Source organism: Limnobacter sp. (assembly GCF_036846585.1).
In the GTDB taxonomy this organism is placed as follows: Bacteria; Pseudomonadota; Gammaproteobacteria; order Burkholderiales; family Burkholderiaceae_B; genus Limnobacter.
This window is the reverse complement of sequence record NZ_DAIUBR010000012.1, coordinates 1-57,671: the sequence shown is the minus strand read 5'-3', so window position 1 is coordinate 57,671 and position 57,671 is coordinate 1. Positions and strand designations below refer to the sequence as shown.

The window sequence follows — 57,671 nt, the reverse complement described above, 5'->3', positions numbered from 1 at the left end:
CCTTTTGCGCACCTAGTTCATCGCCTGTGATCAACGCAATCAAGCCTTGAGTATTGGCTTTCAACAAGGCCGCCTGCTTGCGGTTCATCCAGTATTCCTTGAATTTTCCCGGTAACTGGCTTGATGCACGCCAGGCTCGCAGCACCACATGCATCGTCAAAAACAGCAACAGAATTGCCAGAATGACAAAGTTCAGCGACATGTCAATTCGGTATTGGCCGAAAAATACCAGTACTTTCGATGCGTTGCCTTGCGCCATCAATGTGATGGCCACAGCAACCACCACCACCAGCAACAAGCCAATCAACTGCCTCATTGGCGCTCCCCCTGCTGGCCTGCCACAGCCAGGCGCAAGGCCGCTGTTGTGGCTTGCAATTCAGGCAACACCAAATCAAGTTGTACTTCATTGATTTGAGCAATCACGGTTTGTGCGCGCTGCACCTGAAGTGATTTGGTGTCGAAGTAAGTTGCCAGCAAGGTCGACGAGCGCTCAAGGTCTGACTTCAAAAGCGTGGCCTGCCTGGACAGCAGGGAAATTCGGGCGTTCAGAAGCGAAAGCCTCAAAGTGTTTCGCAGATCAATTTCCTGGCGATTGGACAGCATCAGCACATCCGGGCTGCTAACCTTTGTCACCTCAACCAGCGACTTGATGTCGTACCACACGATTTGAGCCACCTTCTTTACGGCTCCCCAGGCCTTTTGAAGGCCTTGCTCTGTTGTGGCATTTTGTTGAGTTTCTGCTGGTTCAACGGCAACCGGTTCCTCTGTCATTTCAGCCAGAGTTTGATCGGTTTTCGCCTGCACGCTGGACAAGGTGGGCAAACTTTCAACCGAGTTGATCACCGCATCCAGCGAAATGGCCAACTTCAGCAAATCATCGCTTGGCAGTGCCTTGATTTCAGACAAATCCGTTTCCAGCGCGGTACGCAAGTTCAACAGTGACGGCTTTTCCGTACCCTCAAGCAACTCGATGGCCTGCGACAAGGCAATGGATGCGCCATTCACATTGCCCAGCAAGTAAAGCTGGCGCTTGGCAATTGAAATCAGCTGTTCGACCTCACTAAGCGACACTTCGGTTCGGCTGGCCAACAAGCGGTTGTAGACCTCTTCAAGGCTGGCGCGCTGGCTTGCCTCTTCTTTCTGTGCAAGCTTAAGCAAGTCAAAACGCGTTTTCAGGTCTTTGGTCAAATCGCCTGATTTGCCAATTTCTTCCTTCACCAAATCCAGCGTGGTCGATTCTTTTTGAATGCGCTCGCCAAAAGCCATGCGGGTTTTTTCAATTTGATTCTTGCCTGCAAAAGCAATCAACAGAATCAACACAAAACTGACCACGGAAATGAAAAACGCCGCTTTGCCTAGCCACTGGTTGCCGGGTTGCTCTTGGGATGGCGCAGTGGGTGGCGCTTGGAATGTTGCGCTTGCTGAAATTTGTTTGTTGTTGTCCATGCTCTTCTTGTTGGATTTAAGCCATGAATTGACTGATTGTATCCCTGTTGCAATCTCTACAACATGGGCGTATCCCAATTCCACGCATTTGGCAGTAATGCGCGGGTGGGTGGTCAACAGGGTAGCCTTTTGGCGCAATTGCTCCAATCGGTCTGCCGATTTCTGTTTCAACTGCTGATCCAGTACCGCAATGGTTTCGCTGCTGGTGATCCACAACACAGCTGTATCCGCCTTGCTGAACAACTTTTCGCACTGGCTGTCGGTTTGTTCAATCACACGTCGATCGTAGCACTCCAGCACAGTGACCAAGTGTTTCATCGCATGCAGTTTTTCTGAAAACTCCACCCGCCCGCGTGGCCCCTTGCAAACCAGCACCTCACAGCTGCCTTGCCCAAAGTGCTTGCTCATCAGGCGGGCAAGGCCGTCGGAATCCTCTGTTTCGTCGCCACTGCTGCCCGTGGGGGCAATAATTTTTTCTTTGGGAATGCCCATTTGAAGTGCCAGTTTGGCGCTTTGCTTGCCCATCACGCCGCAATACACGTTGTCAGCAGGCCAGGCACCCAAATAGGTCAATGCAATTTCAATAACCGACGGGCTGACAAACACGATGATACGGTTTTGCCGATCGGTCTGTGTATTTAGCCAATTCTGAATGCCGGCCATGGACAGACTGTCGGGAACCAGCTCAAAGACCGGAAAATAAATAACCTCCTCAGCATGCTGCGCCTGTGAAAGCTCACGCTTTAAATCAGCCTGCTGTGCCACATAACGTTCGGGCAATCTGGGTTTGCAAACGACCAAAGTGTGGGTCATGTCAATGTTCTACCCATTGAATTGTTGAACTGCTGTGTCGATCAATTCTTGCGCGCCTTCGTTCAGCAGGTCTTTGATTACCTCGTCAGACACTTCCTGCCAACGATCAACTGCGCCTGAGGCGCTTTTTTCAATCACTGACAAACCGTCCGGGCTGGCCACCAAGGCACGCAAGGTAAATGTGTGCGCGTTGTTCAAGGTGGCATAGCCAGCAATGGGTACCTGGCAGCTGCCACCCAAGGCCTTGGACACTGAACGCTCGGCGCTGACCAAAGCAGTGCACACAGGGTCAATTAACCGCCCAGCCACACCGGCCAACAGCGAATCATTTTTGCGAATTTCAAGCCCCAAGGCACCTTGCCCCACCGCCGGCAACATGTCGGTTGAATCAATTACGTTCCGAATGCGGGAATGAAGGCCCAAACGCTTCAAACCGGCTGCGGCCAGCACAATGGCCTGGTATTGGCCTGAATCCAGTTTGCCCAAGCGGGTGTCCAGGTTGCCGCGCAATGGCTCGACCTTCAAATGCGGGAATCGAGCCAGCACCTGGGCTTGCCGGCGCAAGCTGGAACTGCCCACAATAGCGCCTGTCGGCATTTCTGCCAGGCTGTTGTAGTGGTTGGAAACAAATGCGTCGTGCGGATCTTCACGGGTCATGAAGCCCAGCAAACGAAATTCGGGATCCACGTCCATAGGAATGTCTTTACCCGAATGCACAGCCAGATCGGCGCGCCCTTCCAGCAAAGCGTATTCAAGTTCCTTGATGAACAGGCCTTTGCCGCCTATTTTGGCCAGCGAACGATCAAGAATCTGATCGCCCTGGGTGGTCATGCCCACAATTTCAACAGCTGACACCTCTGGCAAAGCCAGCAAAAGATCTCGGACATGCTCGGCCTGCCACATGGCGAGTCGGCTTTCTCTGGACGCAATTCGTATTTTCATTCAGTTTGGCGACACGACAAGTCGCGACTCAGTAGGAAATTTTCAATCAAATCCCCACAGCTTGGCCGTGAGAACGGGTTTATGACGAAAGTCTAGCACGCCAAACCTTTATAATTAGGCCCTACTCCAAAGTGCATAAAGGATTCCCCATGTCGAACCAATGGTCCAAAAAACAGGAAGCTTGGTCAGCCCGTTTCAACGAACCCATGTCTGAACTGGTGAAACGCTACACCGCGTCCGTGTTTTTCGACAAGCGACTGGCTGAATTTGACATTCAGGGATCGCTGGCCCACGCCACAATGCTGGCAGAACAAGGAGTAATTGAGCAAGCCGACCTGCAAGCCATTGAAGGTGGCATGAAGCAGATTCTGGATGAAATTCGCGCTGGCCAGTTTGAATGGCAACTTGACCTGGAAGACGTGCACCTGAACATTGAGCGCCGTCTGACCGAACTGGTGGGCGATGCCGGCAAACGCCTTCACACGGGCCGTTCGCGCAATGATCAGGTGGCCACCGACATTCGCCTGTTCCTGCGCCACGAAGTTGACCGCATTGCGGGCCTGATCAACACCCTGATTGGTGCGCTGGTGAATGTTGCTGAGCGCAACCACGACACCGTCATGCCCGGTTTCACCCACCTGCAAGTGGCACAACCCGTTACATTTGGGCACCACTTGCTGGCTTATGCAGAAATGTTTGAACGTGACCTGGAGCGCATGCAAGACTGCCGCAAACGCATGAACCGCATGCCCTTGGGGGCCGCCGCACTGGCAGGCACCACATTCCCGATCAACCGCAACCGCACGGCAGAACTGCTTGAATTCGATGCACCCACCCGCAACAGCCTTGATTCGGTGTCCGACAGAGATTTTGCAATCGAGTTTTGCTCGGCCAGCAGCATTTTGATGATGCATGTGTCGCGCCTGTCTGAAGAACTGATTATCTGGATGAGCCAGCGCTATGCCTTCATTGACCTGCCCGATCGTTTCTGCACCGGCTCTTCCATCATGCCGCAAAAGAAAAACCCGGACGTACCCGAACTGGCGCGTGGTAAAACAGGCCGTGTATACGGCCACTTGATGGGCCTGCTCACTCTGATGAAAGGCCAGCCACTGGCTTACAACAAAGACAACCAGGAAGACAAGGAGCCCCTGTTTGACACCGTAGACACCGTGGTGGACACCCTGACCATTTTTGCGGAAATGGTCGAAGGCATTCAGGTCAAAGCTGACAACATGCGCGCAGCCACGCTGGAAGGCTACGCCACTGCAACAGACCTGGCCGATGCCTTGGTTAAACGCGGCATGCCATTTCGAGATGCACACGAGGCAGTTGCCCGTGCAGTGCGTTATTGCGACACACAGCAATGCGGGCTGGAACAACTGACCGTGCCACAACTGCAAGAGGCCTTGCGATTGACCGAACTTGGGTACACCGATGATTTGGTGGACAACGCATTGTGCGCGGTGCTGACCCTGGAAGGGTCATTGCAAGCCCGCAACCACATCGGCGGCACCAACCCCGACCAGGTCAAAGCCGCTGCAGCGCAAACCCGCGTACGCCTGGGTCTTTAAGCTTGAATGCCCTGATTGGCATCTCCAATCGCATCGACTGGCTAAACGCCAAAATTGGTGTGGCTGTGGGTTGGCTAATCTTGCTTACCACTGTTGTATCGGCCTACAACGCCGTGATGCGCAAAGCCTTTGATATCAGCAGCAACGGCATGCTTGAAATTCAATGGTATTTGTTTGGTGCTGTGTTTTTATTGGGTGCCGCATACACACTGCAGCAGAATGCGCACGTTCGAATAGACCTGATTTCCGATCGATTCTCTGAAAAAACCCGCGCCTGGGTCGACATTGTTGGCCATGTGTTTTTCACCTTGCCGTTGATTGGGTTTGTGATTGTGCATGGATGGGACTTCGCGTATCAGTCTTTTGTTGTCAATGAATATTCACCCGACTCAGGAGGGCTGATCCGCTGGCCCGCCAAAGCGTTGATCGTGCTGGGCTTCACCCTGCTGGGTATACAAGTGTTTTCTGAACTGATCAAAAAATTCGCCACTCTGCGCAGTGCGCACACTGTGAAATAAGCCATGCCAATCATTCCGGTCGAGTGGTTGCCCCCCATTATGTTTGCCGTGTTGCTTGTCTTCATGGTGTCTGGCTTTCCCGTGGCGTTTGCACTTGCGGCCAATGGCCTGCTGTTTGGCTACGTGGCCATTGAACAGGGGCTTATGAGCCCCGCCTTGCTGCAAGCCCTGCCCGATCGAATTTTTGGAATCATGAGCAATGACACCTTGCTCGCCATTCCTTTTTTCACCTTCATGGGATTGGTGCTTGAACGCAGCGGCATGGCCGAAGACCTTCTGGAAACCATCGGACAACTGTTCGGCCGCATTCGTGGGGGATTGGCCTATGCGGTTATTCTGGTCGGTGCCTTGCTGGCGGCCACAACGGGCGTTGTTGCAGCGTCAGTCATTTCAATGGGCCTGATTTCCCTGCCCGTCATGTTGAAATACGGCTACAGCAAACCAGTGGCCACCGGGGTAATTGCTGCGTCTGGAACATTGGCGCAAATACTTCCACCATCACTGGTGCTGATCGTGCTTGGCGACCAGTTGGGTGTGTCTGTTGGTGAAATGTACAAAGGTGCCATGCTGCCTTCTCTCATGCTGGTGTGCCTGTTCATGCTGTATGTGTTTGCGGTAACACGCTTTCAACAAAGCGCCCTGCCCGCGCTACCCCCAGACGCCTGCAATTTCGGTTCAGGCAATGTGGGTTTGCGCAAGGCGCAGGCCGTGCTGTTTGTGCTTGTTCCACCCGTGGCACTGATTTTTCTTGTTTTGGGTACGATCTTCCTTGGCATCGCCACCCCCACTGAAGGTGGCGCCATGGGTGCCGTGGGCGCATTGGTGCTGGCGTATTTCAAAAAACGCCTGAATCTGGGCATGCTGAAACAATCCATTGATGCAAGCACCAAGCTGTCTTGCTTCGTGTTGTTCATCCTGATTGGTTCTACCGTGTTTGGCCTGACATTCAGGGCGGTCGAGGGCGACCTGTGGGTAGAACACCTGATGGGCGACCTGCCCGGCGGTGAACTGGGCTTCTTGATTGCAGTTCAAATTTTGATATTTGTGCTGGGCTTTTTTCTCGATTTTTTCGAGATCGCGTTTATCGTCATTCCCTTGCTTGCGCCAGTGGCTGACAAACTGGGTATCGACATGGTGTGGTTCGGGGTCATGATTGCCATGAACATGCAAACTTCATTTTTGACACCACCCTTTGGTTTCTCGCTGTTTTACTTAAGATCAGTGGCACCCAAGGTGATTAAAACCATCGAGATTTACAAAGGCTCTGTGCCCTTTATCGCCATGCAGCTGATCATGGTGGCTGTCATTTTCATCTTCCCGGAAGTGGTGACGCAAGAAAAAAAAGTGAAACTTGAGGACAAACCTTTAAGCCTCGAAGTGCCAGCGCAAAATTACGGTGGTGAAAGCGACCCTGCAAATGATCAACCCTTTGTGCCGCAATTCAGCAAATAATCTGGGCCTGCAGGACCCAATCAAGCGGCCGCGATCAACCAGCTTTCTTGGCGCCGGGTGTTGACATCTCGGTTTTCAAGGCAATGCGGTCGGCAAGCTCAAGAACAAACACCGTACCGCCTTCCTGAACATTACTGGTCGACAAATTCCATTCCATTTCCTGACACAGGCGCTTCACCACATACAAGCCAATGCCGGTTTTTGGCAAATCGCTGCCAAAACTTGAATTGCGTGGCGTTCTGTCTTCCAGCAATTCTTCATGAATGCCTGGGCCAGAATCTTTTACCGTGAAGCGGTGCACTCCGCCATGCCGGCGGTATGAAAAGAACACGCCACCTTCATAGGTGTGTTCGACTGCATTGAATACCAGATTCCCCATGACGCGCTTTAGCCTGCGTGCATCGGTGTGGATCATGCATTCCTCCACATCGAGCTGAAAGGTCAAACCCTTTATTTCGGCAAGTTGCCCCATCCAGCCTTCAAGCGACTTGCACAACTCGGTGCTTGAGACGCTTTCCATTCGTTTTTCGCGCTGCTCACCCAATTCCAGCCGAGTGGCCTCCAGCATGTTTTCGGCCAAGTCGTGCAGCCAACGCTGGCAACTGGTCATTTGACGGATCACCATGTTCGATTGCGCGTGTTGCAAATGAATATCAAGGGAAGGATGCCCTACCAGCAAGCCCAAGGCATGAAGGGGTTGGCGCATGTCATGTTGCACACCGGCCAGCCAACGCAAGCGGTCCTTCCATTCGCTAAGCACCGCATGCTTGGCATTGCGCCAGCGAGACTGCTGTGCGCGGCGCTTTTGAATGCGTTGCCTTGCCATGCTGTAACGGTGCTGCCTTTCAAGCAACACTGCCAACAAAGTAAATGGCGTTACCCAACAAAGCACTAAAAAACTAAGGGCGTGCCAGTTCAGGGAAAGCACCCAGCCACCAAAAGACGATGCAAAAACAAGAAACCAGAGTTTTTCGGTCGGGGGTACACGAAAGGCACGGCGGCAGGACACCTTTGCATTCAGAAGACAACCACTGATGAAAGCAATGTAAGCCAGTTGTGCCTGCGCGCCTGTCTCCAGGCCAACAAGCTGCATGGACAGGGGCAGCAAACACAGCGATGCCAGCAAACACGCATCGTAATGTTGCTGAACCCATGCACTAAGGCGGTTGACATGTCTCATACCGGGCGACTTAATCGGAATATACCTCATCGGTTTTTTGCTCCTGCCATGCGCGATACAACATGGCAGCTTCCAGGCGATTTCGGGCATTCAGGCGGGCCAAAATACTGCGGACGTGTGTTTTCACTGTTTCTGGTGACAAGCCCAGGTTTTGCGCGATTTCATGATTCGACTCGCCTTTTGCAATGCGATACAAAACAGAAATCTGCCGCTCGGTAATTCGGGCCATACGCTGGCCAATTGTGAACCCGTTGGTCTGCTGGTTTTTCTGGTTGATCTGGTCGGTCCAGTTGTTGCGGCGCAAGCGCAGTACCATGCTGTCCAGCACACTTAACACGCGATCTTGAGTAATGCCTTTCGACACGAATTCTGTTTCGGGATAGTCATCCGCCATGTCCCCCAGAATTTCTTCGTTGCCAGAAATGACAAGTGTGCGGCTGTAGTCGAAGGTTTCAAGTGCTGTTTCAAGCACTTTTTCTGGCGCCATGTCGGGTAGTCCCAAGTCGAGAAGTACCAGGTCAGGCTGCTCGAAACGGCTGTGCTCAAGCGCAGGGCCAATTCGGCTGAATAACTTCACTTCCAGATCGGTATACCGCGAATTCATGATGTCGCGAAGCGCCATTGCAATGATCGGGTGATCATCAATGATAAATACGCGGAGCTGATTAGGAGTCGACATAAAATTGTCCCATACAAGTCAAGTGCCAGAAACTGTCGCCGTGGTTTATTTAAATAGAGTCCACGCCATTTATTACGACAGCCAAAAGAAGTGCGAACAACCCCGATAGGAGCGACACTGCGTTGGGTGACTTGCGGCGAGCGTTTAGTTCCATTAAAGAATAAAAAGCGGCCTCTAGAGCCGCTCTTTATATCTGATCAATTGGATGTAGGTCAAAAACTTACTTCGATCTGGGTATGTAAGAGGCCATGGAATTTTCAGCCACGCGGAACCAATTGTTTTGGTCGTTTCGGAAGCGATTCCAGGATATGAAGATTTTCTTGAATTTCGGGTTGTTTTTTGATTCTTCTGCGTACAGTTTTTCGGCCGCACTGTAAGCGGCATCCAAAATATCGCGTGGATAAATACGAAGCTGTGCGCCGGATTGAATCAGTCGACCCAAGGCTGCCGGGTTTTTTGCATCGTATTCTGCGGTCATGGTGACATTCACCTCGGCAGCCGCCACCTCAAGCGCAGCTTGATATGCTTTGGGCAACTTGTTCCACGCATCCAGGTTCACGTAAAAACTGAGCGTTGGGCCGGGTTCCCAGAAACCGGGGTAATAATAATATTTGGCTACTTTCTGAAAACCCAGTTTTTCATCGTCATAGGGCCCCACCCATTCGGCGGCATCAATGGTGCCTTTTTCCAATGCCGGATAAATATCACCGCCGGCAATGGTCTGCGGCACCGCGCCCAACGCGGCCATTATTTTTCCGCCAAAACCGGGAATTCTTACCTTCAGTCCTTTCAGATCATTGAGGTTTTTGACCTCTTTTCGCCACCAGCCACCCATTTGCGTTCCAGTGTTTCCGCCGGGGAAATTGATGATGTTGTAGTCTTTCAAAAACTCCCGCATGGCTTGCAAACCGCCACCATGGTAAAGCCAGGCGTTTTGTTGCCGCGCCGTCAAACCGAAGGGCATGCCGGTGTCAAATGCAAAAGTGGCATCCTTGCCTACGTAGTAGTAACTCGCTGTGTGACCACATTCAACGGTGCCGCGCTGAACGGCATCCAGCACTTGCAGCCCCGGCACAATTTCACCCGCTGCAAAGGGGCGAATGTCAAACTTCCCCCCCGTCAGCTCAGCCACCCGCTTGGCAAGCTTGGGGCCGCCACCCCACAAGGCGTCCAGGCTTTTGGGAAAGCTTGAAGTAAGACGCCAGCGCACGCCGGGGCCATCGGCTGCAAATGCTTGCGCCCCAGTGGCTACAGAAGCCGTAGCGGCCGCGCCAATGCCCGCCTTCTTCAGAAAAGAACGACGTTCCATTGCTTTGCCTCCTTCTTTTTTAGTTCCCAGCAACGGTCATGGATTCAATCAAAATGCTGCCCACGTGCTTGCTGCCACGCCAGTAGGCATCGTCGCCCACAGCCACTATATTGGCCAGCATGTCTTTCAAATTACCCGCAATTGTAATTTCTTCAACCGGGTGAACAATAATGCCGTTTTCCACCCAGTAGCCAAAGGCTCCGCGAGAATAGTCGCCGGTTACGCCATTCACGCCCTGCCCCATCATCTCGGTCACCAGCAAACCGGTGCCCATGGTTTTCAAGAGCGCATCCAGACCACCTGTTACTGTTTTGGTAGAGCTTAAAATCAGATTGTGTGTACCACCGGCGTTGCCCGTGGTTTCCATGCCCAATTTGCGGGCAGAGTAACTGGAAAGAAAATAGCCATTGCACACGCCCTTTTTCACCACGGTGCGGGCCTTGACCTTCACGCCTTCTTCATCGAAAGGTGAACTGCCGTGTGCGCCTTCAATAAAGGGATCTTCCTTGATGGTGATGTGGGGTGCCCACACCTGTTTACCCAGTGAGTTCAGCAAAAAACTGGTTTTGCGGTACAGCGATGAACCCGACACCGCGCCCACATAGTGGCTTACCAAGCTGGCGGCAATGGGCGCTTCAAAAATAACCGGGCAATTGCGGGTGGTAATTGGCCTGGAACCCAAACGGGCCAAGGCACGTTGCGCAGCGTACGCACCAATTTTTGCGGGTTTGGCCAAATCCTTGGCCTTTCGTTCAGACGAATACCAAAAATCGCGCTGCATGGGGCTGTCTTTGGACTTCTTGGCCTGTGCAATAGGCGACACGGACAGGGAATGGCGTGAATACGGATAACCGCCCTTGAAGCCTTTGCTGTTGGCTGCAAAGAAGTGACCTGATTCCGTGGACACATTGGCCCCGTCGGAATTGCGGATCTGCTTGCTGATATCGAACGCAGCCTGCTCCATGGTCAAGGCCTTCTCGACGGCTTTGGCCGTGCTCAAATTCCATGGGTAATACAAATCAAGGTCACGGTGGCGCCTGGAAATGTTTTCATCATCGGGCAGGCCCGCAAACTTGTCGGCTGCGGTGTACTTTGCAATGTCCAACGCTGCGCGGATGGCCGAATCAATGGCTTCCAGCGAGAAATCAGACGACGAGGCATTGCCCCGTTTCTTGCCCTTGAACACACTGACGCCAAAGCTTTTGTCACGGGTGTGCTCAATGGTTTCAATTTCACCCATGCGTACACTGACCGACTGGCCGACCGCTTCGCTGATGTCCACTGCACAATCGGTGGCCCCCAACGACTTGGCTTTTTTCAATGCGTAGTCGGTTAATTCCTGAAATGTCTCGGATTTAAAGCTAAAGCCCATATTGCCCTGCGAAAAATGCTGCTAAAAATGGCTAATATACAGCCCATGGAACCAGAAAACGAAAAACAGGGCGAGTTTGAAGAATATGATCGCCCCAGCAAGTCATCCGTCAAGCGGGACATGCTGGCCCTGCAAGATTTGGGCAAAACCTTGTGCGAAATGCCCTTTGACAAAGTCAAGCGGGCACCAATCGGCGAGCGCCTGCTGCTCGAGATCGCGGAATTTCACAAATGCAAATCATTTGGTGCGAAAAAACGCCAGATGCAGTTCATCGGCAAGCTGATGCGTGACGAAGAACATGAGGAAGTGCAAGCCTGGGTTAACGGCGAAACTGTGGAGCAAAAACTCAAGGTGTTGCATTTGCATGCGGCCGAACAATGGCGCGACCGCCTGATTGAAGACCCCAGCCTGCTGGCCACCTTCATTGAAAGTTACCCTGCCGCGGCACGGGAAAACCTGAACCCGATTATTCGACAGGCGGTGCAGGAACGCGCAGCCAAGAAAGCCCCCCGCAATTTCCGACAGCTGTTTCAGATCATTTACCGTTTGATCGAAGAAAAAGCCGCGGGGGAAGAACAATGAGTTTTGATGCTGTAAAAATTGGTTTGCTGTCTGTCAGCGACCGGGCATCGGCCGGTGTTTACCAAGATCAGGGCATTCCCAGCCTGAAAATCTGGTTGCAAACAGCCTTGCTCAATCCAATTGAATTTGTAGAAATCCTGATTCCGGACGAACAGGCAGAAATTGAGAATGCCTTGAAAAAGCTGGCCGATGAACAACAATGCAATTTGATTTGCACCACCGGTGGCACGGGCCCTGCCAAACGGGATGTGACACCGGAAGCCACACTGGCAGTGTCCCACAAGGAAATGCCCGGTTTTGGTGAACAAATGCGCCAAATCAGCCTGCACTTTGTGCCCACGGCGATATTGTCTCGACAAGTTGCGGTTATTCGCGGTGAAAGTCTGATATTGAATTTGCCCGGTCAGCCCAAAGCCATTGCCGAAACTCTTGAAGGATTGAAAGACCCGGAGGGCAATAGCTTGGTGAAAGGAATTTTCGCAGCGGTGCCCTACTGCATCGACTTGATTGGTGGCCCCTACATGGAAACCAATGAAACCGTGGTTAAAGCGTTTCGGCCCAAGTCGGCGCTAAGAAAGCCCGCTGAAAGCAAACCCGCAGAAGGAAGTACACCGTGAGCCTGGATTCAAAAATAGAATGCGTTGTTGTTGAAACTGGCCCTAACCCAACGGGCTGCGTGATTTGGCTGCATGGTTTGGGTGCGGATGGCTATGATTTCGTACCTATCGTGAAAGAGCTGGAACAAATGGGCTTGCCCAACACCCGCTTCGTTTTTCCCCATGCACCGAAAATTCCGGTGAGCATCAACGGCGGTTACGTGATGCGCGCCTGGTATGACATCAAAAACGCAGACCTGCAACGCCAGGAAGATGAAAGCGGCATTCGCCAAAGCCAGGCCACCGTTGAGCAGTTGATCAACGATCAAATTGCCTTGGGCTTCACGCCTGACAAAATTGTATTGGCCGGCTTTTCTCAAGGTGGTGCAATTGCTTATCAAACCGGTTTGCGCACGGCACACAAACTGGCTGGGTTAATTGCCTTGTCCACGTACCTGCCTTGTGAAAACACCCTGGACACCGAATTAAACCCAGCCAACCTCAGCATTCCTGTGCTGGCGGCGCATGGCGAGCAAGACAATATTGTACTTATGGAACGCGGCGAAAAAGCCGTCAACCTGCTTCGGAACAAAGGCGTTGTTGTGGAGTGGCACAGCTACCCAATGGCTCATTCTGTGTGTGGCGAAGAAGTGGTTGAAATTGCCAGTTTCTTGAAAAAAGTGCTTTAAACCGGGTAGTTGATAACTCAGGCGCAACTGGAATAATATACTGTTTAAATAAACAGCTTTTTTGATTTACAATAGGCTTCAGTTATTCAATGCAGGTGCATGTATGCCAGCAAGCAAAGTACAAAACAGTACAAACCAGACGGTTTCAATTGTAGAAATTGAGAGCGCCATCAATTATTGGCGCCAGCAATACCCCTCTTCCCGAGACACCATGACCCTGTGCCCGCAGGCAGCCAGTTTGGCTGAACTGTATGCACGCATGATTCTGTTTCAAATAACCGAAACGTCTTGGACTGAATTTTCAAGTCAGGCAAAAAAGTCATTTCAGCAGGCGCAAAAGTCGTTTGGCGCCATGCACACCAAGGCCGCCTGAACACGCACTTGGCCGCGCTTTAAACCCATCAATTCAAGCGAATTAGCAACAGGTGTGCAGCAGTCCACATCTGGCTTGAAACCGGGGTGTTGCAAGGGCCTTTTAATTGGCTGATTTGCCACCCATTTGCACCGGTGCGGCGAAATTCCAATGTGCCACGCTGGGGTACATGCCCCTTGATTTGCAGGTGGAAAATACACACATCGCCAGTCATACAGCGATCAATGTACGACGGCACACAATGGTGCATTTTCTTGGCTTCGCTTAACAATGCGTTCAATGACGTCAACTCAATGAAGTCGATGTTGTTGCCCACGCTGCCCATGCCGATCACCTCTGGCCAAAACACATTCGGTCGGCTAATGTCCAGATCCAGTTCAATCAAATGCCAATGGGTTTGACGCGCCATCAGGGTGTCGTAAGTCCAGTTCCGGGAAATGACCACGCGGCGCTGCGTTGAACTGGCCGCACTGCCCAGCAGCCAATCGGCGATTAATGGGAACTCTTCTTGCACCAGTTCAATCTGATGCGCAACCTTGGCTGTGTTTTCGTGCCGTTGCAATGCAAGGCGAACACCCCGCAAAATATTAAGCGCCACATCTGTAGTCAAGTTCTCATGGTTACGCCGCAACCAAGTGCCCAAGGCACCGAACCCCTGCAAGGCAGCGGTTTGTTTGTCGACCCAGGCGATTGGAATATCACGGGCCAGGGCAGCATGAAAATTGACCCAGCACAAGTGGCTTAATTGTGACCAGTCAATGCGTGCAACGTATGCTTTTTTCTGACGCGCAAGCCAACGCCAGGATTGCTGGCTCAGCCCTTGGGCCATCATGCGGTTTTTAAGGATCAGCCAGTTGGAAAGGTTGCTCCACATGCCCCTGTCGTTGCCAAGAAGTGGGGCCAAAGCAGGGTTTTCTTCAAGACGATTGCTCAACACAGATTGATGTGCAGCCACCTGGCTTAAATCTAGCAGGGTGGCTTGCCTGGGCACAATTCGCAAACACAGCTTGAACACTTGCACACCGAAACGGCGCCGCAGGGCTGCAGTCCAGGCACGTTGAATGTCGTGCAGGCTTGTGGCCTCCACTGGCCAGTCAAGCAATGTATGTTCGAGCGATTGCGGAATGCAGATGCTGGGTGGTGGCTGCCAGCTTGAACGCAACAAGGCCACTTTCAAATTCCATGCCGCTTCATCGCTCAGTATCACAGCGACTGATTCCTGCAGCTTCACACGCGCGTTCAAGCCCCATTCAAAATACAAACCCGTGCGCGTGCTGACAAGGCGTGCAGGCAACCTCCCAGATCGAACTCGCGGTATGCTGGTGGCTGTGTTCATTTCAAAATCTAACAAAAGGCGCACGATGGACAACGCAACAGAAGAACCCGTCAATACCGAGATATTACAACAAGGCGAGATCTGGAAAATCTCCATCAATCGACCGCAAGCCCGCAATTGTGTAGACCGTTACACAGCCGACCAGCTTGAAAAAGCATTTACGGCTTTTGAAACAGATGCAACTGCACGCGTGGCCATTTTGACGGGCGAAGGTGGTAACTTTTGCGCGGGTGCTGATTTAAAAGCGGTTGCATCGGGCGACCCAAGCCGCGTTAACCGAATGGAACGCCATGGTGCTGGCCCCATGGGCATTAGCCGAATGGAATTGAGCAAACCCGTCATTGCCGCTGTATCTGGCTATTGTGTGGCTGGCGGCCTTGAACTTGCAGCTTGGTGCGACATGCGTGTGGCTGACCCAACAGCTGTATTTGGTGTTTTTTGTCGCCGGTTTGGCGTGCCTTTGATCGATGGTGGAACCGTTCGCCTGCCACGTTTGATTGGCCAAAGCCGTGCAATGGACATGGTTTTAACGGGCCGTGCTGTCAATGCCGAAGAGGCTTTTTCATGGGGACTGGCCAACCGAATTGAAACACACCGAAGTGCATTGGAAGGTGCCATTGAACTGGCCAGTCTGTTAAGCAAGCATCCACAAACCTGCATGCGCAATGACAGGCAAAGTGTGTTGACCCAATGGGAATTTGGTGAACGGGAAGCGCTTGAAGAAGAATTTGAATTTGGCCTGAACACGCTTAGCTCAGGCGAGACGGTTGAAGGGGCAACCGCTTTCAAGGAAGGCATGGGACGACATGGTGAAACCGTTTAATTTCCTTCAACAGGCCTGTTAATCAAGGGTCATGATTACGCCAAACTGGGCGCTGTTTGTTGTTCGGCGTGAATCAGCTGTACTGGAATACGCGCTGGACTCAATGCCCATGTACCAGTTGGCAGGCCCGCCACGATTGCTCAGCAAATACACACCCTGGCTTTCTCCGTTCAGGGTGTGATTGGACAACTTGCCGGGCGCATACACCAGACTCAAATTTTCCTGCAATGAAATTTGCAAGCCGCCGTACACCGTGTTGATCATCGACATTGCGCCGTCGCTGGATTCATCCAGATTTATACTGAATCTGCTTTCCGATGGAATGGGCACTTGGGCAACATCCACAGCCACGCCACGAAATAACCCCACCTTGCCCAGCAGGCTTTCCTCTTTTGTGGTCCTCACGGCAGAAACCTTGGACGCAGCGCGTGTCTTGCCAAGCACCTTGCTGGCTTTCAGGCCCAGTGAATCGTCGGCGAGAACGGTTTGAATGGGCAAAAAGAACGCTGCACTGAAAAACACCAGCCATTTTGTATACGAAGCACCCATCACTCCACCCCACCTGTGTAGAAAAACCCTTACAGCCATTAACGACAATTCCCGTCAGAGGCACAAGCGCATAAACGGACTAACCCCTTTGCGGTTAGGTGTCACAAAATCAACAAAGATTCAATCTCTTGGGGCTGTATTAGAGGCTCCAATCTACTTCAATACTTCAAAGTAACATTTTCTTTATCCGGTGATACACTGAAATGACTACATAAAAGTCACTACTTCGGGTTATCCAACCAAGCAAGTGAACTACTAAAAATACCGGAGACAAACCAATGCTTTCTTCTGCCCGAAGAACGACTTTCTTTTTCCCATTGACATGCGTGGCCTCGATCCTTTTTTCGGGTTTTCTATCCCCGGCTGCTTATGCTGGTGGCACGGCATTTGATGCCACCAGCATCAGCGCCATGGGAACTGCATCAGCAGGCCAGGCCGCTGAAGCTGGCGATGCCTCCGTGCTGTTTGCCAACCCGGCAGCATTGACACGCTTCAAACGTGCAGAACTAACACAAGGTGCAGCGGTTATTACAATCGGCACCGATTACACATCAACCCAAAACAACGATGGTGCGGACTCTGGTGCTCCGCAGGGGCAAAATGGGCAGGTATTCAGCCGCAAAGACGGATACGATGCGGCAGCACTGGCACCCAACCTGTTCATTGCCATTCCCATCAATGAGAAACTGGTGATGGGTTTTGGTGCTGCGGCTTCGCACGGCCTGGTGATTCACTACGACGAAAACTTTCCTGGCCGCAATCAAGGCCGCGACATTGACTTCAAAGTGACCCGACTGAACCTGGGCTTTGGTTACAAGCTAAGCCCAACTTTGTCTTGGGGTTTGAATGGCTCGTATGAACGCTACTTTCAATCCATCAAACTGAAACTGAATTATCGTGAAGCGGTGGAGGCTTTGGCCCCCGGATCAGCCGGGCTGATCGAAGGCCCGGCTGGTGCATTGATTGGTGCCCCGCCGATACCCGGCGAAAGCAATGCAGGCCTTCGCATGTTTGGCTGGGCATTCAATGCACAACTGGGTGGTTTGTGGGAACCCAGCGAGAACACACGGGTGGGCCTTTCCTATCGACCAAAAACAGAATTCACGGGCAACCGTGGCAAGTTCAAACTGGATGATTCGCCCGAACAAGCCGCGTTTCGTGATTTCCTGAACAGCGACGGTTTTTTCAACAGCCTTGCATTCAGTGCGCTTGGGGTGGATGGCAAGCAGGCTGCGGCCGATCTGGCACCCGAGCAGGTGATCAAACAGGAAATTACCTTGCCCGATGAGCTGCGTTTGTCCATGTTTCACCATGCCACACCGAAGCTGGACTTGATGGCCACTTACACCCGCCAGGATTTTTCAGTGACCACCCTGAATTTTCAGCGTGAAAGCAATGGCCGCACGCTGGAGAACATTCCCCAGAACTTCGTGGCGGCAGAATCGTATCGCGTTGGCATGAACTACAAGCTGTACAAACGCCTGACCTTGCGCGCAGGCTACGCCATTGAAAACAGCGTGATCGATGACGAAACCCGCATTACGATTTTGCCGGACAGCGACAGGCAATACTTTGCCTTGGGCGGTCAGTTTGATTTAAGCCGCGACACCAGCATTCACTTCGCCTATCAAAAGCTGGACACTGACCCTGCGCCGGTAGGCAACAACGATCAAATTTCCCCACCTGAAGTGCGTGGTGGTGATTTCAAGGGCAATGTACAGCTAGACACCCATTTCTTTGGCATCGGCATCACAGAACGTTTTTAGTCACGACTGCGTGCCCAGCACACGGAACAAACCTGCAATCAAGGTGGCGTAATTGGTTTGTTCTGTGGCCAAGGCCTGTTCTGAGTTGGCGTAAACACGCTGCGCATCCACCACATCCAGAAAACTGACAAGGCCCAATTGGTACAAGGCATCGGCTTGCTCGAAACTTCGTTTGCTCGACACCACGGCCTTGCCCAGCGCAAGCTGTCTGGATGAAGACGAATCAATTGCTGTCAGTGAATTTTCAACTTCCTGGGTGACCAACCTCAACACTTGCTCATAATCGGCCAGCGTGCTTTCAGCGCGGGCGCGGGCGGCATCCAGACGCGAATCCCGGGCGCCGCCATCGTACAGCATCTGGTTCAACAAGGCCGAAAGCGACGCAATCAAAATACCGGTGGCCGGGTTTGAATTGATCGCGGAACTGCCAATCTGAATGCGCCCCATCAATTCAATGGTGGGGTAAAAATCAGCCTGCGCCACGCCCACTTCAGCAGCCGCCTGGGCGAAACGTGCCTGCGCCACCTGAACATCAGGCCGGGCCTGCACAACCTGAAAAGGCACCTGGCCGGGAATGCCCAAACCGTATTGCGGCAGGTCGCCTTCGGGTTTCAACAATTGCTCATAAGCGCCCGGAAACTGGCCTGCCAAAGTGGCCAGGCGGTGTCGGGAATCTTGCAAAGCCTGTTGCAGTGGCGCAATGTCGGCACGCAAACTTTCAACGGAAGTTTCTGCACGGCGCACATCCAGTTCAGGCGACAAACCACTTTCGAATCTGGCCCGCACAATGCCCAAGGTTTTTTCCTGCAGGCCCACGGAATCGCGCAACATGGCCAGCTGCTTCTGATTGCCCCGAAGGCGCAGGTATTCCTGTGCCACGGCGGTGCTAGTCGAAATAATCTGCGAACGCAGCTCCGCTTGCACCGCCATCAAGGAAGCCGCAGCAGCCCGGGTTTGCTGGTCTACCCTGCCCGCCAGGTCAATCGGCAAGGTAAAACCCAAACCCAGCAAAGCACGGCGCTCGTCGCGATTGGAGTTGCTGCTGGCCGCGTTGTTTGCACCGCTGTTCCGGTCGGTTTTTTGCCCGCTCACCTCGGCATCCAGTTCCAGCAACAAGGAATCCCCTGCTTCGCTCAAAGCCAGCAAAGCCCGCGCTTGCCTGACGCGTGCTGCTGCCGAAACAATACGGAAATTATTTTCAACGCTGCTTTGCACAAGCTGGTTCAGAATGGAGTCATTAAAACCTTCCCACCAGCGAACACTTGCAACCCCAGCGCCATTCACGCTGCCCAGCTTGCCAAGAATATCTTGGGCCACAAATTTCTCGGGCAATGGAGTGTCGGGCAACTGCGGCAGGTCTTGCGCTTTGCTTGCGCAAGCCGACAAGCCCGCAACCATCAGGCCAGCCAAGATCAAACTGCTCAAGGCGCGCATCATGCCTGCACCTCCCCTTTCTTGAGGGCCGCCTCGTGCGCCTCAATTTCCCTCTCGAGCATGTCGCCGGCATGTGCACGCGGCTTCATGTAAGGCGCAAGGAATGAGTAGCCCATGGGCGCAAGGTACATGGTAAACAAGGTTGACAAACCCAGCCCCCCCAACACCACCCATGCAATGGCCTCGCGTGCCTCGGCACCCGGGCCCGATGTCAGCACCAGCGGCACCACACCCAGCAGGGTCGACAACACAGTCATTGCAATTGGTCGCAGGCGCAAACGCGCGCCTTCGCGTATGGCTGAATCAATCGAATGGCCTTCGTCGCGCAACTGGTCCATGATTTCAACCAACAAAATTGCATTCTTGGTCATCAGACCGATCAGCAACACAAGGCCAATCTGGCTGAACAGGTTCAGTGACTGGTTGGTCAACAACAACGCAAACGCTGCAGCAGCCAAACCAAAGGGCACGGTAAACATCACCACGAGCGCGCTGCCCAGGCTTTCAAACTGAGCAGCCAGCACCAGGAACACCACCACCAATGCAATCACAAAAGTGATCAGCATTTCATTCGAAGTTTCTTCAAGCGTTGCAGCCTCACCCAGAAAAATCAGGTTTGAGGATTCGGGTAATACATCGGCGGCCACAGCACGAACATCTTGCATGGTGCGGCCAAAATCGGTACCGGGCGGAATGCCAATGTTCAATTCAACCGCCCTGCGTTGTGCGTGGCGATCAAGTTCTGCGGCCACACCGCGTTCCTGAACGTCAATCATGGATGCCAAGGGCACCAACTGCCCTGTTTCACTGCTGACATACACATTCAGCAAATCAAGCGGCGAATTCAAGCTGCCTTTGCTGGAACCCAGCATGACCGGAATGGCCTGGTCGCCCACACTCAAATCGAGCAACTGGTATTCATCGGCCAGAATTTGCAGTGTCTGGGTGATCCGGTTCACCGGCACTTGCAGATCGTTGGCTTTTTCGCGATCAATCTCGAAACCCAGTTCAGGCTGCGATGTGTCGTATTGAACACGCACGTCCTGTATCGCATCGACTTTTTTCATCAATGCATCGGCCAGCAAATCTGCGTCGTTGGCCAGCACAGCGTAGTCGTCTCCAAGCAAGGCGATTTGCAAACCACCTCCGCCACCGCGAATGTTCAAACTGCTTTCATTTTGAAAACGCACCTGGGCACCGGGAATAGTGGACAGCGCTTGGCCAAGCTTGGCGGCCAATTCCTGTTGCGTGGTGTCCCGCTGGCTCCAGTCTGCAAGGTTGGCCTGAATGGCGACACGGTTTTTGTCATAGCGGCCCACGATGGTGAACAGGTCGGTGATCAGGCCTTGTTCCTGATAAGGGCGCATTATTTTCTCTGCGATCTGCCCCTGTCGGCCACTATATTCCAGTGAAGCTCCGTCGGGCCCGGTGAAATCAACCACCAAACGCCCGCGGTCTTCCGCAGGTACAAGTTCCTGATTCAGCAAACTGAAGGCAAGGCCACCCGCCAGTGCAATGCCGAGAAACCCAAGCAAAAACAGCAACCGGTGTTTCAGCAAACTGTTCAGTGATTGAAGGTAGTGGGTGGCGACCTGCGTGCCGAACCCCTGTAGAACACCCATGAACCTTGCTGCGCGCCCCGTCAGTTCAGCATCGTCTTTTAACAAGCGTGCGGCCAGCATGGGGCACAGGCTAAGGGCCACAAAGGTACTGATGATGACCGCCATGGAAAGCACCATGCCGAATTCCCGAAAAAGGCGCCCTGTTTCACCCGGCAAAAAAGCAATGGGCAAGAACACTGCAACCAAGGATGCGGTGGTGGCGATCACCGCGAAAAAAACCTGTCGTGTGCCCAATACCGCGGCGATGGTAATTGATTCGCCCAATTTGCGGCGGCGTTGAATGTTTTCCAGCACCACAATGGCGTCATCAACAATCAGGCCGGTTGCCAACACCAGCGCAAGCAAGGTCAACATGTTCACTGAAAAACCTGCAAGCCAGATGGCAGCCAGGGTTCCCACCAGCGAAACCGGCATGGTGACAGCCGGAATCAGCACGGCCTTCCATTGCCCCAAAAACAGGGCAATTACAACCAGCACCACAGCCACTGCAATCAACAAAGTAAGCAGCACTTCTTGCAAGGCACCCTGGATGAACACCGAATCGTCTGCAATCATGATGATCTGCAAATCCCTGGATTGGGCATTGATTTGTGCCACGCGCAGCCCCACCTGATCGGCAATGGCAATGGTGTTGCCCCCCGCTTGGCGCAGCACACCCATGCCGACCACTGTGCGGCCGTTCAGCAGCGAATAGGATTCTGCGGATTTTGGCGCGTAATACACATTGGCAACATCGCGTATGCGGACACCGTTTTTGATCTGGATCGCCTTGATGCTTTCTGTGTCAATAGTTGAAGCATTGGCACGCACCAGAAGTTCCTGCCTGCCTGAAAGATAACTGCCCGCAGGCACATCCAGATTCATGGTTTCAAGGCTGCTTAAAACGTCGGTAACCACCATGCCGTACCGGGACAAGCTGGCCGGGTCCAGCAGCACCCGAAGGACTTTGGGCTGATTGCCGTTCAAAGGTACATCGGCCACACCGTCAATGGACACAAAAGCAGGCACCAGATCGCGCTCTACGCGCATTGCGAGATCCTGCACAGACAAGGTGTTGCTGTAGACCGCCAACTGCACCACGGGCCTTGCATTGTCATCCGCCTTGATCACCAGCAGTTGGTCAAGGTTTTGTGGCAATTTCGGGGTAATGCGGCCCAGCGCTTCACGAACATCGTTGGCCGCCACATTGACATCGATGTCGGGCGAGAATTCCATGCGAATCCGCATGTTGTTTTCTTCGCTGGAGCTTTCAATTCGAAGCACACCCGACACTCTGGCCACGGCCCCCTCCACTTTGGAGGTTACCTCTGCGTCCATGGTGGTGGGGGACGCACCTTGATACACCGCACGAACCAGCACAACGGGGCGATCAATGTCGGGAAGTTCACGCACCTCCACGCCGAACATGCTGACAATCCCTGCAAGCATGATCAACAGGTTCAACACCACGATCAAGACCGGGCGACGAAGACCCAGCACGGCAAGGCCCTGGCTGGCATGCCTCATCTCAACGGATCCTCGACCAGTTCAACCGCCACGCCTTGCGACAAACGCAGACCACCTTCCACCACAATCATTTCATTTTCGGCCATGTTGCCGTCAAGAAAAACCATGCCATCACGCCGATCAACAACGCGAACATTCTCGCGTTGGGCTTTGCCGCTGCGCACGATCCAGACATATGAGCCCTCACGGTACCATTGCAAGGCAATCTCGGGGACCGCTGGCACATCGCGCCCCTGCACCGCCATCTGAACGGCAAACGACATACCGGGGCGCAGCAAGTCGTCAGTATTCTTGATGTTGGCACGCACCCGCAATGTGCGTTTCTCGGCGTTCAGGCGACTGTCCAGCGCAACGACCTTTGCATCAAAAATTTTGCCGCCCACTGCAGGTGTAGACGCCTTCACTTGGATCTTGTCCATTGCAACCGAATCCAGTTGCCCAACAATAGCCTCTGGCACTTCAAAATCGATGTAAATAATTTCCCGGGAATCCACACCCGTGATCAAAACACCAGGACCAATCCGTTGACCGGGATCAATGTCGGTGATGCCCACAACGCCATCAAAGGGCGCACGTATTTGATGATTTGAAATGGCCAGGCGGACCTGGTCCAGTGCCACTTGTGCGGCCTCGTAATCGGCTTGCGCCGAATCAACCTGGGTTTGCGGCACAGCCCCCTTGCCCACTGCCTGCCTGTAGCGGTCCAGCAGGCTTTTGCTATTTCGCAATTGCACTTGCGCCAGGCGCAGCGCCAACTGTTCTTCCCGATCGTCTTGCTGAACCAGCAACTCACCGCGCTTTACCTTTTGTTGCGGGCGGAAATACATCTTGGTCACTTTTTCATCGACCACGGCATACACCTCAGCCGACTTCTCGGCCCAAGCTGTTGCAATGGCGCGCAATGAACCCGCCGTCGACTTCAATTGAACAGCTTGAACCAGCACCTTGGGTGCGCCCCCTTTGCTGCCGGGGCTGGGTACATCAGCGGGCGAGCCGCCCAGCATGGTTTGCGAAACTGCGTAAGCCGCGCCCAACACAAAAACAACGATGAACAGATAAACAATTCGCTTGATCAAGCCCGGGGCTCCACTGCAGCTGCGACGAGGACGATTAACACGGAAGGAAGTGCATGTATAAAGACCCACAAGGGGGCAAGAAGTTCGAGTTCGCTGTGCTTAGTTGTCGATCTCATCGTCGTCACTAACCGCATCAATGCCCGCCTCAACGACAGCACCCGTTACCTTGATGCCTGTGGATACAACAGCACCCGTGATTGAAATGGCAGCACCCGCAGTTGCACTGACCACGGCACAGCCCTGCAACAAGGTGGCTGCCAGCAACATGGGGAACACTGCGAGGAATTTGTTCAAGGAATAATTCATGGAGCAACCGAAAGTGAACGCCGTCAATGGAATGCTACACACAAAATGTCGGGCGATAGCAAGTACTGCGAAGAAATACTTTGCAAGGCCGAAAATAAAAAAACGCTCCTGACCCTGTGGGTGAGAAGCGTTTAGTGCCGTATTTGGCATCCCCAACCGGATTCGAACCGGTGTTACCGCCGTGAAAGGGCGGTGTCCTAGGCCTCTAGACGATGGGGACCTAAAACCGTGTGCTTTGGTGGAGGTAAGCGGGATCGAACCGCTGACCTCTTGCATGCCATGCAAGCGCTCTCCCAGCTGAGCTATACCCCCCAAGCGAAGACCGAGATTATTAAGTATTTCGTTAGGCTTGTCAACAAGACGTTGAACAAAAATAAACAAAAACTTTAAAAACTTTCTGCCTTCTGCCTGCATTGCCTCAGCAATTTGAGCAGCCCGAATTATACACATATTTGTCGGGTACACTGCAAGTGATTTTTTTAAAAAACAGAAGCACACAACAAATGAAATATTGCAGCACATGTGGCACCCCCCTGGAACTTCGGATTCCCGAAGGCGATAACCGTCAACGCAGTTGCTGCCCAGGCTGTGGTGCAATTCACTACGTGAACCCCAAAATCGTGGTGGGCACCATTCCAACTTACGAAGGGAAAGTGTTGCTGTGCAAACGGGCCATTGAGCCGCGCCACGGATTCTGGACCTTGCCAGCCGGCTTCATGGAACTGAAAGAAACCACCCACGAAGGGGCAGCTCGCGAAACATGGGAAGAAGCCGGTGCGAAAATCAAACTGGGTCCGCTGTTCACAATGTTTGATGTGATTCGTGCCGACCAGGTGCACATATTTTTTCGCGCAGAAATGCCAAGTGCTGATTTTTTTGCGGGTGAAGAAAGCCTGGATGTAAAACTTTTTGCTGAAGACGAAATTCCATGGGACGAACTTGCCTTTAAAACCGTGTCGAAAACGTTGACGCTGTTTTTTGCCGACCGCAAGACGGGCCGCTACACCCTGCACACTGGCGATGTATTCGACCATGTGGACTGGACCGAATCCCAATTCAAGGCTTGACACAGGAATACGAAAAACGGATGACGAAAACCTCCATCCCCTGGCTGAATTCACCGACCGACTTCCCAAGCACCGACCACGCACTTCAATACCCGCCGGGCCTGCTCGCGGCCAGCCTGGAAATCAATGCCGACTGGCTGGAAGCAAGCTACGCGCGCGGAATCTTTCCCTGGTATTCGCAAGGTGAACCCGTGTTGTGGTGGAGCACCTCACCCCGCGCCGTGCTGTACACCGATGAATTCAAACTGCATCGTTCCCTGTCCAAGGCCGTGCGCAAGCTCCATAAAAATCCAGACAGGGCCATTCGCCTGAACACTGCGTTTGAGGATGTCATGCGTGCATGCGCCGCCCCACGCCCCGGGCAAGACGGCACCTGGATCAATGAGGAAGTGCTTGCCGCATACACAGAACTTCACCGGCGTGGGTATGCCCATTCGGTAGAACATTGGGAAGGCAATCAGCTTGTGGGCGGCTTGTACTGCGTGGCTTTGGGCAAAATGGTGTACGGTGAAAGCATGTTTGCCACACAAACCGATGCCTCGAAAGTGGCGTTCGCCCACTTTGTGTATTGGCTAAAAGCGCAGAATGTGCACATAATTGATTGCCAGCAGGCCACCGGGCATTTAATGTCAATGGGTGCCCGCACGGTAAGCAGAAAGGTGTTTGAAACTGAAATGGCGAATTCCATTGTGCAGCCCACCTTGAATTGGGAACCACGCGAACTAGTATGGACGTATGACCAGACCTAAGGAACTGCCCTTCTCTACCCTGCAGTTTTATTCAACTGCACCTTATCCATGTAGCTACCTGGACAATCGCCTTGCCAGGTCACAGGTTGCTACGCCCAGCCATCTTATCAATGCCGATGTGTACAGCGAACTGGTTCGATTGGGTTTTCGCCGCAGCGGCCTGTTCACCTACAAACCTCACTGCGACGGCTGCACTTCCTGCAAGCCCTTGCGCCTTGAAATATCCGGGTTCGAACTGAACCGCAGCCAACGCCGCACGATAAAAGCCTTCTCAAACCTGAAACCCAGCGTGCAACGCCTGCACTTCAATTCGGAACACTATGCGCTGTATTTGAAATACCAGTCGATCAGGCACCACGGTGGCGGCATGGATGAAGACAGCCGCGAACAATATTCACAGTTCTTGCTGCAAACCCGGGTAAATTCCAGGCTGGTGGAATTTCGCAACCCGCAAGGCAAGCTGGTGATGGTGTCCATCATCGATATTCTCACCGATGGCCTTTCATCGGTGTACACCTTTTTTGATCCCGACGAGCGCAGCGGTTTGGGCGTGTACGGCGTGCTATGGCAAATTGACCAGTGCCGGGACCTTGACCTGCCCTACCTGTACCTGGGTTACTGGATCAGGGAAAGCGAAAAAATGGCGTACAAGGCCCGTTTTTCAGCCGCTGAAATACTTCAGGACAACCAGTGGCAGGCGCTGCCTGAACCCAAGCCCAAATAAGCCCGCATTTTCCCCGTTACAATGCGGGCTGTTCTTCCAACTTACCGGTTTCCAAGGCCATGCTGCTGCCCTACTCCCTGATTCGCCCTGCCCTGTTTGCACTCGACCCTGAAAAGGCGCACCACGTCACCTTCAGCAACTTGCAGATGTTGCGCAAACTGGGCCTGCTCAAGTATTTCTCACCCACTGCCGTTTCAGACCCGGTCAAGGTCATGGGCATTGAATTTCCGAACCGTGTGGGTTTGGCTGCCGGGCTGGACAAAGATGCCACTTACATCAGTGAATTGGGCTTGATGGGCTTTGGTTTTCTGGAAGTGGGCACCGTAACCCCAAAGCCACAACCGGGCAACCCAAAGCCGCGCCTGTTTCGCCTGCCACAAGCCAACGCATTGATTAACCGCATGGGCTTCAACAACGAAGGTGTGGACACGTTGATCGGCAATGTAAAAGCCAGCAACTACCCTGGTGTGCTGGGAATCAACATTGGAAAAAATGCAGCAACCCCGGTTGAAAATGCTGCTGATGATTACCTGAAAGCACTGGAAGCGGTGTACCCCTACGCCACTTACATCGCAGTGAACATTTCATCACCCAACACCAAAAACCTGCGTGACTTGCAGGGCGGCGACAGCCTGGATGTGTTGTTGGGCTCACTGAAAGAAAAACAAAAAGCACTGGCCGATGAACACGGCTTGTACAAGCCCATGGCTCTGAAAATTGCTCCCGATCTGGATAACGATCAAATTGATGCTATTGCGAAACGCTTGACGCACTTTGGCTTTGACGGGGTGATTGCGACCAACACCACCATCGACAAAAGCGGCGTGGCAGATTTGCCCCACGGGCAAGAACAAGGTGGTTTGAGTGGCGCGCCCGTGCTTGAAAAATCAAGCCATGTGATCAAACGCCTGTACGCAGAACTGGGCGACGATATTCCAATTATTGGCGTGGGCGGAATTTCCACCGGCGAACACGCGGTAGAAAAAATTCGTGCGGGTGCCAAGCTGGTTCAAATTTACACGGGCCTGATTTACAAAGGCCCGAACCTGGTGACCGAATGCGCGGCCACCATTCGACTGAACTGTAAACCCGGTGTTCGCAGAAAAGCCGCTTGACACGGCGCTTTATTTTTTCTTGCGCCGCTGTTGGTACAAATTTGAAAATGTTTCACCTGTGGGCACCGGGAAGTCGCGCTGATCCGTCCAGCCGCTGGCCATGGGCAAGCTGTGAATGCCGCCTTTGCGCTTGCCCCACCATGCCATCGCCTTGATACCCATGCGGGACAACACCCGGTACAAGGCTGGGCGCTGCGCCACAAAAGCCCACACTTTGAACGCTGCCTTTTCTTGCCAAGGGCGAAGCCCGCGCGAGAACTGCTGTTCGCGCAGTTTGCGAAGCAATTCTGGCAATGGAATTTTAACTGGGCACACCACATGGCATTCACCGCACAGCGTGGCCGCCTGCGGCAAATCAAGCGCCTTTTCAAGACCCGTGTAACTTGGCGTAAGCACCGAGCCCATGGGGCCGGGGTACACCCAACCATAGGCATGACCACCAATCTTCTGGTACACCGGGCAGTGGTTCATGCAGGCACCGCATTTGATGCAGCGAAGCATTTCTTCAAACTCACCACCCAGCAAACCCGTGCGGCCACCGTCCAGAATCACGAAGTACATGTGCTCGGGGCCGTCCAGGTCGCCTTCGCGCTTTGGGCCTGTTAGCAATGAAACATAGTTCGATATACTTTGCCCGGTTGCGGAACGCGGCAACAGGCGAATCAAGGTGGCGAAGTCCTCGAGCGTGGGCACCACTTTTTCAACGCCCGTAATGGCCACATGCACGCGCGGGTTGATGGTGCACATGCCTTCATTGCCCTCGTTGGTCACCAAGGCCACTGAACCAGTTTCCGCAATGATGAAGTTGCCACCGGTCACGCCCATGTCCGCTGCCAAAAACTGCGGGCGCAAAATTTCGCGCGCTTCGCGGGTCATCTCGGCAATGTCGGTTTTTCGGGGCAGGTGGTGGTGTTTTTCAAACAGGTCGGCAACCTGCTCTTTGTCTTTGTGCACCACGGGCGCGATGATGTGACTTGGCCGCTCGTTGTCGTTGATTTGAAGAATGTACTCGCCCAAATCAGTTTCGCGAACCGTCACATCAGCCGCTTCAAGCGCTTTGTTCAAGGCCATTTCTTCGGTCACCATTGACTTCGACTTGATGACCGATTTCACCGCATGTTTTTTGGCAATTTTTACAACCAGCTCGGACGCCTCCTGTGGCGTACGGGCAAACAATACTTTGGCCCCGGTTTCAGTGGCCTTTTGCTCGAACAGTTCCAGCCACACATCCAGACTTTGAATACTGCGGTTGCGAATGTCCACTGCAGCGGAACGGGTGCCCTCGAAATCATCCAGTTCAAGAATACTGGTGGCGCGCGCATTCACAAACTTGGATGAAAGGCGTTTCAGGTTTTCCTGCAAACGCGGGTCATTCAGCTTTTCACTGGCCTTGCGCTCAAAAAACATGCTTTGTACTTGCATGGTTGTTACCGCCCCAATTTAAATTTGACCCGGCTTGCGGCCGGTCAACAGTTCAGCCACGTGCAGCACCTCGGTGTTATCGCCCATGCGGCGCAAACGGCCTTCAATATTCAACATGCACCCCAGGTCGCCCAACACCACAGCCTGCGCGCCGGTGGCCTTGATCTGCTCGCATTTGTCGGTACAAATGGCACTGGACACCTCGCCATACTTCAGGGCGAAGGTGCCGCCGAAGCCGCAGCACTGGCGGCTGTCTTTCATTTCAAGAATTTCCACGCCACCCATTTTGCCAATCAGGGTTCGGGGCTGTTGTTGAACACCCAATTCGCGAAGCCCGCTACAAGAATCATGGTAGGTGATCTGATTCAATTCAGAGGCACCCAGCTTCAGCTTCTCCACCCCCAGCACGTTCACCAGAAAATCAGTCAATTCGTAAGTGCGGGCAGCCAGGCGGGCTGCGCGCATTTTCAGGTCGGGATCGTTTTTAAAAACCTCGGGGTAATGTGTTTTTGCCATGCCAGCGCAGGAACCCGATGGTGCAACCACATAGTCGAACTGCTCAAACTCAGCCAACCACTTTTGGGCCAGCTTGTGTGTGCTGACCTGATCGCCTGAATTCCAGGCGGGTTGACCACAGCAGGTTTGGGCTTGGGGAACTACGACTTCGCAGCCGGCAGATTCCAGCAATTCCAGTGTTGAGAAACCGATGGAGGGTCGCATGGAGTCCACCAGACAAGTAACAAACAATCCGACACGCAATGTATTTCCCCGAAACGGACTAAAACCGTTCAAGTGTATGCACCATGTGGGTTTCCAGCCAGTAGTGATAACCATAACGAGTGACGTATTTCACAATATGGTTTAAACTTCCCACTGGATGAAAAGGAAAATAACAATATGAGTGAAGAGTCAATTGGGCGAACAAGCATTCAGGTCATGGAACGAATGATGCAGTTGCTGGATGCATTGGCTGAACACCAAGACCCTGTTGCACTGAAAGACTTGGCCCGCGATACAAAACTGCACCCGTCCACAGCGCACCGCATTTTGAACGATTTGGTGGCCTGCCGCCTGGTTGACCGAACAGACCCCGGCCTTTACCGCTTGGGCATGCGCCTGCTTGAACTGGGCAACCTGGTGAAAGCACGCCTGAACGTGCGCGACGCTGCGCTTGAATTGATGCGCAAGTTGCACCGCCTGACGGGCCAAACCGTGAATTTGTCCGTTCGCCAAGGCGACGAAATTGTGTACGTGGATCGCGCCTACAGTGAACGATCCGGTATGCAAGTGGTTCGCGCCATTGGTGGCAGGGCCCCGCTGCACCTTACGTCGACTGGCAAACTTTTTCTGGCCAGCGAATCACCCGAGAATTTGAAACTGTATGCCGAGCGCACCACCCTGCGCGGCACCACATTGAACAGTTTGACCACACTGGAAAAACTTGAGAAAGAATTGCTTTTGGTAAGAACAGAGGGTTTTGCGCGCGACAACGAAGAACTTGAAATGGGCGTTCGTTGTATGGCTGCAGGTATTTACGACGATTCATCCAAGCTGATTGCCGGCCTGTCGATTTCCGCACCTGCGGATCGCATTCAGGAAGATTGGCTGCAGGAACTGATACACACCGCCCAACGCATTAGCGCATCGCTTGGGTGGCAAGGCCGGGTGATTCCGCCCAGCGGGCGCTTCAGGCTTTAAAACCCCACTCGCTGTTTATTTGGCCGCTTATTTCGCTGCATATGTGGCACTGGTGGCACTGGCGGCGGGCTCAACCGCCATCACATACTCACGAATTCGTTCGGCATCGGCAAAGCGGGCTTGTGAACCCAGTGCGTCCAGCAACACGATGACCAGGTTGCGATCACCCACACGCGCTTTCATCACCAGGCAACGCCCTGCCTCATTGATAAAACCCGTTTTCTGAACCTGAATATCCCATTCCTTGTTCTTGAGCAGGCGGTTGGTGTTTCTAAAATTCAATTGTCCTTTGCCAGTTTGAACGGAAAACTGCGGATCAGTGGAAAATTGCCGGATCAACGGAAACCCCTGCGCGTGCAACACCATGCGAGCCAGATCGTTAGCGCTTGATTTGTTTTCGACAGACAAACCTGTGGTTTCTGCAAAGTTTGTATTTCTCATGTTCAATGCAATGGCACGGCGGTTCATCTGCGCCACGCAGGCAGCCAAACCACCTGGGTAGCTTCGCCCCAATGCAGAAGCAGCGCGGTTTTCAGAAGCCATCAAGGCCAAATGCATTAGCTCACGACGGGTGAATTCGCTGCCAGGCTTCAAACGGGAGCGCGTGTTCTTGTAATAATCAATGTCTGCGCTGGTGATGCTGATCACTTCATTCAGATCAAGACCAGCTTCAAGCGTGACCACAACCGTCATTAGCTTGGTGATGGACGCGATCGGCAACACGGCCGATGGATTTTTTGCATACAGCACTTCCATGGAATCGGCGTCTGCAACAAGGGCTACTGAGCTATTCAGGGAAAGTGGATCGTGGGCTGATTTAAGATTGGCGCGTTCGGCACTGCCGGGTGCGGCGCCAACACCTGCATGCAACACCATGAAGCAAGCAAAGAGAATTTTGGACAGCAAGGCTTTGTGGATCATGGCGTTTCTGACTTTGTTATTTGAACGAATGTTTTGTTGGATTCTACGCAGAATCAGCTTGATCGCCAATACCCTGTATCTTTTAATAACAGGGCGTTAAACCATCTATTTCGAGTTTTTTATTAAATCTACCCTGCTTTTATAGTGCCAACCGTATTTGGCGAGCCTTTGAACTACCCCCAATTGCAAATTGGTCAGGTGTTCAAGATCGGGAAAATACCCGCCTGCCATGACAGCCGCCACGGGCAAATTCCGCTTTTCAGCCCAGCCCAGCACCACTGAATCCCGCTGCTCTATCCCACTGTCGCTCAATGCCAGCTTGCCCAAGCGGTCTGCCTGGTGGACATCAAGACCAGCCACGTAAAAAACCAGATCTGGCTGAAATTGCTGCTCAATACAATGCAAGGCCTGCTCAAGTTGAGTAACGTACTCGATGTCTCCCGTTCCATCAGGCAAGGCAATATCCAAATCACTTTGACTTTTCCGGAAAGGGTAATTTTTTTCACCATGCATGGAAAATGTAAACACACTGGGGTCACCGGCCAGAATAGAGGCCGTCCCGTCGCCTTGATGCACATCCAGATCAACAACCAGCACTTTGGGATTGATGTTACCAGCCCGTGCGATGCAGTCAGTTTGGTAGACCCTTGCAGCCACGGCCAAATCATTGAACACACAAAAGCCACCGCCTTTGTCGCGCATGGCATGGTGGGTGCCGCCCGCAAGGTTCACCGACGCGCCGTGTTGCAGCGCACTTCTACAAGCCGCCACAGTGGCCCCGACTGATCGCAGTGAACGCTCAACCATCCGTTCAGACCACGGAAAACCAATGTCCCTTTGCTCATCGCCGGAAATATTGCCGCTCTCGATTCGCTGGACGTAGGCCGGGCTATGCGCCAAAGCCAATTGGCCTAACGTGGCTGCGGGTGGCACCAAAAGCCTTACAGAGCAATCACTTTGATTCACCTTGTCTCGAAGAATCCGGTACTTCTCCATTGGAAAACGGTGCCCCGCAGGCAAAGGGAGTACAAATTCATCTGTATAGAAGGCTTCAATCATGGGGGAATACAACAGAACGAACTCATTTTATTGCAATGCAACATTTTTGTTGACATGGGGAAAAATTTTGGTAGAATTCAGTTTGTGCACCGCATCAAACGGTGTTCGAAACGTGGTGAAGCCCAGTATTTAGCCACCAAATGACAACCCTAGCGGTACAAAACCTGACGGAGCAAACATGATGATGACCCCCGAACAATTTCTTGATGTTCAAAAATCCAACCTTGAAAAGATCCTGGGTCTTAGCCAGAAATCGTTCAGCAATGTTGAGAAAGTAGTTGAACTGAATCTTAACGCTGTTAAATCATACATGGAAGACAGCGTGGAAGCGGCAAAAGCCTTGTCGTCTGCCAAAGACATTCAAGACTTCGTTGCTGTATCCAGCTCAGTATCACAGCCATTGTCTGAAAAAGCTGTTGCCTACGGCAAAGACCTGTACTCCCTGTCCTCTGGCATCGCTTCTGAAGCTGCCAAGCTGGTTGAAGAACAAGTTGCCGAAAGCAACAAAAAGTTTGTTGAGCTGTTTGAATCAGCCAGCAAAAATGCACCTGCCGGCTCAGAAAGTGCTGTTGCACTGATGAAGTCTGCATTGACAGCAGCAAACACAGCCTACGAAGGCGTTAGCAAGGCCACAAAACAAGCTGTTGAAATGGCAGAAGCCAACGTGGAAGCCGCTACCAAGGCAACCATCAAAGCCGCCAATACAGCCTCTACCAAGGCCCGCAAAGCTGCTTAATCAGCGCTTCGCATGTAAAGATGTCTCCTCGTTCCTCCTGGAACGAATTCTCAAGCCTGCCCGATTTTGTGGCAGGCTTTTTTTTATTCAAATGTTAGTCGATCAACTCGACCTTGCACTGCATGGCTTCCAGAATTTTCAGCAAGTCGCCGAAGGCTTTTGACACCACTTCTTTTTTACCCACACTGCCCCGTGCTTTCACACCCAACTCAATGTGCCGCGCCAGTTTGTTGTCGCCCACACTGGGCAGACTGTACAACTTGCAGTCGGGGTAAGCCGCTTCAAGCTGTTCCATCACCGGCGTAATCCGCGCTTCAGGCGTGTTGAACAACAGCAGCGCTTTCTTGTATTCCAGTTCCTGGTGGTGAAATTGCGGATACAAAGTATCCAGCACCCAATCAATCATTGGCCAAGCCATCACGGGAAAGCCCGGCACAAAATGATGTTGCCCCACTGTGAAACCGGCAATTCGGTTATACGGGTTTGGAATCAGGCTGGCACCTGCCGGGAAGTCGGCCATGCGCAAGCGGAACTCATCCAAAGGCTGACCGCTTTCTTCGCAACGCTGGCGAATCAAGTCAACCGCGCCTTCATGGCGAACAATTGGCAGGCCCAAGGCTTGGGCGGCTGCTTGCCGAGTGTGGTCATCGGGGGTTCCACCAATGCCGCCACAACTTAAAACAATGTGGTCGCTCGCAAAAGAATGCCGCAAAGTCTCGGCTAAAAAATCCCGGTCATCCCCCACCATTTGAACCCAGGACAAATGAAGCCCCCGTGCTGAAAGCCGTTCAATTAGGGCTGGAATGTGCTTGTCTTGCCGCAAACCCGACAAAATTTCATCGCCCACCACAATCAAACCAAATTTGGGTACTGCCATGTGTTGCTCTTTGTGTGGTTAGTTGGATTGAATCACGGGCATGTCGATCACCTTGTCTTCACGAACCTGCACCAGCGTGCCCATGTAATGGCGAGTAAATGCCAAAGCCGACATCACCGGCATGATCAACAAAATGGGTGGAATGAAACTTAAAAATGCACACACCAAACCGATTAGCCAGGCCGACGTGCTGTCGCGCTTCCGGATTTCTTTTATCTCCAGTTTGGTGGCGTGCCCTGCCAGTGAATCGAATCGCATCACAACCATCAGCAGGTATGCCGTCAACAGGACGGGTAAAACAAACGCCATGCCGGGAATAAGCCACAGGGGCAAGGTCACGATCCATGCGACCAGGAAAATGACAACCGCTTTCAAGGTAACCCACAGACTCATGACCATGCCAGAATCACCTTTCTTCTCGATGCCCTGAAATTCCTTGTCGGTGAGGTAATTCACAACCGGTGGGGTAACGTACAAACCTGCCAGCAACACAGCCGATGTGGCCACGATGGGCCACAGTAAACCAAACACAGCCAAAGGCACCAGGATGAATTTCAACCAGCCAAGAAATTCGGCATCTGTCGATACGGCCTCGGCAGAAAAATCAAGCCCGAGATACGACAACACCCACATGGCTGCATTAACCAACGGGTCGATCGACAACCAAATCACCACCAACCAGAACACAGAAGCAATCGCGACAGACGCCAAAGTCAGCATCAGCATTTTGGGGCGAAACGAATCAACAAGCGCGTTGACAAGAATGGACAGTGCGTTGTTCATATACCTTCCTTTTTGTTGTTGATCTACTGCTGGCGCTTTGCCATGGTTTCCCAGGCTTTCTGCAAACGCTTCACAGAGATTGGCATGGGTGTTCGCAATTCTTGGGCAAACAGCGAAACCCGAAGCTCTTGCAACTGCCAGGCAAACTGGCTCAGGCTTTCATCCTCTTGCCCCTTCAACTGCGAAGCGGCACGGACCCAGTGTAATTGAAGATCCATGACTTCTTTCATCAACTGCTTGTCGCGATCAATTGAATTACGCGCCCGCTCCAGGCGAATTTGCGCGGCTTTCAAGTAACGCGGGTAATGGGCCAGCTGCTCCCAGGGTTTTTTCAGCAGAAAGCCCTTGGGCAACAGCCAATTCAACTGGTTTTGAATATCGGCAACACATTCGGGGAATGATTTCGAAGAAACTTGAAGTTTTTTATTTAAAGCACTGTATTCATTAAGAATAACAAGAAGTATTTTTCCAATCTCTTGAGCAATCAAATTCATTCTGCTACGTGCTTCATGCACCTTGCTGTTGAATTCTTCCTGCGTGTTGGGCAGGCCTGCGGCCAGGGCGCTTCGCATCAGGGTCAGCTTAATCCACTGCTGCTGAAGTTCGTCCGATGAACCCAAAGGCATGTACAGCATGGCCACTTTCTGAAAATCGAGCAGGTTCTTGGTCAGGTACTTCAAAGGCTCCTTCAGGGCGATATTGAACAGGCGAAGCACGCCGTCCAGGTGTACTTTGCGGGCAATGTCTTCTTCATCGAATACTTCAACAATGCAATGGTCACCCATGTCTTTCAGGGCCGGGTAACCGAAGAAGGTTTGCCCTGCGCGCCTGATTTCCAGCATGTCTGGCAAACTGCCAAAGCTCCAGTCGGTAATGGGCTGATCGGTGAAGGTGCTGCTGGGGGCCTGTGTTTTTGAACTGTTGGCTTTGCCATGGCTGCTTTGCGTTTGGGCCGACCCAACCTGGGCTCGCACTTGCTCCACCACGTCCGAACTTTTGAAGCTTTCCTGCGCCTTGCGACCCCATTCTGCCTTCAGGGCCGACAAACTGCGTTGCATATCCAGTTGGCGACCGTGTTCATCCACCAACTTGAAATTCATGAAGTGGTGTGGCGGCAGGGTTTCAATTCGGAAATCGCTGAGCAATGGCCGAGCCGGGGTTTCGCTGCTCACGAAATCGCGAAGGCGGTCCAGCAAGGGTTTGTCGTACAGCGTTGAATCAAAATGGGCTTCCGCAAATTTTTCAGCAAACTGGGGCACCGGCACGCAATGTCGGCGCAACTTTTGCGGCAGGCTTTTCAACAACAGCAGGGCCTTTTCTTTCAGCATGCCCGGCACAAGCCATTCTGTGCGGCCTACATTAACCTGGTTCAACAGCATCAAAGGAATGGTAAGCGTTACCCCGTCGCGTGGGCTGCCAGGTTCAAAGTGATAGCTCAAATCGAAGGCCAAGCCACCCATTTCCAGCTTCTTGGGATAAAACTCGGTGGTAATGTCGCCCGCTTTTTTGCTCAGCAGGTCTTGCTTGTTCAAGTACAGCGTCGCCTGGTCTTCCTTGCTGGCTTGTTTGACCCAGTTCTCCAGGGTTTGCTGGTTGTACACACCGGTCGGCAACTTGTCATTGTAGAACTGGGCGATCAGACCTTCATCGACCAAAATGTCTTGCCTGCGGGCTTTGTGCTCCAGCTTTTCAAGGTCTTCAACCAGCTTGCGGTTGTGCACATAGAAAGGCACATTGGTTTTCACTTGGCCCGGGACCAGGCCTTCGTGAATCATCAGCCTGCGCGCCTCGGCCTGGTTAAGGCGGGCCAGGCTGACCCGGCGCTGGGAATAAATTGGCAAACCATAGATTGTGCCTGTTTCCATGGCCACCGCCTGCCCCGAACCTTTTTCCCAATGCGGGTTATTGTGGTTGCGTTTTACAAGGTGGCTACCTACCTTCTCGATCCAGTCGGGTTGAATTTTGGCCACGCTGCGGGCGTACAGGCGGGTGGTTTCCACAAGTTCGGCCGCCATGATCCACTTGCCGCCTTTTTTGAACAGGTTCGAGCCTGGGTGAATTGAAAACTTGATGCTGCGTGCACCAAGGTACACCGGGTCGGTTTCGTGCTTCAAACCGATGTTGCCCAGCAAACCCGCCATCAGCGCCAAATGAATTTGATCGTAAGTGGCAGGCGTAGCGTTCAAAGTCCACTTTTGCTCTTTCACCATGGCAGTGAGCTGTTGGTGAACTTCACTCCATTCGCGCAGGCGGTTTGCTGACAAAAACTTGCGCTGAAGCGTGTTTTTCATTTCACGATTCGTCAAGCTTTTTTCTTTCAAATCAATATAGAAATTCCATAACTTCAGAAAAGACATGAAATCTGATTCTGCATCGTCGAACTGTTGCTGCGCATTGTCTGCAGCTTCTTGCGCATCAATCGGGCGATCGCGCGGGTCTTGTATCGACAAGGCTGCGGCCAGCACCAGCAATTCGTTCAGACAGCCACGCTGGCTGGCCTCGAACAACATTCGGGCGATTCGGGGGTCTAGCGGCAACTTGGCCAGTGCGCGGCCAATTTTGGTCAAATACCCGGCATCGTCCAGCGCATTCAGTTCGCTCAGCAACTGGTAACCATCGGCAATGGCGCGACCCATGGGTCGCTGCAGGAATGGAAAATCTTCCACCTCGGTCAGGTGCAGGCTTTTCATCCGCAAAATAACGGATGCCAACGATGAACGAAGAATTTCAGGGTCGGTGTAATCGGCACGGCCTGCAAAATCAGCCTCTGCATACAGGCGAATGCACACACCATCGGCCACACGGCCACATCGCCCTGCCCGCTGGTTGGCCGATGCCTTGGAAATTCGCTCCACCTGCAACATTTCAACCTTGTTGCGGTAGCTGTAGCGCTTCACACGAGCCACGCCGGAATCGATCACATAACGAATGCCGGGCACGGTCAGCGAGGTTTCTGCCACGTTGGTGGACAACACAATGCGCCTGCGGCCACTGGGTTTGAAAATACGTTCCTGTTCCTGTGCGGTCAGCCTTGCGAACAAGGGCAAAATTTCCAGCGTTTGGCGCATGTTTTTGCTTAAAAAATTTGCCATGTCGCGAATTTCACGTTCGCCGGGCAAGAACATGAGAATGTCGCCCTGGCCTTGGCGGCAAAGCTCTTCCACGGCGTCGAGTGTGGCGGCCTGAAAGGCGTCTTCATCCACCTCATCGGCCGGGTTCACTGGCGCATTTTTGCGGCGGCTGGTGTCGAAATCGTTGGGGTCTTTGTAACGAACTTCAACCGGGTACAAGCGGCCAGACACTTCAATTACTGGCGCCGGTTTGCTTTGTGCATCCTCGAAATGTCTGGAAAAACGCTCAGCGTCAATGGTCGCAGATGTAACGATCAACTTCAGGTCAGGCCGCTTGCCCAGCACATCCTTCAGATAACCCAGCAGGAAATCGATGTTCAGGCTGCGCTCGTGCGCTTCGTCAATAATGATGGTGTCGTACTTCTTGAATAACGGATCGGTTTGGCTTTCAGCCAGCAAAATACCGTCGGTCACCAACTTCACTGCCGTATTTGCACTGGATTGGTCTTGAAAGCGAATTTTAAAACCCACCCACTGACCAACCTCAGAATTCAGTTCCTGTGCAATTCGCTTGGCTGTTGCCGTGGCCGCCAAACGGCGTGGCTGGGTGTGCACGATGCTTTGGCCGTTCAAGCCACGCCCCAGTTCCAGGCACATTTTCGGCAGCTGCGTGGTTTTTCCCGATCCGGTTTCGCCACACACAATGACAACCTGGTTTGCATCAATAAGCCGCTTGATTTCTTCGCGACGCTGGGAAACCGGCAGATCTTCGGGATAACGAATTTCAGGTAGCGACTGGAGGGTTTGTTCTTTTGACAACACAAATAACCAATATTGGGTTCAAATTCCGATCAAATCGGGGAAAAACAGCGAGAAGACTGGACTGCACGCAATCGGAAATTATAATCAATCGAACGAGCGGCTGCGGCTGCCCCACAGTGTATTGCCTTTTTTCAGGACAGCCCCCAAGCCAATGAGCAACACCCCCAGCCACGACGACCTTTCCATGAACAGCCAAACCTTTGTTCAATGGCTACGAACTGTTGCGCCCTACATTCACGCGTTTCGCGGCAAAACGTTTGTGGTGGCCGTGGATGGCGAGTTGGCTCACCAAGGCTATTTGAATTCATTGGCTCAGGATTTGTCGTTGTTGCATGCCATGGGCATGCGCATTGTGCTGGTGTGCGGTTCTCGCCCCCAGGTTGAAGAACAACTGGCTTTGCGCAATATTCAACCAGCTTTTCACAAAGGCTGGCGAATTACCGACAAAGGGGCACTGGAATGCGCAAAAGAAGCTGCGGGCGAACTGCGCCTGGACATTGAAGCGGCATTCTCACAAGGCTTGCCCAACACGCCCATGGCACATTCGTCAATGCGCGTTATTTCCGGCAACTTCATCACGGCGCGCCCCATGGGCATTCTGGAAGGTGTGGATTTACAGCACACAGGGCTGGTTCGAAAAATCGATGTAACCGCCATTCAAATGAGCTTGAACAGCAATGCCATTGTGCTGTTGTCCACCATTGGGTTTTCACCCACAGGCGAGGCATTTAACCTGACCATGGAAGATGTGGCGACCAGCACGGCGCGCGCCATGAAGGCCGACAAACTGATTTTCGTCACGCAGATTGAAGGTATTTTCGACAAAAGTGGCAAACTGCTTGAAGAACTGGAACTGGACCGCGCACGCGAGATCATGCTGCAAGAAGACCTGCCGGAGTTGACCAAAGATTACCTGGAGTGCTGCATTTTGGCGGTACAGGGTGGCGTAGGCCGTGCACACATTGTTCCCTTGAATCTGGATGGTGGCGTGATGCTGGAATTGTTCTCGCACGACGGCGTGGGCACCATGGTTTCAGAAGAAAACCTGGAAAGCTTGCGCCAAGCGACGCTCGATGATTCCGGTGGTATCAAAACATTGATTGAACCGCTGGAGATGGCAGGTATTTTGGTACGCCGCGGGCGCGATCGCATTGAGCGTGACATTGACCACTTCACCGTGCTGGAACACGACGGCATTTTGTGGGGCTGTGCAGCCATGTACCCCTACCATGCCGAGGGTGTGGCTGAGTTGGCCTGTTTGGTGGTGCACCCTTCCTGGCAAGGCACGGGCGATGGCGAACGGCTGTTGAAAAAACTTGAACACGATGCGCGCAAACAAGGCTTGAAACAACTGTTCGTATTAACCACGCAAACCTCGCATTTTTTCCTGAAACGTGGTTTTGTGGTGGGCGATGTGGACAAGCTGCCGATTGAACGAAAGCGCCTGTACGACTGGAACAGAAAATCCCAAGTGATGATCAAAACGCTGTGATAACGCTGCCATGAGCACCTTCAAACACAACAAGCCCACGCACCGCCTGAGCACGGAAATTGTTCATTCAAAACCGGTCAGTGCCAGCGGCTTTTCGTCGCAGCCAGTACCGGTGTACCGTGGCTCCAGCACCTTTTTCGAGAACACTGCTGCCCAACGCGCGCCTGTGAACCCGATTGGGCTGGACTACAGCTACGGCTTGCATGGCAACCCCACTCAATACACTTTGGCCAAAAAACTGGCGGAAATCGAAGGCGCCACGCACGCACTGGTGTGCCCTTCCGGGCTGACCGGCATTGCATTGGTGGCGCAAGCCTGCCTGAAAACCGGCGACCATTGGCTGATCCCTGAAAACGTGTACGGCCCAGTGCAAGCCCTTGCGCGCAACCTGCAAACGGCTTACGGGGTGGAGTTTTCCGAGTACGACCCCTGCGATCTTGCGTCCTTGACAACAGCGATTCAAGCCAACACCAAACTGGTGTGGACTGAAGCGCCAGGCTCGCTTACTTTCGAAGTGCCCGATTTGCAGGCCATTGTGACCTTTGCAAAGGCACACGGCGCACGCGCGGGCATTGACAACACCTGGGCCGCAGGAATTGCCTACAAGCCCTTTGAACGCGGTTTTGACTTCAGTGTGCAAGCACTGACCAAATACCAGTGCGGCCACGCCGATGTGTTGATGGGTGCTGTGTTGAGCAACAACACCAAAGCATTCGCCGATGTAGAACGTAAAAACAGAATACTGGGCCTGGGGGTGTCGCCTGCCGATTGCGACCTGGTGCTGCGCGGTTTGCTGACCCTGCCATTGCGTTACAGGCAACAGGCAGAAAGCGGCTTGATTGTGGCCAAGGCCTTGAAACAACACCCGGCAATTGCGCGGGTACTTCATCCAGAATTTCCGGAATGCCCCGGTCATGAATTTTACAAGCGCGACTTCACAGGTTTTGCGAGTATTTTCTCGGTGGTGCTAAAACCCGAATTCACCGATGAGCAAGCCTGCAAGATCATCGACGGCTTGAAGCTGTTCAAGATTGCCTATTCATGGGGTGGCCCTGAAAGTTTGGGGCTTGTGGTGAATATTCCGGATAGCCGACGGCGTCATCTTGCAGGCGAAGATGGCCGTTGCGGGCCGATACTTCGTTTGGCCATTGGGCTGGAAGAACCTGTGGATTTGATTGCTGATTTGATTCAAGCGCTTGATGTGATTACTTGAAGTCACATTTCAAGCTGGCAGCCGAACGTGGCGTATGAATTCAAACGGGCAATCACCACCAGTGTAAGTGGATGAGCTTCAAACCATCTCATCCACAGCGACTCCATCAACTCAAGCCTTCACGCAATCCACGAAGTAACTCACATTGCCGTGTTCGTCTTCAAGCTCGACCAAACCATGAATGTCGGTCTCAAAGCCGGGGAACTGCTTGTTGAAATCACGCGCAAAACGCAAGTAGTCCACAATGGTGGCATTGAAAATCTCGCCCGGAATCAACAATGGAATACCGGGTGGGTACGGTGTCAGCAAGGCTGAAGTAATACGCCCTTCCAACTCGTCAATCGCCACGCGCTCAATTTCACGGTGCGCCACTTTGGCGTAGGCGTCAGCCGGCACCATGGCTGGCTGCATGTCGCTCAGGTACATCTCGGTGGTCAAACGTGCCACATCTTTCTTGCGATACATATCGTGAATGGTGTTACACAAATCACGCAGGCCCACCCGCTCGTAGCGCGGATAAGCCTGACAAAACTCCGGGATTACACGCCACAGCGGCTGATTCTTGTCGTAATCATCCTTGAACTGCTGCAAAGCTGTGACCAAGGTGTTCCAGCGGCCTTTGGTAATACCAATTGTGAACATGATAAAGAACGAATACAGGCCTGTTTTTTCGACAATAACACCGTGTTCTGCCAGGTATTTGGTCACAATTGATGCTGGAATGCCAGCATCTGAAAACTGGCCATTCACATCCAGCCCAGGGTTCACAATGGTCGCCTTGATCGGGTCGAGCATGTTGAAACCATTGGCCATTTTGCCAAAGCCGTGCCAAGTGTCGGTGGTGTGAATCAGCCAGTCGTCGCGCGGGCTCATGCCCTCCTCGCTCAACACATCGGGGCCCCACACCTTGAACCACCAGTCGTCACCAAACTCTTCGGCCACCTTGCGCATGGCACGGCGGAAATCCAGTGCTTCCATAATGCTTTCTTCCACCAAGGCTGTGCCGCCCGGTGGTTCCATCATGGCAGCAGCCACGTCGCAGCTTGCGATAATCGCGTATTGCGGGCTGGTGGACGTGTGCATCAGATACGCTTCGTTGAAAATGTGGCGATCGAGTTTGCGGTTCTCCGATTCCTGCACCAGAATTTGCGAAGCCTGCGACAAACCGGCCAGCATTTTGTGGGTCGATTGCGTTGCAAATACCAATGAATCCTTGGTGCGCGGGCGATCCCGGCCAATCGCATGCATGTCTTTGTATATGTGGTGGAAGCTGGCGTGCGGCAGCCACGCTTCGTCAAAGTGCAGGGTATCAATTTCAGAACCCAATACTTCCTTGATCATTTCCACGTTGTACAGCACGCCGTCGTAGGTGCTCTGAGTAATCGTTAAAATGCGGGGTTTCTTGTTCTTGGCCTTGCTGGCAAACGGGTGGTTTGCAATTTTTCGTGCAATGCTTTCAGGCTTGAATTCGTCCAGCGGAATTGGACCAATAATGCCCAAATGGTTGCGCGTGGGGGTCAGGAACACGGGAATGGCCCCGGTCATGGTGATCGAGTGCAAAATCGATTTGTGGCAGTTGCGATCCACCACCACAATGTCGCCGGGCGCCACGTTGGCATGCCAGACCATCTTGTTGGAAGTGGATGTGCCGTTGGTCACGAAGAAGCAATGGTCGGCATTGAAAATTCTTGCCGCATTGCGTTCCGAAGCAGCAACCGGGCCGGTGTGGTCCAGCAACTGCCCCAATTCATCCACGGCATTGCACACGTCGGCGCGCAACATGTTTTCACCAAAGAACTGGTGGAACATTTGCCCCACCGGGCTTTTCAGAAACGCCACACCACCGGAATGGCCGGGGCAGTGCCAGGAATACGAACCGTCTTGCGCGTAATGCACCAAGGCACGGAAAAACGGAGGCGCCAATGAATCGAGGTAACTTTTGGCTTCACGAATAATGTGGCGAGCCACAAATTCTGGTGTGTCCTCAAACATGTGAATAAAGCCATGCAGTTCTTTCAGAATTGCATTGGGAATATGGCGCGACGTGCGAGTTTCGCCGTACAAGTAAATCGGAATATCCGAGTTTTTGAAGCGGATTTCTTGAACGAAATTGTTCAAATTTTGCAGTGCATCTTCAATTTCCTTCTTGCTGCCCAAGCCAAATTCTTCATCGTCGATCGACAAAATGAAAGCACTGGCGCGGCTTTGCTGCTGTGCAAACTGCGAAAGGTCGTGATAGCTCGTCACCCCCAACACTTCCACGCCTTCTTTTTCGATGGCGTCTGCCAAAGCGCGAATACCGAGACCGGATGCGTTCTCGGAGCGGAAATCTTCGTCAATAATGACAATGGGAAAACGAAATTTCATTGATCTTCCTGTGATCTGGGTATTAAAACAAGCGTTCCTGTGGACGCCTGAAACCAGCGTGCATTATCCACTAGGTAGCCCCCCGTTCCAAGTCCTATTGTCTCCCCAACATCCCTCTACAGAGTGATGTCACAGAAATGTCATCTTGTACTGGTTCAATAACCGACTTTCCAGCTCGGTAATGCTTCATGCGGATTGCTTCGACATTGGTTTCATCTACGCCACATTTGTTGCCACAACAAGCGGAAACCCTCGGTCATAAGCCAACCAGTTGGACAAAAAAACTCGATGCGTACATGAATAACCATGAAAACGGGTTCAAACGAATCGCCCGTATACGCAAAGAAATTTTAACCAAGCGTGGTCGCATACACTCATTCGACGAATCACTTGCCTGCCCGGAGCAATTTAAAAGTCGCGGCATTCGCGCCCTGATTCATCTGGCAAAACATTTGGATGAGCTTGCAGAGAACTGCTCAGACATATCAGGATTAACGGAACGACTGACCCGAAATTTTATATCGTCCGGGGACAAGTCAGACATGGCCCAAGTGATTGCTTCAGCAATTGGCAGGGTTGTTTCAGCTCAACTGAACATAGCGGGCTTTGCCGTGCACAAAGCAGCCGGCGCGGGATTATACACACTCTCTACCTTGGTCAGCTTGGGGGTGCTGGCGCTAATCCGATCAAAAAATGTAGAACTTAGGTCGTCCGCCGCAATTGAACAGGCTATGCAAAAATCGAGTTTTGATTCAAGTGCCTATTTACTGGTGGCCCGAAAACTGTTGCGTGCCAAGGAGGCATTACTGACCAAATTACTTAATCAAACAGGCACTTCAGGCAATAAGGCCGGCAAGAGTATTCGAAAGTGGGGAACGTTCATGTCTAGACACCGCAGACTGGTTCCCGAACACATGATGTCAAAGCGCAAAATGCACCGCAACTACATATGGAACAACCTCCACCAGTATGGTCCGGTGACGCGTGCACTTATGCATGTGGGCTACGGTACATTTCAGGGGGTCAACAAAGTGCTTGCGTCGTATGACAAACACTCGGGAACGGCAATCGGCAATTTTCTGCTCCGTAGAAAGACCGGTCAAATACTGGGTTGCCGTTTGGGTTTAACACTCACCGTTTCATGTGCCGCAGCACTGTCAGTGCCAATGTATCCTTTGATCATCGGCATTTCGACGGCAGGGGCAATCGCGTGTGGCGTGGCTTTTTCAGCGCTGGCCCTGGCCAAATTGAATGTTTATGTGAGCCACGACTGGAAAGGCAATATCTGCAAACCAGACCGTTATTAGGTTTTGGGTAAAGTAACGCCAACTTGCCCCTGATATTTGCCGCCGCGGTCACGGTAAGAAGTTTCGCAGACCTCATCGCTTTCAAAGAACAACACCTGTGCACAACCCTCGCCTGCGTAAATCTTTGCAGGCAGCGGTGTTGTGTTGGAAAACTCCAGCGTGACATATCCTTCCCATTCAGGTTCGAAGGGAGTTACGTTCACGATAATTCCACAGCGGGCGTATGTGCTTTTCCCCAAACAAATGGTCAACACGTTTCGGGGAATCCGGAAATACTCGACCGTGCGGGCCAAGGCAAATGAGTTGGGTGGGATGATGCACACATCGCCATGGAAATCCACGAAACTTTTTTCGTCAAAGTTTTTGGGATCAACTATGGTGCTGTTGATATTGGTAAAAATCTTGAATTCGTTGGCGCAACGAATATCGTAGCCATAGCTAGAGGTGCCGTAGGAAACAATTCTTTTGTCTCCTGCATAGCGGACTTGGCCCGGCTCAAAGGGTTCGATCATTCTGTCGCTTTCCGCCATTCGGCGAATCCATTTGTCCGATTTAATACTCATGGTCAATTTGCTTTAATGTAGTTCAACAGATCGAAATGTTACATGAGCCCAGACACTACTGATTCATTCCGTCCAGAATCTCGCTTAATTGGCCAGCGCATCGAAGAAAATCTGAATCAGGTTGGCCATTTGTGAACCAGTGACGCCGTGCAAAGGCAATTGCATTAGAAATTCAAGGTTTTCAGTCTCCATATTGATCCCGACTTGATACTGGAAATCGAGTACATGAATCATGGTGTGCGCTTCAGCCAAAAAATGAAGGCAAATTTCAGCGGCACTGGGTTCATTCATGTTGTACAAGGGAAAGGCCATAACCACCCACCTGGCGTTTTGCGACTCGCCGGCCCGAAAAGACAATTCAAACTGCTCTTTTTTCGCCATGATCACTTGTTGGCCATCGAACCAACGCATGCCTGCCAAGTCAATCGCCTCGTGCAGCAAGTTTGACTCTGAAACAGTGAAACCGTTTTGCTGTGGCGTGTCCTTTTGTTGTTTGCTTGGTGTACTGGAACCCGGCTTGGGACCCTGCGTACCAGTACCCAAAGGCTGCTTCGGCCTGTATTGATTATTCATGAAGTAAAACGCCCGAGAAATAGATAAACACCTATTTAGTACAGACGCTGGTATGAAAGGTTCCTGAGCTAATCCGTTCTGGAAGACAGCTGGTGGCGCGCAACCTGCGCTGAAATTGAACTCATCATATTGCCCGTTTCTGCCAAGTGCCCCGTTTGTGGAAGCTCAATCAGGGTGGTACGGGACAACATCTCGGACAACATTCGAGAACCGCCTGGCGGGCACACCCTGTCATTTAAGCCCTGAACGATGGTCAGGGGCCAATTGTCCTGCGCGCACCTGGAAATCAACGCAGTCCAGTCTGCCGGGGACAAAAAACAGTCGTGCTTCAGGAAGTGAGCCTGCAATCTGTATTTGCGCACCAAAGCCAATTCTTGAACATCGGTAAAAAAGGATTTGCCGTTTTCGAACTGCCCTGGCTTTCCAGTCAATAAAGCCGTTTCCAGCTTGCTCCAGGCAATCGACAATTCCAGCAAATGTTCGGGCGTGGCCACATCAAAACATTCGCACACAAGGTCTGTACGCGCACCGGGGCCAAAATGCTCTGCAAAGTAATCGGGGGCGATGCGCTCAAGCGATTCAAAAAATGCATCAACCCTGGGACGCAAGGGCACAAAAGGCGCACGCAACACAACACTGGCCACTCGCTCGGGCCGATAGGCAGCAATGGCCAAGGCCAAAGTACCGCCCCAGGAACCCCCCAGAACGTGAAACCGGGAAATGCCAAGGCGATCAGCCACATCCAGCGCATCATCGACATAACGTTGCAAGTCGATCACGCTCAGATCAAGGTCTTCACTCAGGCCGCTGTTGCGTTGGTCAAAACCAAACCAGGGAACACCCGAAAAACGCAACGGTGCAACATGAGAGGCCCCCAGACTTCCACCGGGGCCACCATGCAGCACCAGCCACGGGCATGGGTGCAAATGTGAATAAGGCGCATGCGCACTGCCCTGTTCCGCCCAAACGGCCACATTACCGCCCAGATCAAGCATGGCTTGGGGCGAAGACCACACACCGGCCAACCCCGATTTCGGCGCAGGGTTGGCCAGCTGGTTGAATGTAAAGCTCTCTTTAGGCATGGGCATATGCCCCCCCGGGCGCTGCGATTAAAGCAGACTTAGGTGTTTTGTACCACAATCGACGGAAACTTCAGGGACATGTCTTTGGATTGCTCTGCGATGCGAATTGCCACCTTGCGCGCAATGTCCTTGTATGTTTTCGCCAAATCACCATCCGGGTCAGCCACCACCGTGGGCTTGCCTGAATCAGCCTGCATGCGGATACGCATATCAAGCGGCAAACCGCCAAGATAATGGATGTTGTAATCCTTGGCCATTTTCTGACCACCACCTTCGCCGAAAATATGTTCCTGATGGCCGCAGTTGGTGCACACATGGATTGCCATGTTCTCGACCAGACCAAGAATGGGCACGCCCACCTTTTCGAACATTTTCAAGCCTTTACGCGCGTCCAGCAACGCAATGTCTTGCGGGGTGGTCACGATGACAGCGCCGGTTACCGGTACTTTCTGTGACAGGGTCAACTGAATGTCGCCGGTACCCGGGGGCATGTCCACGATCAGGTAATCCAGGTCTTTCCAGTTGGTTTGTTTCAGCAACTGCTCCAACGCGCTGGTGACCATGGGGCCACGCCATACCATCGGCGTGTCTTCGTCAATCAGGAAACCGATCGACATGGCCTGAATGCCATGGCCTTCCATCGGGTCGATGATTTGACCATCATCAGACTGTGGGCGACCGGTAATGCCCAGCATGGTGGGCTGTGAAGGACCGTAAATGTCGGCATCCAGCATGCCCACGCGGGCACCTTCTGCCACCAGTGCCAGGGCCAGATTCACTGCAGTGGTGCTTTTACCAACACCACCCTTGCCAGAAGCCACAGCAATAATGTTTTTCACATTGGGCATGGGCTTCAAGCCACGCTGCACGGCATGGGTTTGAATTTTGATCGACGCATTCACGCTGACATTTTCCACGCCAGGCACCTGTGATCGAATTGCAGCAATCGCCGCCTTCCGAAGGCCATCGAGTTGGCTTTTGCCGGGGTAAGTCAATTCCAGGTCAAAACTGACATCGCCACCGTCTACTTGAATGTTCTTGATCAGCTTGCCGCTGATGAAGTCTTTGTTCAAGTTGGGGTCAATGACACTACGCAATGCTTCGCGTACGGTGTCGGTACTTACTGACATACTCAATCTCCTCAATGCTTGTCTGGTATGGTCTTTCTCTGTCTATATAGGCGAGAGTCTAGCCTGTTTTTCCCACAACAGGCTTACATCAGCAGGAAAGCAAACAGTTCTGATGATTGGCGTTTACCCTATCGCTATCAACAACAGCATCTCGATTGACACAGCCAATAATCAATATTTAGAAGAGTGCTACACCCACTTTTTCCCAACGCTTCTTGCTAGCATTGCGAACAATCAACTTTTTGCAATCCGGAGACATAGAAATGAAGACTTATGTGTGTATCGTGTGCGGCCTGACTTACGACGAAGCAACCGGCATGCCCTCAGAAGGCATTCCCGCAGGAACACTGTGGGCAGATGTTCCTGCCGACTGGCTGTGCCCGGATTGCGGCGTGGCCAAAAGTGATTTCGAAATGGTGGAAGTGTAGAGCCGGCTCACCATTTGGCGTAGTGATCCTCGCACCACCCTGTCAAGCCATCCATCGAATACTCAATGTTTTGCGGAAACAGCCTGACCTTGCCAGTGAATTCTCCGAAACATTGGTTGAATCGACTGGCAAGCACCAGCAGATTGCGATGATCTCCAATTCCACCCTTTGGCATGAATTGCAGATCGACGGCCCCACACTGAGAATAAACTCGCCAGGGCTTTTGAACAGCATCCCGATCATAGTCAAACAACACCTGAGGCAGGTCGTGAAGCACCCCGTTGACCCACAACACATTTTCATGTGCACTGGTCTCGTTTACACCCCGGGCAACATTCAGTGACAACAACGGCTGATCGGCAGCAGTCCGCCCGCTTGCGCAAGCCCAATTCCAGAAAGTTTCTCGCCGCAAAAAGCCTGCTGTCCAATCGTGATAACAACCGTCCATTAACGGGTGAAGGGTGTAGGTGCGTCCATTCAAATTGATTTGCCCCGACACCGCCCCACCACTGCTTTTCTGGGCATAGGCAAAACCGGTGTTCGCAATTGGCGTGTTCATTGCCAAAGTGGCCACCTGTGAACAATCAATGGAGACATGTCCGTGAAAATGATCACCGAAGCGAAAACTCATTTCCCGGGTTTTTGCAGTGCGCGTTGAAACGACCCGATGATCTTTTTTAAACGGATGTGTCCAATGGGTTTGACCCAATGGTTTGTAATCACTTTGAAAACCGAAGTCGAGTGGCAAATCAAATTGCACCCGGTGCAACCCCGACGGGCTGTGCAAGTATGCGAAAGTAGAATTCAGCAAACCCAGGCGCACCAAGCCGCAGCCGAAGGTAAAACCATCGCCAAGCGCACCATAAAAATCAAAGTGCTTGAACAAATACTGTCGGACCCAGGCAGATCGTTTTGAGCCCAGGGGAGACCTGGCATCAAACTGTTGCCAATTGATACAATCCGGCAAATCGTCCAGCCGCCCCCAAAGCGGAATTCCACGGTCGTCGATCAGATTCATAAACAAAATCGGGCAAGTTAGACTTGCCCGATTTTGTCACGTTTTGCCTCCCGCTAGAAAGGCGAATTCATTGTTGCTTACACAGGCAACGCACCACCCAAGGCATCAGTCACTGTTGCAGGGTCCAGCATGCTGGTGATTGGTGCCAAGGGGGAATCGGCGGCCATCTCCATCAAGGGGTCGAATGCTGCATCCAGGGGTGTACCTGTAGTGCCACCCGTGTCGCCTCCACCGGTGTCCCCACCCTCTTCTTCACCGCCGCCAACTGCCTGGGCCAGGGTGGTCAAACCTTCTTCCAGTGGCTCGCTAACCGCGACCAGCGGGGTATCTGCCAACCCGTCAAAAGCGGGGTCCAGCGCCATGTCCAGTGGCGTGCCCGTGGTACCACCAGTGTCGCCACCACCCGTACCGTCGCCATCGCCACTTCCGCCATCACCATTGCCACCATCGCTGTTGTCCACGGAACCACCGGATGAACCAGTCGGGCTTGTCCCTTCATCACTGCCGCCAGAAGCCACCAGACCCAAACCCACGGCACCCGCGCCCACCGCGGCAGCCGAACCGCCCAGTGAACCACCCGCCAGCAAACCTCCACCGAACAGGCCGAACATGCCGCCCTCTGCGTCTACCTGTTCCACACCTTGCAACTCGACCATTTCCGCAAAGTCAGGGTCTAGGTTGGCAATGGTCACGCCGTCGTCAGAAAGCGCTTCAAACGCAAATGCAGTTTGTCCGTTTTTCATGGTGGTGTCCGCAATCACACTGCCCGTGGGCGCCACCAGCAAATTACCAATTGGCTCGCCGTAACTGTTGGACAAAATAATTGAGGCACGGCCAGAATCACTGGCGGTGATTACGTCGCCAGCAAGAATTGAATCGCCCGTAAGCAGCGCCTTGCTCTCGCCGTCGCGCATGATGCTGACCGCACCTTCAATTTCATTGACCGAACCGATTACCTGTGTGGACATGTCGCCTCCATAAAATCTGTGTGTTTGTGTTGTCGAATTTGTAAGTAATACTCTGACAAATCCAAGGCGGATTCAAAACCCGGTTTTTTTAAATCAGGACCAACACCAACCCGGCCAGAATCGCACCCCACATGGCACCGATCAAAGGCATCATCCATTCATATCGGGAAAAAACAGGCCGCAAGGCCTTCTCGAATTCCATGGCAGGCAGTGTGGACAGTCGTTCCACAATCACCTCCTCGATCCGCAGTGCATCATGTAAATACACCCGGGCCGCCATCAAATGGGCTTCCAGTTTGCTGGCAAAAATTTTCGCAGCATCGCGTTTTATGGCCACCCATTGTTCCGCACCCAACACAGCTACCAGCAGGGGCTTCACTCCGCTGGACTCCAGGTCCATCACGCGCTGCACATGGTAATCAATCAGCGCCGACAGGTTTTTTGCATTCGGGCCACGGCACAAGGCCAACACAATGTTCTCCGTCGTAATCACTTCGTGCGCGGCAGTTTGGGCAAACAGTTCAGCTATGTGTTTTTGGTCACGAAAGAAAAATCCGGTGAACTTGCCCAAACGAATGGTGCCGTGATCAGGATGAAAAAACAGGCTCTCAAGCGCCAATTCATTGGCGATTGCACCGGCCATCATGCCAAGCAACACCAGCCAATACCACTGCAAACCAAACAGCGAGCTGCCAACAAGCAGCAAACCCACCACCACACCAGCCACCAATGAAAAACGGATCAAATAGGCCATGGGGTCTTTGCCTGCGCTTTTGAAAAGATCCACCACCAAAAACGGCTTGCTGGTCACAACATCCAGCACCAGGGTTTTCAGGCTGAGGTAATACGCCGGTTTTTTTTGCAAATCGAGAATGATTTGCTGCGCCACATCAGGCACAACCCCGCGAATTCTGAAAATAATGGAGTTCTGCAAAAAACTGGGCAAGCTTTCCCACAGGGTGGGCTTGTGCTTGAGCATGACTTCCCGACAAGCAAGATCTGCCGTTTCCTGCATGGGCGGAGTAAGACGATCGGCCAAGCCCTGCGCTGGAATGCGCTTGATCATTTCATCGAGCGGCAGCAGCTTGTGGGTCATCAAGCGCACCGCAATTTCTGCCATGACTGATTTTTGATGGGGTACCAAACCCTGCCACCCCACACCCTCCAGGCCCAACTGGTGCAAACCGAGTTTGCGAAACAGAGGGATGCGCCAACCCTTGAATTCTTTGGGGTTGAACATCAACCACAAGGCGGCAGCCTGAAAAAACCAGGCCAGGGCCGCTCCAAGCAAAGCTGTCAAAACAAATACAGCCCACAGCGCAAGCCCAAAATGAGCAAAGGAAAAATCCAAAACGGTGATCCTGAAGTAACTATTAAAATAATTGGTCTAATTTTGGCACCCGAAGGCACCCACATAGGTCGTTATACTGGCGAACGAGACAAGACAGATTAGAAGCAGCCGTCCAAAAAATATACTGACGACTATATATATTTACACTCTACCAACAAAAAACAAGATTCCAAGGGGACGCCTTCAATGGATTGGGGAACTATTTACGCTGACGTTCAGCAGAACTACCTTTTTTATCTCTCAATCCCCATCGTCGCTGCCATCCTTGGTTACATCACCAAGATAGCCGCGGTCAAAATGATGTTTTATCCCATGAAGTTTGTGGGCATTCCACCCTTCTTCGGCTGGCAAGGCATTGTGCCGCGCAATGCCTTGCGCATGGCGTCCATCGCCGTTGACACCATCACCACCAAGCTGGTGTCGGTCAATGAAGTGGTGTCCAAACTGGATTCCGAACGCCTGGGCAAGGAATTGGAAGGCCCGGCGATGGATGTGATCGAAAGCATCATTCGGGACGTGATGTCCAAACACCAGCCACGCCTGTGGGAAAGCCTTCCCAACTTTGCACAGAAAAAACTGATTGATCGTGTGAAAAAAGATGTACCGGGCGTCATCGCCAGTGTGATGGAAGACATCAAGGGCAATATCGATGAAATTCTGGATCTGAAAGCCTTGGTGATCCGCATCCTGATGAACGACAAGCATTTGCTGAACCGCATTTTTCAGGAAGTGGGTCGCGAAGAGTTCAAGTTTTTTGGCATATCGGGCCTGTACTTCGGTTTCATGATCGGCCTGGTTCAAATGGTGTTGTGGATCCTGCTGAAAGAGCCATGGATCCTGCCGGTGTTCGGTTTTCTGGTGGGCTTTATTTCCGACTGGATTGCGCTGAATATTTTGTTCGAACCCAAGAAGCCTATTCCCTTTGGTTCGTACACCATTCAGGGTTTGTTCCTGAAACGTCAGCAAAAAGTAGCAGCCGACTACGCAAAAATTATTGCACGCGATATTTTGACACCACAAACCATCATCAGCGAAATGGTGGCTGGTCCGCTTTCCGAGCGTGTTCAAAAAATGGTGGATGAGCGTGTTCGCGAAATGGTCGACAGCAAGGCCAGCATTGTGAAGCCTTTCGTGGTGATGGCCGTTGGCGCTGAATCGTTTCAGCGCATGAAGCAGGACACCTCTGAAATGCTGATGGCACGCCTGGCTGATGTGATCATGCACGCAGAAACCTACGTGCAAACCTCACTCGACATTGAAAACGTGGTGGGCAAAAAAATGCAGGCCATGACCCCGCTGGAATTCGAGGGCCTGCTGCGCCCGGTGTTCAAACAGGAAGAATGGATTTTGATCATGACCGGTGCCATTTTGGGTGGCCTGGTGGGCGAAGGCCAGTTGATGGTCATGATTCAGCTGGGCATTATCTAAACAACCCGAGCCTTGGCAAGGCCCGGATTTTCCCGGCCGGTTTCGGCGAACTCCACAAATTCCGATACACAATTGGCCACCCATTCGGAATGGCTTTGAACCACCCAATGGTGCGCATCCACATCGCGACGCCACACATTCTGCGCATAGGGGTAACAGGATTCCACCAAGGCCGGGGTTACAAACCTGTCTTTCGTGGGGACCAGCAATTGCACGGCTACTTCGGTGTGCCGCGCACGTGGTTTGGCCACGCGCGGCAGTATGTTGGCGCGGTACAAATTGATGCCGTTTACACCGTCTTTGCGCTGGGTCGGATTGACACCGTGTTCAACCCCTTCCATTTTTTTCACAATACCCGGCCATGCTTTGTCCAGCCCCAGTTTCCAGGCTGCAGGGGCCAGAAACGGCAACTGAAACGCATACACATACCAGGAATGAATGAACTGACCCAACACGCCACCCAAGGCTTTCGTGTTGCCGGCCTTTAAACTGTTGCGCGCCCACATGCCAATGTGGTCCAGGCACGGCCCGGAAATACTGGTGTAGCTGGCAATGCGGGTTTTTAAACGGTGATCGGTCACGCTTTCCCAGGTTTGGATGGAACCCCAATCGTGAGCCACCAAATGTACTGGCTGGGTTGGGCACACGGCGCGCATCACGGCTTGCAGGTCTTCGGACAACTTGCCCAGGGAATAATCCCACATCCAGCCCGGCACCGTGGACTTTCCACAACCGCGCACATCGTAGGTCACCACATGAAAGTGGTGCTTTAAAATGTCCACCACCGGGTCCCACACGGCGCTTGAATCGGGATAACCATGAACAAGAATGATGGTGGGATTGTGCGGTTCACCATGGCAGTTCACTGCCAGTTCCACGTCGCCGGAATGAACGACCATTTGGCTTATGCGCCGCTCTTTTTCATTTGTCTCTGTCATGGGCCTGCCTTTGTTGGCTGTTGTTGTATGTGCTTGTACTTCACTTTATAACCGCCCTTGCCAGCTGATTCCTTCAAGCCGGTTAGAGTGGCAACTCCAAATAAGCAAATAACTAAAAAATAGAACAACTTACAGCGTTTTTTAATGCATTGCGTTATCATTGGCGCGATTGAAGAACTCACGAGAACTGAAGCCGCAACCATGTCAAACCTGATTCAAGAACAAGTTACCGAAGTCCACCACTGGAACGACACCCTTTTCAGCTTCAAAACCACGCGAAGCCCGGGCCTGCGTTTTCACAATGGCCACTTCGTGATGATTGGTCTGGAAGTAGAGGGAAAGCCCCTGCTTCGCGCCTACAGCATTGCAAGTGCGAACTATGAAGAGCATCTGGAATTTTTCAGCATCAAGGTACCTGATGGCAAACTGACTTCACGCTTGCAACACTTGAAGGTGGGCGACTCGGTGCTGGTCAGCAAAAAGCCCACGGGTACATTGATTCTGGACGACCTCAAGCCTGGAAAGAACCTGTTCCTGTTTGGCACCGGTACTGGCCTGGCACCGTTCATGAGCCTGATCAAAGACCCGGACGTCTACGAGCGTTTTGAAAAAGTAATTCTGGTTCACGGTGTGCGTTATGTGAATGAGCTGGCGTACAGCGAATTTATTCGGGAAGAACTGCCCAACAATGAATTCTTTGGCGAAATGGTACGTGGCAAGCTGGTGTACTACCCCACCGTCACCCGCGAAGAATTTCAGACCGTGGGTCGAATCACCACCTTGATGGAAAACGGCGAGCTGTGCAAAGACGTGGACCTGCCACCCCTGAACCCCGAAACAGACCGTGCGATGATCTGCGGCAGCCCCAGCATGCTGGCCGATATTCGCGGCATTCTGGACAGCAAGGGCTTCGTGGCCTCACCCGGCGTGGGCGAGCCCGGCGACTATGTCTTTGAACGGGCCTTCGTAGAAAAATAAGCAATTGTTGAAACAAAAAACCGGCTGCAGGTTTAACACCCCAGCCGGTTTTTTATTGCCTTCATTCAGGCCATTACTTTTCAGCAGCCAGTTCTTCAAGCAAAGCCTTCGCATGGCGCATGCTGTCCATGGCGGCCGGAAAACCGCAATACACACTGGCGTGGATAATCAGTTCTCGCAGTTCATTGGGTGTTACACCATTGTTGATGGCGCCGCGCATGTGCAACTTCAATTCATTGGGGCGATTCAGGGCGATCAACATGGACACCGTGGCAATGCTGCGAATTTTCGGCTCCAGGCCTTCGCGGGGCCACACAGTTCCCCAGGCATGCGAGGTCACAATGTCTTGCAAGGGTGCAGCAAAATCATCAGGATTCGACACCGCTTTTGCCACATATTCTGCCCCCAACACCTTGGTGCGCATGGCTTTGCCGGTGTCGTAATTCGCGGGTTTGTTATTTGCCATACTTCTCCTCCAGTTTTTCAATGAAGCGGTCTACCAAACCTTCAAACATGGTCTTAATGAAACCGGGTGTTGCGGCTTTCAACAACATGGGCACCTTGATGTCGCGCAAAAGGCCTTTGATTTCAATCTCAATGTCTACTTTGGCACCGTTTTGCTTGAACTGAAAGCAGCCTGACAGGTTGGCGTTGCCAATGCCCTCTTTCGCATGAAAATTAAGGCGGCCATTGGCCTTGTCCACTTCGTAAGTGGCGGCATAATGAACCGTGTGTGAAACACCCATGGCACCAATGGGTTTGAGCTTCCATTCAAACGCGTTGGGACCCAGTTTGGTCAGGCTTTCCAGCTTGGGAAAAATTGAAATAAGTGGTTCAATGGCCTCCAGATCGGCAAGAACTGCTTCGTAATTCAGGGCGACCGATGCGGTTTTATCAAGTGAAAGTTTGCTGTCCATGTTGAATTCTCCTCAAGGCAAAGGCCAGCCCCCTTTGTGCTGGAGTACACTGGCCGAAATAATGAAATGGTTAAATAATACTCATGAGTAACATACCAGCAGATCCCTTGTTGCGGATCAAAAAACTATCCAATTCACTGGAAAATAATGAATTTGAAAACACCAATGCCTTGATTTTCGCATTCAGGCAGGAAAAAGACCTGCTCAGTGAACTGCCCGCAGTGTTTGAGGGTGCACTGGAAAGCATTCTGGAGCGCCTTGAAAGCACGGCCATGTTTGGTGGCGAAAGCTGCTCCTTCAGCCAAAGCGACCTGCTTGCCGCGTTGACCATTTGGCTGGAAAAAGCGAAGTCGTATCTGGAAAAGCAACTGGGCATTCAGTGAACTGGCGCTGGTTTCTGGCACAAACTTTCAATCAACTGATCCAGTTTTTCAAACGACACTGGCTTGGTCAGATGCAAATTCATGCCCGATTCCGCAGACAAGGCCACGTTCTTGTCATCACACAAACCCGACAAGGCGCAAATAAAACTGTGGCGTGACGCCGCTGCAGTCGATGCACGGATCAGGCGTGTGGCCTCGTGCCCATCCATGTCGGGCATGTCAATGTCCATCAACACCAGGTCGAAGCATTGCGTTTCACACAACTTCACAGCCTCAACACCGCCAGTGGCGCATGCCACCCTGTGGCCCCGCTTGCCCAGATAACGATCCAGCAATTTGATATTGATGGGATGATCGTCCACAACCAGCACGTCCAAAACCCGCGCTGCAAGCTCAGAAGGCTTGACCGTTTTTTCCAAACCAAGGGAACGGGCCACGGGCAGATTCAAACTGACAGTAAACACAGAACCCACCCCGGGTTCTGAACTGACATCGATCCGCCCACCCATCAATTCAACCAAACCCTTGCAGATCGCCAAGCCCAACCC

Annotated in this window: 54 protein-coding genes and 2 tRNA genes (1 of these 56 running past the window's edge); 22 read left to right on the top strand and 34 right to left on the bottom strand. The window is 52.5% G+C overall.

The features are described from left to right. The 3 genes in view from V7028_RS07580 to hemC are tightly spaced (at most 9 nt apart) and all read right to left on the bottom strand, a layout consistent with a single transcriptional unit that may run on beyond the window. A protein-coding gene (locus V7028_RS07580) for a heme biosynthesis HemY N-terminal domain-containing protein (protein ID WP_334119481.1) crosses the window boundary here: on the bottom strand, nt 1-316 show its 5' portion. Its footprint begins 875 nt before the window's first position; 316 of the gene's 1,191 nt are visible here — the first part of the coding sequence; its start codon is at nt 314-316; the stop codon falls past the left edge of the window. Continuing rightward, nucleotides 313-2,259 carry a uroporphyrinogen-III C-methyltransferase gene (locus tag V7028_RS07575; protein WP_334119480.1) on the bottom strand — a complete coding sequence of 649 codons (1,947 nt, stop codon included), beginning with the start codon at nt 2,257-2,259 and terminating at the stop codon, nt 313-315. Before V7028_RS07575 ends, V7028_RS07580 begins: the two co-directional genes overlap by 4 nt. Before the next feature lie 9 nt (nt 2,260-2,268). Next, entirely contained in the window at nt 2,269-3,201 is a 933-nt protein-coding gene (gene hemC, locus V7028_RS07570) for a hydroxymethylbilane synthase (RefSeq protein ID WP_334119479.1), read from the bottom strand. A 149-nt stretch (nt 3,202-3,350) separates the two neighbouring features. Between hemC and argH the strand changes: the two genes are divergently transcribed. Genes argH through V7028_RS07555 form a run of 3 tightly spaced genes read left to right on the top strand, consistent with a single transcriptional unit; the run spans nt 3,351 to nt 6,745 of the window. Beyond that, nucleotides 3,351-4,775, top strand: a complete 1,425-nt coding sequence (argH, locus tag V7028_RS07565; protein WP_334119478.1) for an argininosuccinate lyase — start codon at nt 3,351-3,353, stop codon at nt 4,773-4,775. A 2-nt stretch (nt 4,776-4,777) separates the two neighbouring features. After that, nucleotides 4,778-5,293 (top strand): TRAP transporter small permease subunit, encoded by a 516-nt coding sequence (locus V7028_RS07560; RefSeq protein ID WP_334119477.1) that lies wholly within the window; start codon nt 4,778-4,780, stop codon nt 5,291-5,293. A 3-nt stretch (nt 5,294-5,296) separates the two neighbouring features. Continuing rightward, on the top strand, nt 5,297-6,745 hold the full coding sequence (locus V7028_RS07555) for a TRAP transporter large permease (RefSeq protein WP_334119476.1): 1,449 nt from the start codon (nt 5,297-5,299) through the stop codon (nt 6,743-6,745). A 34-nt stretch (nt 6,746-6,779) separates the two neighbouring features. Here V7028_RS07555 and V7028_RS07550 read toward each other — a convergent pair whose 3' ends face one another. The 4 genes from V7028_RS07550 to pmbA all read right to left on the bottom strand — a co-directional run bounded on the left by V7028_RS07550 (nt 6,780) and on the right by pmbA (nt 11,285). Further along, nucleotides 6,780-7,925 carry a sensor histidine kinase gene (locus tag V7028_RS07550; RefSeq protein ID WP_334119475.1) on the bottom strand — a complete coding sequence of 382 codons (1,146 nt, stop codon included), beginning with the start codon at nt 7,923-7,925 and terminating at the stop codon, nt 6,780-6,782. Nucleotides 7,926-7,935: 10 nt separating this feature from the next. Further along, nucleotides 7,936-8,604 (bottom strand): response regulator transcription factor, encoded by a 669-nt coding sequence (locus tag V7028_RS07545; protein WP_334119474.1) that lies wholly within the window; start codon nt 8,602-8,604, stop codon nt 7,936-7,938. Between the two features lie 220 nt (nt 8,605-8,824). Next, nucleotides 8,825-9,913, bottom strand: a complete 1,089-nt coding sequence (locus V7028_RS07540) for a TRAP transporter substrate-binding protein (protein WP_334119473.1) — start codon at nt 9,911-9,913, stop codon at nt 8,825-8,827. A gap of 19 nt (nt 9,914-9,932) precedes the next feature. Beyond that, nucleotides 9,933-11,285, bottom strand: coding sequence for a metalloprotease PmbA (gene pmbA, locus V7028_RS07535; protein WP_334119472.1), 1,353 nt, complete (start codon nt 11,283-11,285; stop codon nt 9,933-9,935). A 27-nt stretch (nt 11,286-11,312) separates the two neighbouring features. Between pmbA and yjgA the strand changes: the two genes are divergently transcribed. The 4 genes from yjgA (at nt 11,313) to V7028_RS07515 (ending at nt 13,525) form a co-directional block, all read left to right on the top strand. Beyond that, complete coding sequence (yjgA, locus tag V7028_RS07530) at nt 11,313-11,867, top strand: ribosome biogenesis factor YjgA (RefSeq protein WP_334119471.1); 555 nt, start codon at nt 11,313-11,315, stop codon at nt 11,865-11,867. After that, complete coding sequence (mog, locus tag V7028_RS07525) at nt 11,864-12,484, top strand: molybdopterin adenylyltransferase (protein ID WP_334119470.1); 621 nt, start codon at nt 11,864-11,866, stop codon at nt 12,482-12,484. Before yjgA ends, mog begins: the two co-directional genes overlap by 4 nt. A 2-nt stretch (nt 12,485-12,486) precedes the next feature. Then, nucleotides 12,487-13,152, top strand: coding sequence for an alpha/beta hydrolase (locus V7028_RS07520; RefSeq protein ID WP_334119507.1), 666 nt, complete (start codon nt 12,487-12,489; stop codon nt 13,150-13,152). A 103-nt stretch (nt 13,153-13,255) separates the two neighbouring features. After that, nucleotides 13,256-13,525: a DUF3717 domain-containing protein gene (locus tag V7028_RS07515; protein WP_334119469.1), complete on the top strand. Its 270-nt coding sequence runs from the start codon at nt 13,256-13,258 to the stop codon at nt 13,523-13,525. 28 nt (nt 13,526-13,553) lie between these two features. Here the strand turns inward: V7028_RS07515 and V7028_RS07510 are convergent, their stop codons facing one another. Then, on the bottom strand, nt 13,554-14,861 hold the full coding sequence (locus V7028_RS07510) for a PcfJ domain-containing protein (RefSeq protein ID WP_334119468.1): 1,308 nt from the start codon (nt 14,859-14,861) through the stop codon (nt 13,554-13,556). A gap of 25 nt (nt 14,862-14,886) precedes the next feature. Here V7028_RS07510 and V7028_RS07505 point away from each other — a divergent pair, with 25 nt between their 5' ends. Then, a complete protein-coding gene (locus V7028_RS07505) occupies nt 14,887-15,684 on the top strand; it encodes a crotonase/enoyl-CoA hydratase family protein (RefSeq protein WP_334119467.1) in 798 nt (265 codons plus the stop codon). 18 nt (nt 15,685-15,702) lie between these two features. On the opposite strand, the gene V7028_RS07500 is transcribed toward V7028_RS07505, so the two are convergent. After that, nucleotides 15,703-16,233, bottom strand: coding sequence for a hypothetical protein (locus V7028_RS07500; protein WP_334119466.1), 531 nt, complete (start codon nt 16,231-16,233; stop codon nt 15,703-15,705). 278 nt (nt 16,234-16,511) lie between these two features. Between V7028_RS07500 and V7028_RS07495 the strand changes: the two genes are divergently transcribed. Then, on the top strand, nt 16,512-17,999 hold the full coding sequence (locus tag V7028_RS07495; protein ID WP_334119465.1) for an OmpP1/FadL family transporter: 1,488 nt from the start codon (nt 16,512-16,514) through the stop codon (nt 17,997-17,999). Here the strand turns inward: V7028_RS07495 and V7028_RS07490 are convergent, their stop codons facing one another. From V7028_RS07490 to V7028_RS07465, 6 genes are all read right to left on the bottom strand, one after another. After that, the gene (locus V7028_RS07490; protein WP_334119464.1) at nt 18,000-19,436 is read right to left on the bottom strand and encodes an efflux transporter outer membrane subunit; all 1,437 of its coding nucleotides are present in this window, start codon (nt 19,434-19,436) and stop codon (nt 18,000-18,002) included. Beyond that, a complete protein-coding gene (locus tag V7028_RS07485; RefSeq protein WP_334119463.1) occupies nt 19,433-22,561 on the bottom strand; it encodes an efflux RND transporter permease subunit in 3,129 nt (1,042 codons plus the stop codon). Before V7028_RS07485 ends, V7028_RS07490 begins: the two co-directional genes overlap by 4 nt. Continuing rightward, nucleotides 22,558-23,637 (bottom strand): efflux RND transporter periplasmic adaptor subunit, encoded by a 1,080-nt coding sequence (locus V7028_RS07480; RefSeq protein ID WP_334119462.1) that lies wholly within the window; start codon nt 23,635-23,637, stop codon nt 22,558-22,560. The genes V7028_RS07485 and V7028_RS07480 overlap by 4 nt, the downstream gene beginning before the upstream one ends. Nucleotides 23,638-23,736: 99 nt before the next feature. Beyond that, nucleotides 23,737-23,931, bottom strand: coding sequence for a hypothetical protein (locus V7028_RS07475; RefSeq protein ID WP_334119461.1), 195 nt, complete (start codon nt 23,929-23,931; stop codon nt 23,737-23,739). Between the two features lie 156 nt (nt 23,932-24,087). Next, nucleotides 24,088-24,163: transfer RNA gene (locus tag V7028_RS07470), tRNA-Glu, on the bottom strand. Nucleotides 24,164-24,179: 16 nt separating this feature from the next. After that, nucleotides 24,180-24,255: transfer RNA gene (locus tag V7028_RS07465), tRNA-Ala, on the bottom strand. Between the two features lie 191 nt (nt 24,256-24,446). On the opposite strand from V7028_RS07465, the gene V7028_RS07460 reads away from it, so the two are divergent. The 4 genes from V7028_RS07460 to V7028_RS07445 are packed head-to-tail and all read left to right on the top strand — an operon-like array spanning nt 24,447 to nt 27,598. After that, entirely contained in the window at nt 24,447-25,010 is a 564-nt protein-coding gene (locus V7028_RS07460) for an NUDIX hydrolase (RefSeq protein WP_334119460.1), read from the top strand. Nucleotides 25,011-25,030: 20 nt separating this feature from the next. Then, on the top strand, nt 25,031-25,759 hold the full coding sequence (aat, locus tag V7028_RS07455; protein WP_334119459.1) for a leucyl/phenylalanyl-tRNA--protein transferase: 729 nt from the start codon (nt 25,031-25,033) through the stop codon (nt 25,757-25,759). Beyond that, on the top strand, nt 25,746-26,483 hold the full coding sequence (locus V7028_RS07450; protein ID WP_334119458.1) for an arginyltransferase: 738 nt from the start codon (nt 25,746-25,748) through the stop codon (nt 26,481-26,483). Before aat ends, V7028_RS07450 begins: the two co-directional genes overlap by 14 nt. A 59-nt stretch (nt 26,484-26,542) precedes the next feature. Continuing rightward, complete coding sequence (locus V7028_RS07445) at nt 26,543-27,598, top strand: quinone-dependent dihydroorotate dehydrogenase (RefSeq protein WP_334119457.1); 1,056 nt, start codon at nt 26,543-26,545, stop codon at nt 27,596-27,598. 9 nt (nt 27,599-27,607) lie between these two features. On the opposite strand, the gene V7028_RS07440 is transcribed toward V7028_RS07445, so the two are convergent. Together V7028_RS07440 and V7028_RS07435 are read right to left on the bottom strand one after the other, a co-directional pair. Continuing rightward, nucleotides 27,608-29,020 carry a LutB/LldF family L-lactate oxidation iron-sulfur protein gene (locus V7028_RS07440; protein ID WP_334119456.1) on the bottom strand — a complete coding sequence of 471 codons (1,413 nt, stop codon included), beginning with the start codon at nt 29,018-29,020 and terminating at the stop codon, nt 27,608-27,610. A gap of 18 nt (nt 29,021-29,038) precedes the next feature. Then, nucleotides 29,039-29,779 (bottom strand): (Fe-S)-binding protein, encoded by a 741-nt coding sequence (locus tag V7028_RS07435; protein WP_334119506.1) that lies wholly within the window; start codon nt 29,777-29,779, stop codon nt 29,039-29,041. A gap of 138 nt (nt 29,780-29,917) precedes the next feature. Between V7028_RS07435 and V7028_RS07430 the strand changes: the two genes are divergently transcribed. After that, a complete protein-coding gene (locus V7028_RS07430; protein ID WP_334119455.1) occupies nt 29,918-30,718 on the top strand; it encodes an IclR family transcriptional regulator in 801 nt (266 codons plus the stop codon). 27 nt (nt 30,719-30,745) lie between these two features. On the opposite strand, the gene V7028_RS07425 is transcribed toward V7028_RS07430, so the two are convergent. Both V7028_RS07425 and V7028_RS07420 read right to left on the bottom strand, forming a co-directional pair. Beyond that, entirely contained in the window at nt 30,746-31,639 is an 894-nt protein-coding gene (locus V7028_RS07425; RefSeq protein ID WP_334119454.1) for a serine hydrolase, read from the bottom strand. Nucleotides 31,640-31,744: 105 nt separating this feature from the next. Further along, nucleotides 31,745-32,698, bottom strand: a complete 954-nt coding sequence (locus V7028_RS07420; RefSeq protein WP_334119453.1) for a histone deacetylase family protein — start codon at nt 32,696-32,698, stop codon at nt 31,745-31,747. 178 nt (nt 32,699-32,876) lie between these two features. On the opposite strand from V7028_RS07420, the gene V7028_RS07415 reads away from it, so the two are divergent. Then, the gene (locus V7028_RS07415) at nt 32,877-33,434 is read left to right on the top strand and encodes a phasin family protein (RefSeq protein WP_334119452.1); all 558 of its coding nucleotides are present in this window, start codon (nt 32,877-32,879) and stop codon (nt 33,432-33,434) included. 94 nt (nt 33,435-33,528) lie between these two features. Here V7028_RS07415 and V7028_RS07410 read toward each other — a convergent pair whose 3' ends face one another. The 3 genes from V7028_RS07410 to hrpA are packed head-to-tail and all read right to left on the bottom strand — an operon-like array spanning nt 33,529 to nt 38,987. Next, the gene (locus V7028_RS07410) at nt 33,529-34,311 is read right to left on the bottom strand and encodes a competence/damage-inducible protein A (RefSeq protein WP_334119451.1); all 783 of its coding nucleotides are present in this window, start codon (nt 34,309-34,311) and stop codon (nt 33,529-33,531) included. Nucleotides 34,312-34,329: 18 nt separating this feature from the next. After that, entirely contained in the window at nt 34,330-35,094 is a 765-nt protein-coding gene (locus V7028_RS07405) for an EI24 domain-containing protein (protein ID WP_334119450.1), read from the bottom strand. Between the two features lie 23 nt (nt 35,095-35,117). After that, the gene (gene hrpA, locus V7028_RS07400; RefSeq protein WP_334119449.1) at nt 35,118-38,987 is read right to left on the bottom strand and encodes an ATP-dependent RNA helicase HrpA; all 3,870 of its coding nucleotides are present in this window, start codon (nt 38,985-38,987) and stop codon (nt 35,118-35,120) included. A 151-nt stretch (nt 38,988-39,138) separates the two neighbouring features. Here hrpA and argA point away from each other — a divergent pair, with 151 nt between their 5' ends. Together argA and V7028_RS07390 are read left to right on the top strand one after the other, a co-directional pair. Continuing rightward, nucleotides 39,139-40,479: an amino-acid N-acetyltransferase gene (gene argA, locus V7028_RS07395; protein WP_334119448.1), complete on the top strand. Its 1,341-nt coding sequence runs from the start codon at nt 39,139-39,141 to the stop codon at nt 40,477-40,479. 10 nt (nt 40,480-40,489) lie between these two features. After that, nucleotides 40,490-41,692 (top strand): PLP-dependent transferase, encoded by a 1,203-nt coding sequence (locus V7028_RS07390; RefSeq protein WP_334119447.1) that lies wholly within the window; start codon nt 40,490-40,492, stop codon nt 41,690-41,692. A 111-nt stretch (nt 41,693-41,803) separates the two neighbouring features. On the opposite strand, the gene V7028_RS07385 is transcribed toward V7028_RS07390, so the two are convergent. Further along, entirely contained in the window at nt 41,804-44,059 is a 2,256-nt protein-coding gene (locus V7028_RS07385; protein WP_334119446.1) for an arginine/lysine/ornithine decarboxylase, read from the bottom strand. A 188-nt stretch (nt 44,060-44,247) separates the two neighbouring features. On the opposite strand from V7028_RS07385, the gene V7028_RS07380 reads away from it, so the two are divergent. Next, nucleotides 44,248-45,366 (top strand): hypothetical protein, encoded by a 1,119-nt coding sequence (locus V7028_RS07380; RefSeq protein WP_334119445.1) that lies wholly within the window; start codon nt 44,248-44,250, stop codon nt 45,364-45,366. Here the strand turns inward: V7028_RS07380 and dcd are convergent. The 4 genes from dcd to apbC form a co-directional block, all read right to left on the bottom strand. After that, nucleotides 45,363-45,929: a dCTP deaminase gene (gene dcd, locus V7028_RS07375; protein ID WP_334119444.1), complete on the bottom strand. Its 567-nt coding sequence runs from the start codon at nt 45,927-45,929 to the stop codon at nt 45,363-45,365. The two genes, V7028_RS07380 and dcd, sit on opposite strands and share 4 nt — an antisense overlap. Nucleotides 45,930-46,013: 84 nt before the next feature. Then, a complete protein-coding gene (locus V7028_RS07370; protein WP_334119443.1) occupies nt 46,014-46,502 on the bottom strand; it encodes a hypothetical protein in 489 nt (162 codons plus the stop codon). A gap of 68 nt (nt 46,503-46,570) precedes the next feature. Beyond that, nucleotides 46,571-47,590 (bottom strand): alpha/beta fold hydrolase, encoded by a 1,020-nt coding sequence (locus V7028_RS07365; RefSeq protein WP_334119442.1) that lies wholly within the window; start codon nt 47,588-47,590, stop codon nt 46,571-46,573. Nucleotides 47,591-47,622: 32 nt separating this feature from the next. Next, the gene (apbC, locus tag V7028_RS07360) at nt 47,623-48,714 is read right to left on the bottom strand and encodes an iron-sulfur cluster carrier protein ApbC (RefSeq protein ID WP_334119441.1); all 1,092 of its coding nucleotides are present in this window, start codon (nt 48,712-48,714) and stop codon (nt 47,623-47,625) included. Between the two features lie 263 nt (nt 48,715-48,977). Between apbC and V7028_RS07355 the strand changes: the two genes are divergently transcribed. After that, on the top strand, nt 48,978-49,142 hold the full coding sequence (locus tag V7028_RS07355) for a rubredoxin (RefSeq protein ID WP_334119440.1): 165 nt from the start codon (nt 48,978-48,980) through the stop codon (nt 49,140-49,142). A 7-nt stretch (nt 49,143-49,149) separates the two neighbouring features. On the opposite strand, the gene V7028_RS07350 is transcribed toward V7028_RS07355, so the two are convergent. The 3 genes from V7028_RS07350 to V7028_RS07340 all read right to left on the bottom strand — a co-directional run bounded on the left by V7028_RS07350 (nt 49,150) and on the right by V7028_RS07340 (nt 52,479). Next, nucleotides 49,150-50,160, bottom strand: a complete 1,011-nt coding sequence (locus tag V7028_RS07350; protein ID WP_334119439.1) for a DUF2804 domain-containing protein — start codon at nt 50,158-50,160, stop codon at nt 49,150-49,152. A gap of 77 nt (nt 50,161-50,237) precedes the next feature. Beyond that, on the bottom strand, nt 50,238-51,128 hold the full coding sequence (locus V7028_RS07345) for a hypothetical protein (protein ID WP_334119438.1): 891 nt from the start codon (nt 51,126-51,128) through the stop codon (nt 50,238-50,240). An 88-nt stretch (nt 51,129-51,216) separates the two neighbouring features. Further along, nucleotides 51,217-52,479 (bottom strand): DUF445 domain-containing protein, encoded by a 1,263-nt coding sequence (locus V7028_RS07340; RefSeq protein WP_334119437.1) that lies wholly within the window; start codon nt 52,477-52,479, stop codon nt 51,217-51,219. Nucleotides 52,480-52,665: 186 nt separating this feature from the next. Here V7028_RS07340 and V7028_RS07335 point away from each other — a divergent pair, with 186 nt between their 5' ends. Beyond that, nucleotides 52,666-53,907, top strand: coding sequence for a DUF445 domain-containing protein (locus V7028_RS07335; RefSeq protein ID WP_334119436.1), 1,242 nt, complete (start codon nt 52,666-52,668; stop codon nt 53,905-53,907). Here V7028_RS07335 and V7028_RS07330 read toward each other — a convergent pair. Then, complete coding sequence (locus tag V7028_RS07330) at nt 53,904-54,845, bottom strand: alpha/beta fold hydrolase (protein WP_334119435.1); 942 nt, start codon at nt 54,843-54,845, stop codon at nt 53,904-53,906. The two genes, V7028_RS07335 and V7028_RS07330, sit on opposite strands and share 4 nt — an antisense overlap. Nucleotides 54,846-55,046: 201 nt before the next feature. Between V7028_RS07330 and V7028_RS07325 the strand changes: the two genes are divergently transcribed. Then, nucleotides 55,047-55,823, top strand: coding sequence for a ferredoxin--NADP reductase (locus V7028_RS07325; protein WP_334119434.1), 777 nt, complete (start codon nt 55,047-55,049; stop codon nt 55,821-55,823). 73 nt (nt 55,824-55,896) lie between these two features. Here the strand turns inward: V7028_RS07325 and V7028_RS07320 are convergent, their stop codons facing one another. After that, a complete protein-coding gene (locus tag V7028_RS07320) occupies nt 55,897-56,289 on the bottom strand; it encodes a carboxymuconolactone decarboxylase family protein (protein ID WP_334119433.1) in 393 nt (130 codons plus the stop codon). Next, nucleotides 56,279-56,740: a hypothetical protein gene (locus V7028_RS07315; RefSeq protein ID WP_334119432.1), complete on the bottom strand. Its 462-nt coding sequence runs from the start codon at nt 56,738-56,740 to the stop codon at nt 56,279-56,281. Before V7028_RS07315 ends, V7028_RS07320 begins: the two co-directional genes overlap by 11 nt. An 83-nt stretch (nt 56,741-56,823) precedes the next feature. Between V7028_RS07315 and V7028_RS07310 the strand changes: the two genes are divergently transcribed. Then, on the top strand, nt 56,824-57,123 hold the full coding sequence (locus V7028_RS07310) for a hypothetical protein (protein ID WP_334119431.1): 300 nt from the start codon (nt 56,824-56,826) through the stop codon (nt 57,121-57,123). On the opposite strand, the gene V7028_RS07305 is transcribed toward V7028_RS07310, so the two are convergent. Further along, on the bottom strand, nt 57,117-57,671 hold a 555-nt coding region (locus tag V7028_RS07305), incomplete at its 5' end, for an ATP-binding response regulator (protein WP_334119430.1). The two genes, V7028_RS07310 and V7028_RS07305, sit on opposite strands and share 7 nt — an antisense overlap.

Coding starts and splice junctions, on each gene's coding strand:
- V7028_RS07575 (WP_334119480.1), bottom strand. CDS start 2,259: ATGACCCACACTTTGGTCGTTTGCAAACCCAGATTGCCCGAACGTTAT.
- hemC (WP_334119479.1), bottom strand. CDS start 3,201: ATGAAAATACGAATTGCGTCCAGAGAAAGCCGACTCGCCATGTGGCAG.
- argH (WP_334119478.1), top strand. CDS start 3,351: ATGTCGAACCAATGGTCCAAAAAACAGGAAGCTTGGTCAGCCCGTTTC.
- V7028_RS07555 (WP_334119476.1), top strand. CDS start 5,297: ATGCCAATCATTCCGGTCGAGTGGTTGCCCCCCATTATGTTTGCCGTG.
- V7028_RS07550 (WP_334119475.1), bottom strand. CDS start 7,925: ATGAGACATGTCAACCGCCTTAGTGCATGGGTTCAGCAACATTACGAT.
- V7028_RS07545 (WP_334119474.1), bottom strand. CDS start 8,604: ATGTCGACTCCTAATCAGCTCCGCGTATTTATCATTGATGATCACCCG.
- V7028_RS07540 (WP_334119473.1), bottom strand. CDS start 9,913: ATGGAACGTCGTTCTTTTCTGAAGAAGGCGGGCATTGGCGCGGCCGCT.
- pmbA (WP_334119472.1), bottom strand. CDS start 11,285: ATGGGCTTTAGCTTTAAATCCGAGACATTTCAGGAATTAACCGACTAC.
- yjgA (WP_334119471.1), top strand. CDS start 11,313: ATGGCTAATATACAGCCCATGGAACCAGAAAACGAAAAACAGGGCGAG.
- mog (WP_334119470.1), top strand. CDS start 11,864: ATGAGTTTTGATGCTGTAAAAATTGGTTTGCTGTCTGTCAGCGACCGG.
- V7028_RS07515 (WP_334119469.1), top strand. CDS start 13,256: ATGCCAGCAAGCAAAGTACAAAACAGTACAAACCAGACGGTTTCAATT.
- V7028_RS07510 (WP_334119468.1), bottom strand. CDS start 14,861: ATGAACACAGCCACCAGCATACCGCGAGTTCGATCTGGGAGGTTGCCT.
- V7028_RS07505 (WP_334119467.1), top strand. CDS start 14,887: ATGGACAACGCAACAGAAGAACCCGTCAATACCGAGATATTACAACAA.
- V7028_RS07500 (WP_334119466.1), bottom strand. CDS start 16,233: ATGGGTGCTTCGTATACAAAATGGCTGGTGTTTTTCAGTGCAGCGTTC.
- V7028_RS07495 (WP_334119465.1), top strand. CDS start 16,512: ATGCTTTCTTCTGCCCGAAGAACGACTTTCTTTTTCCCATTGACATGC.
- V7028_RS07490 (WP_334119464.1), bottom strand. CDS start 19,436: ATGATGCGCGCCTTGAGCAGTTTGATCTTGGCTGGCCTGATGGTTGCG.
- V7028_RS07485 (WP_334119463.1), bottom strand. CDS start 22,561: ATGAGGCATGCCAGCCAGGGCCTTGCCGTGCTGGGTCTTCGTCGCCCG.
- V7028_RS07460 (WP_334119460.1), top strand. CDS start 24,447: ATGAAATATTGCAGCACATGTGGCACCCCCCTGGAACTTCGGATTCCC.
- aat (WP_334119459.1), top strand. CDS start 25,031: ATGACGAAAACCTCCATCCCCTGGCTGAATTCACCGACCGACTTCCCA.
- V7028_RS07450 (WP_334119458.1), top strand. CDS start 25,746: ATGACCAGACCTAAGGAACTGCCCTTCTCTACCCTGCAGTTTTATTCA.
- V7028_RS07445 (WP_334119457.1), top strand. CDS start 26,543: ATGCTGCTGCCCTACTCCCTGATTCGCCCTGCCCTGTTTGCACTCGAC.
- V7028_RS07440 (WP_334119456.1), bottom strand. CDS start 29,020: ATGCAAGTACAAAGCATGTTTTTTGAGCGCAAGGCCAGTGAAAAGCTG.
- V7028_RS07430 (WP_334119455.1), top strand. CDS start 29,918: ATGAGTGAAGAGTCAATTGGGCGAACAAGCATTCAGGTCATGGAACGA.
- V7028_RS07425 (WP_334119454.1), bottom strand. CDS start 31,639: ATGATCCACAAAGCCTTGCTGTCCAAAATTCTCTTTGCTTGCTTCATG.
- V7028_RS07420 (WP_334119453.1), bottom strand. CDS start 32,698: ATGATTGAAGCCTTCTATACAGATGAATTTGTACTCCCTTTGCCTGCG.
- V7028_RS07415 (WP_334119452.1), top strand. CDS start 32,877: ATGATGATGACCCCCGAACAATTTCTTGATGTTCAAAAATCCAACCTT.
- V7028_RS07410 (WP_334119451.1), bottom strand. CDS start 34,311: ATGGCAGTACCCAAATTTGGTTTGATTGTGGTGGGCGATGAAATTTTG.
- V7028_RS07405 (WP_334119450.1), bottom strand. CDS start 35,094: ATGAACAACGCACTGTCCATTCTTGTCAACGCGCTTGTTGATTCGTTT.
- argA (WP_334119448.1), top strand. CDS start 39,139: ATGAGCAACACCCCCAGCCACGACGACCTTTCCATGAACAGCCAAACC.
- V7028_RS07390 (WP_334119447.1), top strand. CDS start 40,490: ATGAGCACCTTCAAACACAACAAGCCCACGCACCGCCTGAGCACGGAA.
- V7028_RS07385 (WP_334119446.1), bottom strand. CDS start 44,059: ATGAAATTTCGTTTTCCCATTGTCATTATTGACGAAGATTTCCGCTCC.
- V7028_RS07380 (WP_334119445.1), top strand. CDS start 44,248: ATGCGGATTGCTTCGACATTGGTTTCATCTACGCCACATTTGTTGCCA.
- dcd (WP_334119444.1), bottom strand. CDS start 45,929: ATGAGTATTAAATCGGACAAATGGATTCGCCGAATGGCGGAAAGCGAC.
- V7028_RS07370 (WP_334119443.1), bottom strand. CDS start 46,502: ATGAATAATCAATACAGGCCGAAGCAGCCTTTGGGTACTGGTACGCAG.
- V7028_RS07365 (WP_334119442.1), bottom strand. CDS start 47,590: ATGCCCATGCCTAAAGAGAGCTTTACATTCAACCAGCTGGCCAACCCT.
- apbC (WP_334119441.1), bottom strand. CDS start 48,714: ATGTCAGTAAGTACCGACACCGTACGCGAAGCATTGCGTAGTGTCATT.
- V7028_RS07355 (WP_334119440.1), top strand. CDS start 48,978: ATGAAGACTTATGTGTGTATCGTGTGCGGCCTGACTTACGACGAAGCA.
- V7028_RS07350 (WP_334119439.1), bottom strand. CDS start 50,160: ATGAATCTGATCGACGACCGTGGAATTCCGCTTTGGGGGCGGCTGGAC.
- V7028_RS07345 (WP_334119438.1), bottom strand. CDS start 51,128: ATGTCCACACAGGTAATCGGTTCGGTCAATGAAATTGAAGGTGCGGTC.
- V7028_RS07335 (WP_334119436.1), top strand. CDS start 52,666: ATGGATTGGGGAACTATTTACGCTGACGTTCAGCAGAACTACCTTTTT.
- V7028_RS07330 (WP_334119435.1), bottom strand. CDS start 54,845: ATGACAGAGACAAATGAAAAAGAGCGGCGCATAAGCCAAATGGTCGTT.
- V7028_RS07325 (WP_334119434.1), top strand. CDS start 55,047: ATGTCAAACCTGATTCAAGAACAAGTTACCGAAGTCCACCACTGGAAC.
- V7028_RS07320 (WP_334119433.1), bottom strand. CDS start 56,289: ATGGCAAATAACAAACCCGCGAATTACGACACCGGCAAAGCCATGCGC.
- V7028_RS07315 (WP_334119432.1), bottom strand. CDS start 56,740: ATGGACAGCAAACTTTCACTTGATAAAACCGCATCGGTCGCCCTGAAT.
- V7028_RS07310 (WP_334119431.1), top strand. CDS start 56,824: ATGAGTAACATACCAGCAGATCCCTTGTTGCGGATCAAAAAACTATCC.